This window comes from Kineococcus haloalkalitolerans, assembly GCF_050871905.1.
Classification (GTDB): Bacteria; Actinomycetota; Actinomycetes; order Actinomycetales; family Kineococcaceae; genus Kineococcus.
Genome location: NZ_JBJLSH010000037.1, coordinates 1 through 48,949, shown reverse-complemented (window position 1 = coordinate 48,949; position 48,949 = coordinate 1). Strand labels below are relative to the sequence as shown.

Sequence of the window (48,949 nt, the reverse complement as noted above, 5' to 3'; positions counted from 1 at the left end):
TGGCCCGCTCCGTCCAGGACCACGTCGTCCTCCCCCTGTCGGCCGTCGGCGGCCGCGGCTGCAGCCCCGGGGGCCCCCCCGGGGGCGCCCGCCCCCCCGGCGCGGCCGCCGGGGGGCGGGGGGGGGGGCCCCCGGGGGGGGGGGCGGCGGGGGGGGGGCGCGCCCCCCGCCCCCGGCCCCGCGGCGCCACGACGACCGGGGTGGTCGTCGGCTGCTCCGAGCCGCCGGCCGGCTCCACCGAGATGCCCACCCCGCCCGCGCCCGCCAGGTCGGCGACGAACCGGACCCCCTGGCCGGCCCCGCCGGGCAGCATCGTGCCCGCCGAGCGCAGGGCGTCGCCCTCGACCAGCCACAGCTGGTACTCCCGACCCGCGCCCACGTCCGGCATCCCGGCGGCCAGCACCGCCGCCGAGGTGCCGTCGGTGACCACGGTGGCCGTGCCGCCGCCGGTGGCCTCGACCGTGACGACCCGCGCGGCGGGGCTGCCCAGCAGGTCGGCGACCCGCCGCGCCTGCTCGGCGTCCTGCCGCTCGGCGGCGGCCACGGCCCGCGCGTCGGCGGCGTCCCGGCGCGCGTCGACCGCGGTGGCCACGCCCGCGACGGCCACCGCGACGCTCGCGGCCACGGCCACGAGCGGCCCGGTCGCCCAGCCCCGGCGGCGCCGCGAGCGCTCGCGCAGGTCCACGACCGGCGCGGGGGCCTCCGGCTCGCGAGCCGCTGGCGGGACCCCCGGGACCCCGGGAGCCGCGGGCACCGTCGCGGCGTCCTGCCCGGGCCGCTCCTGCGGCGTGCGGGCCACCTCGGCCAGCAGCCGCTCGCGCAGGCCCGGCGGCGGGGGCACCTCGCCGGCCAGCCGCGACGCCGTCGCGCGCAGCGCGTCCGCCTCCCGGCGCACGGCCGGCGAGGTGCGCAGGTGCTCCTCCACGGCGGCGCGCTCGTCCTCGTCCACGGCGTCCAGCGCCCAGGCCGCCAGGTCCTCCTCCGGGGACCCGCCGTCCCGGCCGGCCCCGCGCCCGTCGCCCGCGCTCACGCCTGCACCCCCAGCGCGTCGCGCAGCCGGAACAGCGCGTCGCGCAGCCGGCTCTTGACGGTGCCCAGGGGCAGGTCCAGCCGCTCGGCCACCTCCCGCTGCGTGCAGCCGCCGAAGTAGGCCAGGTCCACGGCCTGGCGCTGCACCGGCGACAGGGCGGCCAGCGCCCGGCGGACCTCGTCGTGCTCGAGGAGCACCTCGACCTCCTCGCTCACGCTGTCGTAGGGGTCCGGCTCGCGCCGGGCGGCGCGGTCGTCGCGGGCGGCGCCCGCCTGCGCCGAGCGCACGCGGTCCACGGCGCGGCGGTGGGCCACGGTGACGGCCCACGCGCGCGCCGAGCCGCGGGCCGCGTCGAAGCGGGCGGCGGTGCGCCACACCTCCAGGAACACCTCCTGCACCACCTCCTCGGACTGCGCCGGGTCGCGCAGGACCCGCAGGACGGTGCCGTGGACGGCGGCGGCCGTGGCGTCGTAGAAGCGCGCGAACGCCTCCTGGTCGCCGCCGGCCGCCGCGACGAGGTCGTCCTCGGGCGAGCCGCCCGGCAGGACCTCGGGACGGGGTGCGGTCACCAGGCCCACCCTGCCACTCCCTCCGGGGCTCACCCCACGCTCACGGTGACGGTGTGCCAGCCGCTGGCGCCGTCCGGCACCGGGGCGGCGCGCTCCTGGGTCTGCACCTCGCCGGTGCCGTCGGTGGCGCGCACGGACAGCCGGTGGCTGCCCGGGTCGGCCGCCTGCCAGTCGAAGACCCACTGGCACCAGGTGTCGTCGGAGACGGACGGCACGATCCGGGCCTCGCGCCAGGGCTCGTCGTCGACGCGCACCTCCACGCGCTCGACGCCGCGGCCCTGCGCCCAGGCGACGCCCGCCACCGTCACCGGGCCCGCCTCCAGGCGGGCGAAGGAGCGCGGCACGTCGATGCGCGAGGCCGTCTTCACCGGCCCGCGCTCAGCCCAGCCGCGCTCGGTCCAGTAGGCGGTGCGGTCGGCGAAGCGGGTGACCTCCAGGTCGACGACCCACTTGCACGCCGACACGTACCCGTACAGGCCGGAGACGACCATCCGCACGGGGAAGCCGTGCTCGCGCGGCAGGGGCTCGCCGTTCATCCCGACGGCCAGCAGGGCGTCGCGGCCGTCGGTGACGTCGGCCAGCGGCGCGCCCAGGGTGAACCCGTCGACGCTCGTGGCCAGCAGCATGTCGGCGCCCGCGCGCGGGCGGACCCGGGCCAGCAGGTCGGCCAGCGGGTACCCCAGCCAGCGCGCGTTGCCGGCCAGGTCGCCGCCGACCTCGTTGCTGACGCACGTCATGGTGATCCAGCGCTCGACCAGGGGCAGCGCGAGCAGCTCGTCGAAGCCGATCTCGAGCTCCTCCTCGACCATCCCGTGCACGCGCAGCCGCCAGCCCGCCGCGGGGACGTCGGGCACGACCAGGGCGGTGTCGATCCGGTAGAAGTCCGCGTTCGGGGTGACGTAGCGGGTCAGGTCGCCGCCGAGGGGGTCGACGCCCTCCGGCAGCGGCGCCGCCGGCGACGCCGGGGCGGGCAGGACGACCGCGGCCCGCGAGGCCTCGGCGCTGCGCCGGCCGGAGACGACCCGCCCGCCGCCCGCAGCGGCCAGTCCGCCGGCGGCGATCCCGCCGACCAGCAGCGCCCGCCGGCCCGCGGGCGCGGGCCGGTCGACGCGCCGGACCAGGCCCACGAGCGCCAGCGCCCCGGCCACCGCGCCCAGCGCGGAGGGCAGGGGGGTCAGCGGCCCGGCGTCGGGTCGGGTCAGCGCCGCGAGCACCCCGACGGCCCCCAGGGCGGCGACCACCGCCACCCCGGCGGCCGGGCGGCGGCGGGCCAGCAGCCCGGCCACCGCGGCCAGCGCCGCCACGAGCGCGCCGACGGTGGCGAGCAGGACCGCCTTGTCGGCCGTGCCGAACCAGGCGATGGCCAGGTCCTTCAGCCACGGCGGCACCAGGTCGACGACGGCGTCGCCCACGACGACGAGGGGGGCGGCCGACGGCGACGTCAGCGCCGCCACCAGCTGCCCCACCCCCAGCGTGAGGACGGCCGACGCGATCCCGGCCAGGGCCGCCCAGCCCCGTCCGGCGCGGGACGCCGGGCGTCCCGCGCTCCCCTCCCGCTCCGGGGCCGGGCCGCGGGCCGGGTCGCGCTGCCGCCCTGCCCGGGCCACGCCGTCGTTCGTCCTCACACCCCCTCTTCGGAGCCGGCGGCCCCGCGGACTGCTCCCTCCGGGTGGTCCTCGGCGCCGGGTCCCGCCGCCGCGTCCAGGGCCCGAGCCACGTGCGGGGCCAGCAGGGCGAAGGCGCGGCCGCGGTGGCTGACGGCGTTCTTCTCGTCGGCGGAGAACTGCGCGAGGGTGCGCTCGTCGCCCTCGGGCACGAAGGCCGGGTCGTAGCCGAACCCGCCCCCGCCGGCCGGCGCGTCCGCCAGCCGGCCGCGCAGCTCGCCCAGCTCCACGTGCTCGCCCTCCTCGCCCCCGCCGGGCACGGCCAGGGCTGCCGCGCACACGAACGCGGCGCCGCGGTGCGCCGCGGGCACGTCGGCCACCTGCGCCAGCAGGAGCGCCAGGTTGGCGGCGTCGTCGCCGTGCCGGCCGGCCCAGCGGGCGGAGAAGATCCCCGGCGCGCCGCCGAGGACGTCCACGGCGATGCCGGAGTCGTCGGCCACGGCGACCAGGCCGGTGGCGGCCGCGACGGCGCGCGCCTTGAGCAGCGCGTTCTCGGCGAAGGTGACCCCGGTCTCGGCGACCTCGGGCACGTCGGCGCCCGTCTGGTCGATGCCCAGGACCTCCACGCCGGGCAGCAGCGGGGCCAGCACGGCGCGCAGCTCGCCGACCTTGTGGGCGTTGCGGGTGGCCAGCACCACCCGCCGCGCGCCGCTCACGCGCCCGCCCCGGGCAGCGGCGCGGCCAGCGCCTCCTCCTGCAGCCGCGCGAGCTGCGCGCACCCGCCGACGGCGAGGTCGAGCAGGGCGTCGAGCTCGGCGCGGTCGAAGGGCACGCCCTCGGCGGTGCCCTGGACCTCCACGAACCGCCCGTCGCCGGTGACGACGACGTTCATGTCGGTGCCGGCGCGCACGTCCTCCTCGTAGGGCAGGTCCAGGACGGGCCGCCCGCCGACGACGCCGACGCTGACGGCGCTGACGGACCCGGTCAGCGGCTGCTTGCTCGGGCGGACCAGCCCGCGCCCCTTCGCCCAGGCCACCGCGTCGGCGAGAGCCACGTACGCGCCGGTGACCGCCGCGGTGCGGGTGCCGCCGTCGGCCTGCAGGACGTCGCAGTCGAGGACGACGGTGTTCTCGCCGAGGGCCTTCGTGTCGACGACGGCGCGCAGGCTGCGGCCGATGAGGCGGCTGATCTCGTGGGTGCGCCCGCCGATGCGGCCCTTGACGGACTCGCGGTCGCCACGGGTGTCGGTGGCGCGCGGCAGCATCGCGTACTCGGCCGTCACCCACCCCTGCCCGGAGCCCTTGCGCCAGCGGGGCACGCCCTCGGTGAAGGAGGCCGCGCACAGGACGCGGGTGCGGCCGAACTCGACGAGGACGCTGCCCTCGGCGTGGTCGAGCCATCCGCGGGTGATGCGGACGGGCCGCAGGTCGTCGGGGGCCCGCCCGTCGGCCCGCGGGGCGGGCTCGGGCACGGCGGTCGCGCTGGAGGTCGTCACGCGCCCAGCCTGCCACCCGCGGGCGCCCGGCCGGTGACGCCCCGCGACCGCCCGGCGCGTTCCCGCCCGTGGCGTTCGGGCACCCTGAGCAACCAGTGAGGCACGTTGCGTCGCAACGGCATCACCCGGGCGGCGCACGCTGCGCCGATCGGGTCACACTGAGGTCACGAGCGGCGATATCGAGCGCGGACCGTCCCCGGCCGGGGCACCATGAGCGCATGTCGCGCACCACCCGGCAGCTGGTCCCCGGGGACCGGGTCCGCACCAGCACCGCCGACCACGAGGGCGTCGTCCTGCGCCCCCTGCGCCTGCCCGGCGCCGCTCGCCACCGGCTCGTCGAGCGCCAGGTCGCCGCCGTCACCGTGGTCGGCCCGGCCCTGCCCGGCCTGCGCCGCCTCGTCGTGGAGTTCACCGACGGCGCCGTCTCCCAGCCCGTCTCCCCGCGCGCCACCTGGCCGCTCGCGCCGGCGCGCGTGATCGACCTGACGGCGCTGGAGCGCCCGGACGCCGGGCAGGACGCCCAGCGGCCCGCGCCCCTGACCGTCGTGGGCGGCGACGCGCCGGCTACAGCACGCCGAGGTGCAGCGGGCCGGTCTCCTCGACCGAGACGACCTGCGGCCCGAGGAAGCGCTGCGCGAGCCCGGTGAACAGGCTCTTGTCGCCCGTGGAGGTGAACCGGTGCCTCGGCGCCGGGCGCTCGTCCGGGCGCAGCATCCCGCGCGCCGACAGCACCCGGTAGACGTCCGAGGCGGTCTCCTCCGCGCTGGAGACCAGCGTCACCCCGTCCCCCACCACGCTGCGCAGGACCGCCTGCAGCAGCGGGTAGTGGGTGCAGCCCAGCACGAGGGTGTCCACGCCCGCCGCGATGACCGGCTCCAGGTACTCCTCGGCCGCCGACAGCAGCTCCGGCCCGCTCGTGACGCCGCGCTCGACGAACTCCACGAACCGCGGGCACGCGACCGTCGTCAGCGTCAGGTCCGGCGCGGCCGCGAACGCGTCCTCGTAGGCGCGCGAGGAGATCGTCGCCCGCGTGCCGATCACCCCGACCCGGCCGTTGCGGGTGGCCCGCACGGCCCGGCGCACCGCGGGCTGGATGACCTCCACCACCGGCACGTCGTAGCGCTCGCGCGCGTCGCGCAGCATCGCGGCCGAGGCCGAGTTGCAGGCGATGACGAGCATCTTCACGCCCGACTCCACCAGCACGTCCAGCACGTCCAGGGCGTAGCGGCGCACCTCGGCGATCGGCTTGGGCCCGTAGGGGCTGTGGGCGGTGTCGCCGATGTAGTGGACCGGCTCGTGCGGCAGCTGGTCCAGCACGGCCCGCGCGACGGTCAGCCCGCCGACGCCGGAGTCGAAGATGCCGATGGGTGCGTCGTCCACGACGGGACAGGGTAGGTCAGCGCCGGGCCGGCGGCGGTGGGGCCGGGCGGGACGGGCCGCGCACCTCGCGCGCGTCGTCCCGCGTCAGCCCAGCGAGCGGACCAGCGTCTCCTGCAGGTGGGTGGCGAAGTCATACACGGCCCACGCGTAGCGCTCGGGGTCCTCCTCGGCCAGCGCGTCGAACGGGTCCTCGTCCGGGTCGTCGCTGACGCCCAGCCGCGTGCCCAGCGCCAGGCGGATGTCGTTGAGGGCCGCCAGCCACGTGCGGGCGCCGTCGGCGTCCAGCTTCACGCGCCCGCCCTGCCCGGCCACGGGCTCCAGGGTGGCCAGCAGGCCCCGCGCCGCGCGCGCCTTGCGCTCGCGCAGCCCGGACTCGGTCAGGCGGCGGAACTCCGCCGCGGCCTGCGGGTCGTCCTCGCCGTAGGCGTCGGGCAGCAGCCGGCGCAGGACCTCGTCCTCCGGCGGGACCGCCGGGGCGGCGCCCTCGTGGTCGCCGAAGGACGGCAGGTCGGCCAGGCCCAGCTGCTCGGCCAGCGGGTCCACGGCCCGCTGCGCCGGCTCGCCCGGCGCGCCGAGCAGCTCCAGGACCTCGCGGGCGAGCGAGGCGAGCACGTCGGCCTCGACCGGGCGCAGGTCGAGGGTCAGGAGGCCGTCGCGGGAACGGCGGAAGGTGGCCACGGGGTGCTCGTGCGCTCCTCAGTCGTCCTTCTGCAGGGTCGCCCACAGGCCGTAGCCGTGCATGGCCTCCACGTCGCGCTCCATCTGCTCGCGCGTGCCCGAGGACACGACCGCGCGGCCGCGCTGGTGCACGTCGAGCATGAGCGCGTCCGCCTTCTGCTCCGAGTACCCGAAGTGGGTGCGGAAGACGTAGGAGACGTACGACATGAGGTTGACCGGGTCGTTCCAGACGATCGTGACCCACGGCGGCGAGACCTCCTGGGAGAGGTCCGTCTCCGGTCGCTCCAGCTCCACGGGAGCGGTCAGGACGGTCGCCGGCACGCGGCCAGTGTACGGAGGGTGCGCGGGCCCCCGGTCCGCCCGGACGGCGGGCGGGGGCGGGTGCGCGCCCCGCCCGCTAGGTTCGGCCGGGTGAGCACGAGCACCGCGCTGCTGACCGACCGGTACGAGCTGACGATGCTGCAGGCCGCCCTGGCCGACGGCACCGCGCAGCGCCGGTGCGTCTTCGAGGTCTTCGCCCGCCGGTTGCCGGAGGGCCGCCGCTACGGCGTCGTGGCCGGCACCGCCCGGGTGCTCGACGCCGTGGAGCGCTTCCGCTTCAGCGAGGAGGACCTGGCGCCGTTCACCGGCGCCCTGGACGAGCGCACCCTGGACTTCCTGCGCTCCTACCGCTTCGGCGGGGACGTCGACGGCTACCCCGAGGGCGAGCTGTTCTTCCCCGGCTCCCCCGTGCTGACGGTCACCGGCACCTTCGCCGAGGCCGTCGTGCTGGAGACCGTGGTCCTGTCGATCCTCAACCACGACTGCGCCATCGCCTCGGCGGCGGCGCGCATGGTCACCGCCGCCCGCGAGCGCCCGCTGGTGGAGATGGGCTCGCGGCGCACCCACGAGGGAGCGGCGGTGGCGGCCGCCCGCGCCGCCTACCTGGCCGGGTTCGCCAGCACCTCCAACCTGCGCGCCGGCGCCGAGCACGGCATCCCCACCTCGGGCACGGCCGCGCACGCCTTCACGCTGCTGCACGACAGCGAGGAGGACGCCTTCCGCGCGCAGGTGCGGGCGCTGGGCACCGGCACGACGCTGCTGGTCGACACGTACGACATCACCCGCGGCATCGAGACGGCCGTGCGGGTGGCCGGCCCGCGCCTGGGCGCCGTGCGCATCGACTCCGGCGATCTGGCGGTGCTGGCCGTGCAGGCGCGCGAGCAGCTGGACTCCCTGGGCGCGACGGGCACGCGGATCGTCGTCTCCGGCGACCTGGACGAGTACGCGCTGGCGGCGCTGGCCGCCGCGCCCGTGGACCGCTACGGCGTGGGCACCTCGCTGGTCACCGGTTCCGGGGCGCCCACGGCCGGGATGGTCTACAAGCTCGTCGAGGTCGAGGGCCGGCCCGTCGCCAAGCGCTCGACGTCCAAGACGACGCAGGGCGGGCGCAAGGTCGCCGTGCGCCGGCACCGGCCCACGGGCACCGCCACCGAGGAGGTCCTGGGCACCGGCCGGGCCCCCGAGCCCGAGGACGGCGACCGCGTCCTGCAGGTGCCGCTGGTGCGCGGCGGGCGCCTGGTGGAGGGCCTGCCGGACCTGGAGGCCTCCCGCGAGCACCTGCGCCGGGCCCTGGTGACGCTGCCCTGGGACGGGCTGGCGCTGTCCAAGGGGGAGCCGGCCGTGCCCACCACCGTCCTGCCCGCCCAGCCCGCCGAGCCCCTCCCGGAGCGATCGTGACCCGCTGCCTCGTCGTCGTCGACGTCCAGAACGACTTCTGCCCCGGCGGCGCCCTCGGCGTGGCCGGCGGGGACGAGGTGGCCGCCGCCACCAGCCAGCTGCTGGCGCGCGGCGGCATCAGCTTCGACCACGTCGTCGCCACCCAGGACTTCCACGTCGACCCGGGCGACCACTTCTCCGACACCCCGGACTTCGTGGACTCCTGGCCACCGCACTGCCGCGCCGGCAGCCGCGGCGCCCTCCTGCACGACGCGCTGGACACCTCCCGCGTGGAGGCGGTCTTCCGCAAGGGCCAGTACGCCGCCGCCTACTCCGGCTTCGAGGGCCACACCTCCACCGTGACCGCCGAGGGCGGCGAGCTGGTGACCGGGCTGGCCGACTGGCTGCGCGAGCGGGGCGTGGACCAGGTGCACGTGGTGGGCATCGCCACCGACCACTGCGTGCGGGCCACCGCCCTGGACGCGGTGCGCGAGGGTTTCCGCACGACGGTCCTGCTGGGGCTGACGGCCGGCATCTCGCGCCCGACCGTGGACGCGGCGCTGGAGCAGATGCGCGCCGCGGGGGTCGTCCTCGTGGGCGACCCCGTCGTCGCCGACTGACCCGCCCGGACCGCCCGCGGGTCAGCGCCGGCGCGCGCGCACCACCACGGTGCGGCCGACCTTGTCGTGCAGGCCCTGGCGGCGCTTGTCCCACACCGGCCACAGCGAGTCCAGCAGCCACCACGCCAGGCCGAAGACGCTCAGCAGCTGGCTGGGCAGGTCGCGGGTGGCCCAGCGGGCGATCGAGGGCCACCAGCCGGGCAGGCCCGGGCTCTCCCAGCGACGCACCCGCACCCCCATCAGCAGCTTGCCGGGCGTGGCGCCGAAGAAGCGCAGGAACAGCACGGTGTAGACGGCGCTGATCGCCAGGAGCGCCCAGGTGATCGTCGAGACGGCGTTGACGACGTTGGGGTTCATCAGGACGTCCGTGGACGGCTGGACGGCGCCCGTGGTGGCCGCGTCCAGGCTCTCCTGCCAGAAGCTCCCGGTGGCGGCGAAGACCCGCTCCAGCTGCGACTGCACCGCGACGGCCGTGACGGTGTAGACGAGGACGCCGTCGACGGTCCTGGCCAGCAGGCGGGCGCCGAGCCCGGCCAGCGGCTCGCCGTCGGGCGTCGCGACGGCCTTCGCGGTGGCGGGGCCGCCCTGCTGCCCGTGGTGGCCCTGCTGGCCGTACGGCTGCGCTTGCTGCTGCTGCGGCTTCTGGAGCCACGACTGCTCACCGGAGCGCTGCGCGTCGCCCCACGACGAGCCGGGCCGCTGCGGGCCGGCGGGAGCCTGCCAGTCACCGGACCCGGCGTCCTGCCCGCCGGCGTGCGCGGAGGGCTCGGGGTGCGTGTGCTGCGTCCAGGCGGACCCGTCCCACCACCGCAGCTGCCCGGGGGTGGAGGGGTCGGCGTACCAGCCGGCGGGGGCGTTCACGCCGGCCTCGCGCGCCGGGCGGGCGCCGCCGGGACGGTCAGGGGGTCGCGCAGTCGTGCCACGACCGGTGAACGGGCGCCCGGGGCGGGGGGTTCCACCGCCGGGTCCCTCAGCTGAAGCGGCGGACGATCTCGGAGTTGCGGTCGGCCAGCAGCCGGCGCAGCGTGCGCCGCACGTACAGCGCGTCGGCGACCCGGCCCAGCGCGCCGGCGGGCGAGCGCCACACCATCCGGTCCGTCATGATCGTCATGCCCGGGCCCTCTGTCTCGAACAGGTGCTCGTGCCGGAAGTCCGCGAAGGCCCCGGCGGTCATCTCGTCGACGAAGCGGCCCGGCCGCTCCAGCTCGACGATGCGCGAGGTGTGCGCGACGGGCACGACGCCCAGCAGCCGCAGCCGCCAGCGCACCTGCTCGCCCAGCCCGATGCGCCCGCTGGTGCGCCCTGCGCCCTCGACGGCGCGCACCCGGTAGCGCCGGCCGGCGACGCGCTCGACGTCGAGGTCGAGGGCGACGTCGAAGACCTCCTCGACGGGTGCGCGGACCATGGTGCGCTGGACGAGCTCGGGCACCGCTCGAACCTAGCCCAGAGCGGCGTCAGACGAGGCTGAGCAGGTGGTCGCGCCGCCGGCGCAGCACGTCGACGCCGGCCGAGGCGGACGGCGGGCCGGGCACCGCGGCGCGCACCTTGGCGTAGACGCTGGCGTGCGGCAGCTGCCGACCGGCGGCGACGCGGCCGACGAGGCCGTGGATCTCCTTGCGCAGCAGCGCCGCGGTGTGCCACACCGCCTCGTCCGGCTCCTCCGGGGCGGGGCCGGGGGCCGCGGCGCCCTCCTCCTCGCCGTCGGCCGCGCGCGGGGCGGCGGTGCGCTTGCGGATCTCCGCGTCGCGCTGGGCCAGCAGCGCGGCCGTCTGCTCCGGGGACAGCAGCCCGGGCAGGCCGAGGAAGTCCTCCTCGTCGGCGCTCAGCGGCTCGGCCGGCCCACCGGCCCCGGGACCGCCGGCGGTCACCGCCCGCCCGCCGTGCAGGACGTGGGCGAACTCGGCCTGCGCCTCCAGCGCCTCGTACTCCCCCGCCGCACCGGGCTCGCGCTCCGGCGGCGGCAGCGGGTCCAGCTCGGCGGGGTCGAGGGCCTCCCCCGAGGGCGGCGGGGCGACGACGTGGTCGCGGTCGCTCTCCAGCTCGGCGGCCAGCGCCAGCAGCGGCCGCACGGCGGGCAGGAAGACGGTGGCGGACTCCCCGCGGCGGCGGGCGCGCACGACGCGCCCGACGGCCTGGGCGAAGAACAGGGGCGTGCGGTACGAGGTCATCCACGCCAGGCAGGCGGCGCGGGGCACGTCGACGCCCTCGGAGACCATGCGCACGCACACCGCGAAGCGCTGGTCGCCCTCGGCGAAGTCGGTGATCTTCTGGGAGGCCTTGGGGTCGTCGGACAGGATCAGCACGGGCTTCTCCCCCGTGACCCGCTGGACGATCTTGGCGTAGGCGCGCGCGTCGTCCTGGTCAGAGGCCAGCACGAGGCCGCCGGCGTCGTGCATGCCGTGCTCGCGCAGGTGGTTCAGGCGCTCGTCCATGGCGGCGATGACGTGCGGCACCCAGTCCCCGCGCGGGTCCAGCGCGGTGCGCCAGGCCAGCGCCTCCACCGACTTCGTCGTCGCGTCGGTCAGGGAGGCGGCCACGACCTCCCCGGCGCTGTTGCGCCAGCGCGAGGTGCCCGTGTACGCGGCGAAGACGACGGGGCGCACGACACCGTCGGCCAGCGCCTCGCGGTAGCCGTAGGTGTAGTCGGCGACGCTGCGCAGGCCGCCCTCGGCGTCGGGGGCGTCGTCCTCGACGTAGCGCACGAAGGGGATGCGCTCGTCGGCCTTGGTGCGGAACGGCGTCCCGGTCAGCGACAGGCGGCGGCGGGCGTCGTCGAAGGCCTCCAGCACGGCGTCGCCCCAGGACAGCCCGTCGCCGGCGTGGTGGATCTCGTCCATGATCACCAGCGACTTCTTCGCCGTCGAGCGGGCCCGGTGCAGCATCGGGTGCCCGGCGACCTGGGCGTAGGTGGTGACGTAGCCGCGCACGTCCGGGCGCACCGGGCCCACGGCGTTGCTCATCGTGGGGTCCAGCTCGATGCCGGCGCGGTGGGCGGCCTCGGCCCACTGGGTGCGCAGGTGGTCGGTGGGGGCCACGACGACGACGCGGTCCACGCGCCGGGAGTCCAGCAGCCGGCGCGCCAGCGCCAGCGCGAACGTCGTCTTCCCGGCGCCGGGGGTCGCGGTGACGAGGAAGTCGCGCGGGTCCTCGCGGCCGGGGTCGAAGTACCGCTCGAGGGCGGCGTTCTGCCAGGCGCGCAGCGGGCGGGCGGCGGGCGCGCCGGGCGCGTCGACGACCGGACCGGCCGTCGTGCCGGCCAGCGCCAGCGCGGGGTGCGACTGCGGGTCCGCCGGCAGGTCGCCGGTGGCGCGGGGTGCGGGGCTGGTCGTGCTCACGGTGCTCCGACGGTAGTCGACCCGGGCGCCGGTGCCTGCGCACCCGGGGGTCGTCCGCGCGCCCCCGTGGCGGCGGACAGCAGGGCGACGAGCAGGAGACCGGCGAACATGCCGGCGAACAGGGGCGCGTCGCCGCCGCGCCCGGCGCTGCCGAGGGCGGCGTAGGCGGAGCCGACGACGGCGATGCCCAGGACGCCGCCGAGGTTGTCGGACAGCTGCAGCGCCGAGGAGGCCAGGCCGCGCTCGGCGGGCGGCGCCATCCGCAGCGTCAAGACGCTGGTGGTGGCCATGCCCACACCCATGCCGCACCCGGCCAGCGCCCACACGCCGACGACGAACCAGCCGCTGGCGCCGGACAGGACGAGCGCGACCAGGGCGCCGAGGGCACCGGCCACGACGAGCCCGCCGACGACGAGGAGGCGGTGGCGCGGCCAGCGCGACAGCGAGCGTCCCTGCAGCGTGGAGCCGGTGAACCAGCCGATCGCCCCGCCGGTGAGGGCGAGCCCGGCCTGGGCGGGGTCCATGCCCCGCTCGGTGACCAGGAACAGCGGGACGAAGGACTCGGTGCCGAAGAAGGCCGCGGTGTACAGGCCGCGGACGGCGATGACGCTGGGCAGCCCGCGCGCGGCGCGCAGCGTGCCGCGCGGCAGCAGACCGGGCAGGGCGGCGACCACGAGGCCGGCGCCGACGACGGTGAGGACCACGGCGAGCGCCCCGCCGCCGGACAGGTCCTCGGCACCCACCTGCAGGGCGCCGGCGCCGGCGGCCAGCAGGGTGCCGCGCAGCGCCCGCCCGCGCGTGGTGGGGTCCAGGACGCCGGTGCCGCCGGTGGGCACGCGCGGCAGGATGACGAGCGCCACGAGCGCGGCCAGCGGGACGACGCCGCCGAAGACCGCCCGCCAGGACAGGTGCTGGGCGACCGCCCCGGCCACGGCGGGCCCGACGATCGCGGGCAGCACCCAGGCCGCCGCCATGAACCCGAACATCCGCGGGCGCACCGCGTCGGGGTAGGCGGCGCCGACGACGACGTACAGGCTGACGACGACCAGCCCGCCCCCGCCGCCGGCCAGCAGCCGCCCGGCCAGCAGGAGGCCGAAGGTGGGCGCCAGCGCGCACAGCAGCTGCCCGGCGGCGAACAGGGCGGCGCCGGCGGCCAGCGGGGCGCGCGGACCGCGGGCGTCGGCCCACGGGCCGGCGACGACGTTGCCGAGGAGGGAGGCGGTGAGGAAGGAGGAGAAGGCCAGCCCGTACGCGCGCACCCCGCCGAGGGCGTCGGCCGCCACGGGCATGGCCGTGGCCACGGCCATGTTCTCGAAGGCGACCAGGGTGATGAACGCGACGATCGAGATCGTCGTCGCGCGGTGCGCGCGCGAGAGCGGGCCGGCCTCCCCCGCCGCCGGTGCGGGGGTGCTCATCAGCGGCCGGAGTCGTCCCCGCCGCCGCCCTGCAGACCCTCGTAGATCTCCTTGCAGGTGGGGCACACCGGGAAGCGCTTGGGATCGCGCCCGGGCACCCACACCTTCCCGCACAGCGCGATCACGGGGTCCCCGGACAGCGCCGAGGCCATGATCTTGTCCTTCTGCACGTAGTGCGCGAAGCGCTCGTGGTCGCCCGGCTCGGCGCGCTCCTCGACCCGCTCCTCGCGGTCGAGCACGGCGGTGCGCTGCGGCGTCGACGACGGCGACTCGAGGGGCTGGGGGCTGGTCGGGTCGTCCGTCGGCGAGCTCATGGCGAGCATGCTACGTCGAGGCCGGGGACCCGGTCCCGGGGCGCGGCGGGGCGCCGCGGGCCTGGGCCTCGGTTCAGTTCAGGGCGGGGTCGGCGGGGAAGCTGGCCACCAGCGCCAGGTCGCCGCCCTGGCGGCGCAGCACGTCGGCCCACAGCCGCTGGGGGGCGTCGCTGAAGGCGTCGCGCGCCTCGGCGGGCAGGACGAACCAGGCGCCCTCGGCGATCTCGGCCTCGAGCTGGGCGGCGCTCCAGCCCGCGTAGCCGGCGAAGATGCGCAGGCCCGCCAGCTCGGGGACGACGACCTCGGGCGGGGTGTCGAGGTCGACGAGCCCGACGGAGCCGAGCCCCACGGAGCCGAAGACGCGGCGCACGCCGACGGGGTCGGGGCGGTCGCCGGGGACGGCGACGAGGCCGAGCGCCGAGTCCAGCGCGACCGGGCCGCCCTGGAACAGCTTGCCGGGCGAAGTGGTGAAGGGCTGCCAGCTGGGCAGCACGACGTCGACGTCGACGTCGAGGGGGCGGTTGACCACGACACCCAGCGCACCGTCGTCGTCGTGGTTGAGCAGGAGGACGACGGTGCGGTGGAAGTCGGGGTCGGTGAGGGACGGGGTGGCCAGCAGCAGCTTCCCCGTCAGCCCGGCGGCCTCGCGGTGCACCCGCTCATCCTCCCGCGGGGGGGGCGCCGCGCCCGCCGGCGGTGCCCGACCGTGGGGGTAGGTCTATAGTTATGATATTTTGAGGGGGGGGGGGCGCCGCCCCCCCCCCCCCCCCCCCCCCCCCCCCCCCCCCCCCCCCCCCCCCCCCCCCCCCCCCCCCCCCCCCCCCCCCCCCCCCCCCCCCACGACGGAGGTGCCCGACCGTGGCGGAACGACAATCGTTCTCATATCGTGCGGGGATGGACACCCCCGCGCCGCACTGGCTGCTCGTCCCGCCCGCCGAGGTCGGCATCCTCGAACGGCTGCGCCCCGCCGTCCGCGCCACCCGGAGCGGCGTCCTCGTCCGCCTCGACGCCGCCCCGCCCGTGCCCGGTGCCCAGCTGGGCATCGCCGCCCCCGGCCCGGGGCGGCGGGTGGGCGAGGACCTGCAGTGGTTCGGCGGCGGGCTGACCGCCGTCGAGGTCGGCGCGCTGGTCGCCGCGGTCCGCCGCGGTGACGTCGGGGCCGCCCGGTGCGCCCTGGCCCACCGCCGGCTGGGAGCGCCCGCGGCCGGCGACGCGCGCCCCGACCACCGCGCCGGCCGACCCGCCGCCCGCTGACCCGCCCGCCGCCCCGGACGCCGCGGGCGTCAGCCGCGCGCGGCGCGCTTCTGCTCGTACATCAGGCCGTCGGCGTCGGCGAGGACCTCGGCCGTGGTGCGCTCCAGGTCGTCGACGACCAGGCCGACGCTGCACCGGACCGTCACCGTGCCCGAGGGCAGCCGGACGCTGACCGCCGCGGTCGACTCGCGCAGCCGCGCGGCCAGCGCCCGCGGGTCCGCCCCCGCGCCCCCGTCCACGAGGACGACGAACTCGTCCCCGCCGAAGCGGGCGACCGTGTCCACCTCGCGCGAGGCCGCGCGCAGCCGCTGCGCCACCTCGGCCAGCAGCGCGTCCCCGGCCACGTGCCCGTGCTCGTCGTTGACGCGCTTGAGGTCGTCGACGTCGCAGAAGACGACCACGGGGGGAGGGTCGCCGCGCCGGGCCCGCGAGCGCGCCAGCCGCCAGCGGTCCTCCAGCAGCGCCCGGTTGGGCAGGCCCGTCAGGTCGTCGTGCGTGGCGCGGTGGGCCAGGTCGCGCTGGCGCACCACGTGGCGCGTGACGTCCCAGCAGGACAGCCCCAGCGCGGGGCGGCCGTGGTAGCCGATGGCGGCGGCGACGACCTCGACCGTGACGACGTCGCCGTCCCCGCGCAGCAGCCGCCACTCCTGCACGGCGCCGTCCTCGGCGGCCTGCACGTCGCCGGCCAGCAGGGCGCCGGCCAGGTGCCGGTCGTCGGGGTGCACGAGGTCGGCCGCCGGCCCGCCCGCGCCCGCCGGGTCCGGCAGCGCCAGCAGGCGGCCGGCCGCCGCGTTGGCCCAGACGACCGCGCCGTCCTGCACCACCAGCGTCGCCAGGGGCGAGTCCTCCACGAGGCGCCGGAAGTCGGCGTCCTGCACGTGAGCCCCTCTCGTCCGCGGGCGCCGGCCGGCACCCGGACGTCGACGCTACGTGCCGTCCAGGGGGCTCGCCGACCACCGCGGCGGGTTCTGCCGCATCGGCGGACACGTTGCGACGCAGCGTGTTCCCGTCACTGCGGTGCGCTCGCCACGGGGGGACCCTGCGTCGCGGTGGACGACACAGCGTCAGGAGCCGCGGCCGTAGGTCAGGCGGCGCAGCCACGTCTCCGCCGGCCCGCGGCGCCCGGCGGCCTCCAGCGCGACGGCCCCGGCGACCAGCAGCACCCAGGTACCCACGGCCAGCAGCGCCGCCTGCGCGACCCCGAGGGTGGCGCCCAGCCCGCCGGCCCAGGCCGTCAGGAGGCCGGCGAACACCACCGAGTGGGCCAGGTAGCCGGTCAGCGAGCGCCGGCCCAGCGCCGTCAGCCAGCGCACCGGCGCCGGGGAGGCTCCGCGCGCCGACAGCGCCGCGGCGGCGAGGGCGGCCAGGCACGCGTAGCCCAGCCCGCCGGCGAAGCCCGTGGCCGAGTGCAGCGCGCCCGCGGCGGCCGCCTGGCCGAGCGTCGGCTCGAAGACCCCGGCGGCGGCCAGCGCCAGCGGCAGCCCGCCCAGGCCGGCCAGCAGCAGGCCGCCGACGGCCAGCCGGGCCAGCAGGACCCGGTGGTGCACCGGGTCGTCCAGCCACCCGCGCCGGCCGACCAGCACGCCGAGGGCGACCATGCCGCCGACGAGGGGCACCTGGGCCAGGAGGCCGATGCCCAGCCACTCCCCGGCGCGGAACAGCGCCGCGAGCAGCACCGACTCCTGCGCCACCGAGGGCAGCAGGCTCGTCGTGCCCTCGGGCACCGGCAACCCCTCCATCAGGCCGAAGAGGGTCACCGGGACGAGCCCGGCCACGACCAGGACGCGCAGCGCCCGCTGTCCCGCCCCCACGACCAGGGGGGCCAGCAGGAGCAGCAGGACGCCGTAGGCGGCGGCGATGTCGCCGGAGAACAGCAGCACGCCGTGCAGGCCGCCGACGAGCAGCAGGGCCAGCCCGCGCCGGCGCAGCAGCCGGCGCACATCGGGCGCGGGCACCCCGCGCCGCAGGCGCCGGACGGCGAGCTGGTGGGCGCCGAAGCCGACGAGGAGCGCGAACATCGGGAAGGCGCGGCCGTCCACGAGGGACATCTGCACGGCGGTGACGACGCGGTCGGGCAGCGTCATGAGGTCCGCGGCCGGGTAGGCGCGGATCCCCTGCTGGCGGGCGTGCAGGTGGACGTGCACGTTGGCCAGGCAGATGAGCAGCAGCACGAACCCGCGGGCGAGGTCCGGGGCGAGCGCCCGGTCCGCCAGCGGCGTGCCGCGCAGCGGTGGAGCCGAGGGGGCGGAGGACGTGGTCACGCGCCCGACGCTAGGGCGGCGGCCGGGCCGGGCGGGTCCACCGCTCGGCGGACTCCTCGTCCACCGCCCGGACGAGAGCGGACGCGCGAGAGCCCCGTCGCGGCGGCTGCCGCGACGGGGCTCTCGTGGGGCGGTGGAGATGGCGGGAATCGAACCCGCGTCCGTCGGCGTGGTACCAGGGCTTCTCCGGGTGCATCCTGTTCAGCGGTCTGCTCGGCCCCGGTGCTCACACAGGCATGTCACCGCCGGGCCCAGCCGCGTTGAATGTCCCCCCCGCGTACGCGACCTCCGCGGGGGGTGAGCTCCCTAGTCGATGCCAGGACCCGGGGCGGGAGCTCACCCGGGCTGACAGAGTCGCACTCGCTCAGGCGGCGAGGGCGAACTCGGTGCGCTTGGAATCGGCACCTGTTGGTTTGCACGGAGCGTTGACGAGATGACCGTGCATCCTCGACCCGCTTCCCCTGGCTCGACGACCGACGTCGAAACCTGTCATCCCCTTGTTCAGTTGTCCCCGCTCCCCCGGACGGACCGGCGGTGCGGGAGGACCAGCGTACGTCACAACGGCGCCGGGCGCCCGGCTGTTCCCGCCCGGGCGCCCTGGCGCGCGGGCGGCTCAGACGGTGACGACGACCTTGCCGCGCACGTGCCCCTCCTGGCTGAGCCGCCAGGCGTCCGCGGCCCGCTCCAGGGGGAACGTCGCGGCGACGTCCACGCGCAGCGTCCCCGCGTCAACCATCCCGGCCAGCTCGGCCAGCTGCGCGGCGTCGGGCCGGACGAACACGTAGCGGCCCCCGACCTCCGCCACGGCCCCCGGGTCGATGACCGAGACGATCCGCTCGGGCCGGCCCACCAGCTGCGCGGAGACGGCGACGGCCTCCCCGCCCACGAGGTCCAGGGCCGCGTCGACGCCGTCGGGCGCCAGCGCCCGCACCCGCTCGGCCAGGCCCTCGCCGTAGACGACCGGCTCGGCGCCCAGGGCGCGCAGGTGCTCGTGGTTGCGCTCGCTCGCGGTCCCGACGACCCGCGCCCCGCGGGCGCGGGCGATCTGCACGGCCATCTGCCCGACCCCGCCCGCGGCCGCGTGCACGAGGACGACGTCGCCCGCGCCGACCTCGGCGCGCTCCAGGCTCTGCAGGGCCGTCAGCCCCGCCAGCGGCAGCCCGGCGGCCTCGGGGAAGCCGACCGAGGACGGCTTGCGGGCCACCGAGCGCACGGGGGCGGGCACCAGCTCGGCGTACGTCCCCCACTGCACGTCGTCGCGGCGGGCGTAGGCGACCACCTCGTCGCCGGGCACCCACTCGTGCACGGCCGGGCCCACCCGCTCCACGACGCCCGCGACGTCCCAGCCGGGCACCAGCGGGAAGCGCGTGGGGAACATCGACGCCAGCGCACCGGTGGCGACGAGGTGGTCGACGGGGTTCACGCCGGCCGCGCGCACCCTGATCAGGACCGTGTCGGGCGCGACGGGCGGGTCGTCGACGTCGGTGACGGTGAGGACCTCGGGCCCGCCGAAGGCGGTGATCGCTGCGGCTCGCACGCGCCCGACGCTAGGCGCCGCCGCGGCGGCCCGCACGGCGGGCGGGAGCGCTCGGCGCGGGGCTCGGCGGACGGCTCGCGGCGGGCTCACCAGGAGCCGCCGCCCCCGCCGCCGGCGCCGCCGCCGACCCGCACGGAGCTGGTCGAGGACGAGGACGACGTCGAGGGCGGCGGCGCGGCCAGCGCGCCGGTGGCGTCGCTGGAGAAGCCGCCGAGCAGGCCGCCGTAGACCGAGGCCGTCCACCCCGGCCGCCCGGGCGCGAAGAACCCCGGCGCCGGGGCGCCGGGCGCGCGGAACCAGGTGGGGGCGGGCACGGGCCGCTGCGCCTCGTCGAGGGAGCGCGCCCCCTCCTCCCAGCGGTCGGCGGCCTCCAGCGCCAGGGCGTGCGGCAGGTGGCGGGCGAAGCGGGCCGGGTCTGCGCCGGGACCCTCGCCGGCGCGGGCCAGGTCGGCGGCGAAGGCGCGGGCGGCGTCGCGGGCGGCGCGGCCGTCGGGGGTCAGCGCGGACAGGCCCACCGTGGCGAGGAGGGCGAGGAGCCCGACGGCGGCGACGGCCAGTCCCGCCAGCGCCCACGTGCTCGTCAGCGCCAGCACGACGGTGAGGGCGAGACCGCCCAGCAGCAGCGCCAGCGACCACCCCGCCCACCGGGCCGCCAGGCGCGCCGGGCGCGCGGTGAACCAGCCGCGGGCCACGACGTCGTCGTCGAGGGCCTGCTGGGTCAGCTGCACGCCCGCGCGCCCCTCGGTGCGCAGCGCGGACAGGGTCGTGTCCGGTCCGCCGCGGAAGAGCGTGTGCAGGAGGCGCTCCTCCGCGGGTGTGGTGCGCTCGCCGGGCGCGAGGTCCGTGCCGGTGCGGCGCAGCAGCCAGTCCCCCTCGTCCCCCTCGTCCGCGTCGCCGCCGGGGTCGACCCGCTCGACCTCCAGGTGCCCGCGCTGGGCGAGGTCCAGCAGGGTGGCGGTCACGTCGAGGGGGCGGGCGCCGCCGTGGACGAGGGCGCCGAGCACGCCGGGCGGGACGCCGGCCACGGAGGCGCCGGTGCCGAGGACGGCCGCCGGCTCGCGGTGGCGCCGGCGCAGCGCGAGGACCCCCGCCGTCCCGGCGGCCAGCACCGCGGCGCTCCCGCCGAGGGTGCCCGCGTCGGCGCGGAAGGCCCGCGCGGGGCTGAAGGTGTCGACCAGGACGGGCGGGGCCGCGTCCAGCGCGCCCGCCGGCAGGTCGGCGGCGACCGTGACGCCCTGCTCCGGGCCGAGCCCGGCCGCGGTGAAGGCCGTGCTCGCGGTGGGGGCCGCGGGCCCGGCCACCTCGCACGGCGTCGCCGCGCCCTCCCCGCCGACGGCGCAGCGCACGGCGGTCATCGCCACGGGGGCGCTCAGCGCGACCTCGACGGCGTCCACGGGCACCGGCCACCCGGTGCCCAGCGCGTCCCACACCAGCCGCTGCCCCGCCTCGCCGCGGTCGTCGACGACGGCGTCCACCCGGTAGTCCAGGACCCAGGTCTGCTGCCCGGTGACGTCCTCGCGGTCGGGGTCGCCGATGCGCAGCTCCAGGACACCGCCGTCGGTCTCCTGCTGCACCTGGGTCGGCGCGCCCGTGGGGCTGGAAACGGCGACGTCGGAGACGGGCCAGCGCCGGTCGCGGGTCTGCTCGTGCGGTCCGCGCACGGGGATCGTGCGCAGCAGCCCGTGCCGCTGCGCGTCGCCGAAGTCGTAGGCGATGGTCTCGCGCACCCGCAGGCCGCCGTCGTCGGTGACGGTCAGCTCGGCGCGGTAGGAGCGCACGCGCTCGCCCTCGGCGGGCTCCTCGGCGGCCGCCGACGCGGCCAGGGGCCCGAGCAGGGCCAGGACGGCGACGGCGGCGGCCGCCGCCCAGCGGACCGCGGCGCCCGTCACCGACCGCACCCCGTCCCCCCGGGTCCCGTCAGCGGTTCTGCCGCAGCGACATGGCCCGCTCGGCCTCGCGGCGGTCCTGCCGCTCGCGCAGCGCGTGCCGCTTGTCGTACTCCTTCTTGCCCTTGACCAGCGCGATCTCGACCTTGACGCGCCCGCCCTCGAAGTACAGCTGCAGCGGCACGATGCTCATGCCGGTCTCGCGGACCTTGCCCGCCCACTTGTCGATCTCGGCGCGGTGCAGCAGCAGCTTGCGCTTGCGCCGCGGGGTGTGGTTCGTCCAGGTGCCCTGCACGTACTCGGGGATGTGGACGTGCTCCAGCCACACCTCGCCGCCGTCGATCTGGGCGAAGCCGTCCACGAGGGAGGCGCGGCCCATCCGCAGCGCCTTGACCTCGGTGCCCATGAGGGCGATGCCGGCCTCGTAGGTGTCCAGGACGTGGTAGTCGTGGCGGGCCTTGCGGTTGCTGGCGATGACCTTGCGGCCTTCCTCGCGCGGCACGGCCTGCCTCCTCCTCCGGTCCGCCGCGGGGCGGACGTGGCTGCGGTCGCCGGGCACCGGTCGGTGCGCGGCGGGTCCTCGAGTCTAGACCCGCAGGTGCCGGCGCAGGCTGACGAGCGAGGCCAGCACGGCCAGGAGCACGCCGACGGCGAACATCGCCGGCATCGTCGGCCACAGCACCTCCGGCACCGCGACCAGCCGGGTGGTGAAGTCCGGGCGGGCCTGCACCTCGCCCAGGCCGAACTCGACCAGCGCCCACAGCGCGCCCGAGGCCAGCGCCGCCCCCAGCACGGTGGCGATGATCCCCTCCAGGACGAACGGCAGCAGGATCAGCCAGCGCGAGGCGCCGACCAGCCGCATGATCCCCACCTCGCGGCGGCGGCTGAACGCGGCCAGCCGGATCGTCGTGGACACCAGCAGCACCGCGCACACGAGCATCAGCGCGGCCAGCACGAGCGCCACCAGCGTCGCCCCGTCCAGCGCGGAGAACAGCGGCCCGAGGACGGCGCGCTGGTCGGGCACGTCCTCCACGCCCGGGTAGCCGACGAACGCCTGGCGGACCTCGTCGTAGCGGTCGGGCTCGACGAGGCGCACGCGGAAGGACTCCGGCAGCTGGTCGGGGGTGACGTTCTCCGCCAGCGTCGGGTCGACCTGCTCGACGAAGTTGTCGTAGGCCTGCGCCTGCGACTCGTAGAAGACCTCGTCGACCAGGGGCGCCAGCGAGCCGGTGGTCAGCTCGGCGCGCACGGCGTCGCGCTGGGCGGCCGTCACCGCGCCCGCGGGGCAGTTGGCCGGCAGGCTCTCCGGCCCGCACAGGAAGATCGAGACCTGGACGCGGTCGTACCACTGCCCCTTGAGGATGTCGACCTGCTGCTGCACGAGCAGGCCGGCCCCCAGGAAGAACAGCGAGACCATCGTCACCAGGACGACGGACAGGGCCATCGAGACGTTGCGGCGCAGGCCGATGAACATCTCGCGCAGGACGAAGCCGAGTCGCACGGGTGCTCCCTCCCCCGCCTCAGCCGGCCGAGCCGTAGACGCCGCGGTCCTCGTCGCGCACGACGCGACCGTCGCGCAGCTCGACGACGCGCTTGCGCATCTGGTCGACGATGTCGTCGTCGTGCGTGGCCATCACGATGGTGGTGCCCGTCCGGTTGATGCGGTCCAGCAGCTTCATGATCCCGACGCTGGTGGTCGGGTCGAGGTTCCCCGTCGGCTCGTCGGCCAGCAGGATCGCGGGGCGGTTGACGAAGGCGCGCGCGATGGCGACGCGCTGCTGCTCCCCGCCCGACAGCTCGTGCGGGCGCCGCTTCTCCTTGCCCTCCAGCCCGACCAGGGCCAGGACCTCGGGCACGGTGTGCGCCACGACGTGCCGGGGCCGGCCGATGACCTGCATGGCGAAGGCGACGTTCTCGAAGACGGTCTTGTCGGTCAGCAGCCGGAAGTCCTGGAAGACGACGCCCATCTGCCGGCGCAGGTGCGGCACGCGCCAGCTGCGCAGGCGGCCCACGTCGCGGCCGGCGACCTGCACGGTGCCGGAGCTGGCGCGCTCCTCCTTGAGCACGAGCCGCAGGAACGTCGACTTGCCGGAGCCGGAGGGCCCGACCAGGAAGACGAACTCGCCCTTGTCGACCTGGAGGGTCACCTCGGCGAGCGCGGGGCGGTGCCCCTCGCCGTAGACCTTGCTGACGTGCTCGAAGGTGATCACTCGGTGGGGGCCGGTCTCGGGGACGGTGGTGCGACCGCGGTGCGGTCGCGGGGCGGTCGTGCTCCGGCCGCCGACCACTCTACGCACCGGTGACGCGCAGCGACCGCGGCCCGCCGGACGGGTGATCCCGACCCGGCGGACGCGGTCCTCGGCGGGTTCAGGCCTCGACGCGCTCGGCGGTGCGGCGCCAGCGGATGCCGGACTCCAGGAAGTCGTCGATCTCCCCGTCGAAGACGGCGTCGGCGTTGCCGACCTCGTGGTTGGTGCGCAGGTCCTTGACCATGCGGTACGGCTGCAGGACGTAGGAGCGCATCTGGTTGCCCCACGAGCCGGAGTCGTCGCCCTTGAGGGCGTCCAGCTCGGCCTGGCGGTCCTTGCGGGCCCTCTCCAGCAGCTTGGCCTGCAGGACGCGCATGGCGGCGGCCTTGTTCTGCAGCTGCGACTTCTCGTTCTGGCAGGTGACGACGATGCCGGTGGGCACGTGCGTCAGGCGCACCGCGGAGTCGGTGGTGTTGACCGACTGCCCGCCGGGGCCGGAGGAGCGGTACACGTCCACGCGCACGTCGTTCTCGGGGACCTCGATGTGGTCGGTCTCGGCCACCACGGGCAGGACCTCCACGCCCGCGAAGGACGTCTGGCGCCGGCCCTGGTTGTCGAAGGGCGAGATGCGCACGAGGCGGTGGGTGCCCTGCTCGACGCTGAGGGTGCCGTAGGCGTAGGGGGCGGCGACCTTGAAGGTCGCGGACTTGATCCCGGCCTCCTCGGCGTAGGAGGTGTCGTAGACCTCCGTCTTGTAGCCCTTGCGCTCGGCCCAGCGCAGGTACATGCGCATGAGCATCTCGGCGAAGTCCGCGGCGTCGACGCCGCCCGCCTCGGAGCGGATCGTCACCAGCGCCTCGCGGGCGTCGTACTCGCCGGCGAGCAGGGTGCGCACCTCCAGCTCCTGCAGGGCCCTGCGCACCTCGGCCAGCTCGCGCTCGGCCTCGGCCAGGGAGTCGGCGTCGTCCTCGGACTCGGCCAGCTCGACGAGGACCTCCAGGTCGTCGATGCGCGAGCCCATCCGCTCGATGCGGTCCAGCTCGGCCTGCACGGTGGACAGGCGGCTGGTCACGCCCTGGGCGCGCTCGACGTCGTCCCACAGGTCCGGGGCGGCGGCCTGCTCGTTGAGGGCGGCCAGCTCCGAGCGCACCGCGTCGAGGTCCGACACCTCCCGGATCGACGCGTACGTCTGGCGGAGGGCGGAGATCTCGGCGGGGAAGTCGGTGGCGGCCACGGCGCTCCACTGTACGCGCGGGCGGCGGGCGCCCCCGCCCGGAGAACGTCAGGAGAAGGCGGAGGCGGGCAGGTCCCGCTCCTCGCCGGCCAGAGCCCGCAGGACCCGGTCGGCGACGGCGGCCGGGTCGAGGCCGGTGGGCAGCTTCGGAGCGCTGCCGGCCACGGGGCGCCCGGCCAGCCCGGTCTCGGTGTGCGGGGGCCGCACGTCCAGCACGCGCACGCCCTCGCGGCGCAGCTCCTTGGCCAGGGCCGCGTCGAAGGCGGTCAGCGCGGCCTTGGACGCGGAGTAGGCGGCCATCCCGGCCACCGGCTGCTCGGCGACCACGGCCGAGAGCAGGACCGCGCTGGCGCCGGGCCGCTCGGCGGCGGCCGCGCGCAGGTGCGGCACGGCGGCGCGCAGCAGCCGCACCGGGCCGAGGGTGTTCGCCAGGAACAGCTCGTCGAGCAGGTCGTCGTCGGCGTCGGCGGCGGGGCCGAAGGCGACGACGCCGGCGGCGTGCACGAGGACGTCCAAGCGGCCGAGGTGGGCGACGGCCTCCTCGACGAGCCGCTCCGGCTCGCCGGGCAGGCGCAGGTCCGCGGTCACGGCGCGGCCGGGCAGCTCGCCCAGGCGGCCGCCGTCGCGGCCGGAGACGACGAGGCGGGCGCCGGCGTCGGCCAGCCCGCGCGCGAGGTGGCCGCCGAGCACGCCGCTGGCGCCGGTCACGAGGACGGCGGCGCCGTCGAGGTCGGTCACGCGCCCAGGGTGCTGGCCCGGCGGGCGGCGCGCACGCCGGGGACGGGTCCGGCCGGGCGCTCCCCCACGCCCGGCCGGACCACCTCCCCCGCGCCTACCGGGACCCGGCCCGGGGGGCGGTCAGTCCTCGGCGGTGAACGCCGAGGAGTCGACGCGGACGAGCTGACCGAGACCGGTCTGGCCGGTGAACAGGCCCATGACGCTCCACGCGGTGGCGTACAGGGCCCCGTCGGCCCAGCGCAGGCTGAGCGGCTGCGCGACCTGGGCGGTCGACCGGCTCCCGTCCGGGGCGACGCGCACGACCTGCCCGACGGTCCCGAGGTCGAAGTCCGCCGGGATGTCCGGCCCCTCGGGCGCGCCCTCCAGAAGCTCGGCGACGTAGACGGTGCCGTCGTCGGCGACGGCGACACCGGTCGGGCCGCTGAACCCGCCGATCGTGTCGCGGACCTCGCCGCTGACGGCGTCGAGGACGACGACGAGCCCCTCGCCCGGGGCGCCGGCGACCTCCAGGGCTACGTACAGCGCCCCGTCGGGACCGTGCGCGAGGCCCGTCGGCACGGGGTCGCACCCGAAGACGCCCGGGTCGTTGTTCGGGATCTCGGCGCAGACGCCGGAGGTCACGACCGGGGGGGCGTAGAGGGTCGAGACGGTGCCGTCCTCCTCGACCGCGAGGACGGAGTTGCCGCCGCCCTCGGTGACGTAGGCGTAGGCCTGGTCCCCGCCCTTCCCGGCCAGCACGGCGAACGGGTTGCTGAGGGTGTCGACGGGCGCCCCGTCCTCCCCGAACTGCAGCTGGCCGTCGGGGTTCTCCGCGAGCTCGTACTCCTCGAAGTTCGCCAGCGTCCGGAACGGCCCGCCGCGCTTGGAGCCGAACAGGCGGGTGGTGTCCTCGCCGCCTGCCTCCTCGGCACCACCGGTCAGGACGAGGAGCTCGTCACCCGCGCGGTCGACGCCGGACAGGGACGTGAACCCGGCGAGCCGGACGCTGGGCCCGTTCCCGCCGGGGATGATCCCGCTGACCTCGCCGCTGCCGTTCTCGGCGACGTAGAAGCGGCCCTTGGCGTACGCCAGGCCCCACGGGTCGTCCAGCCCTTCCGCGATCACCTCGACGGGTTCGCGCGGCGGGCCGGAGGCGTGGGCGGGCGCCGCCAGGCCCACGAGGACCAGCGTGGCGGCGGAGAGGGTGGAGAGGACGGTCGGTGTCGTGGCGCGTCGTGCCCTGAGTTTCGACATGGGATCCTCCGGGGTGCCGGAGCCGCCGTCGGCCCCGTGGCGCGCCGGAGGTTACTCCGGACGGGTGATGGTCACCAGGGTCCCCGGAGGGGGGACACCGGGTAAGGGGTTTCCCGTTCGCCCTCCCGGCTCCTGACGCGTCCACCACCCCTCCCGGGCGCGGCAGGGGTGGTGGACGCGCCAGGAGTCGGGCGGGGCGGTTCAGCGCAGGACGGCGACGGCGGTGCTGCTGACCCGCACGGGCACCCCGTCCGCGAACGGCGCGGGCACCAGGTGCGCGAACGGCGGTTCCAGCACCGCCGTCAGCACCACCCGCGCGCTCGCCCCGTCCGGGCTGCCCGTGGCCGGGTCCACGGCCAGCGCCGGCAGGTCCGCGCCCGCGCGCGCCAGGTACGCCTCGACGTCCGCGCGCACCGAGGCGTCCGTCAGCGGCACGGCCGACGCCCCCACCCCCTCGGTGTAGTACCGCCGCTCGTCCACGGCGTCGGCCGCCGACGCCGCGGCCGCGTCGGCCACCGCCCACAACCGCTTGCGCTGCAGGTGCACCGCCGTGCTGGAGGCGACCAGCAGGACCAGCGCGCACGCGACGAGCGCGAACGCCAGCGACAGCAGCGCGATCCGCCCCTCGTCCCGCGGCGCGCCCGTCCGCGGGTTCACGGCACGACCTGCGCGAACCGGTCGGCGACGGCCACCCGGCGCACCTGCACCCGCACGTGGGAGGGCACCCGGTCGGTGACGAACCCCGGCACCAGCGGCAGGTCCACGTCCACCGCCACCGTCGCCGCCACCAGCGCGTCCGGCGTGCGGCACGGCGAGGCGGTGCACTCCACCGCCAGGGACCCGCCGTCCGCGCGGAAACCCTGGTCGCCCAGCGCGAGCTCGACCGACCGGCCGGCCAGCGCCCCCGCCGCCGCGTCCCCGGGGACGGTCGCCAGCACGCGCGAGGCCTCCCGCGCCCCGGCCTCCGCCGCGAACGTCGCCGCCTGCACCCGCCCCAGGAACAGGACCAGGTACGCCAGCGGCACCAGCAGCAGCACCCCCACCGCGAGGAACTCCACGGCAGCGCTGCCCGCGTCCCGCCCCGTGGTGGGACCCTCAACCACGGGGGACCTCGCGCAGCGCGTGACCGGACACGTCCAGGGCGCGCGCCGGCCCGAGCGTGCCCAGCACCGGCAGCGGGGCGCGCACCCGCACCCGCACGACCTCCTCGCCCTGCAGCACGACGGTCGCCGCGCTCACGTCCTCCGCGTACCGCGGTGACAGCGACGCGGCGAGCAGGTCGCGGGTGCGCTGCGCGCCCGCGGCCGTGCCGCTGCCGGCCAGGGCGCCGAACCGCGCGCCCTCCCCCGCCGCGTCCACCGCCAGGGCCCGCACGTGCACCGCGAAACCCACCTGCAGCACCGCCGCGAACAGCAGCGCGAGCACACCCGCGACGGCCGCGAACTCCGCCACGGCCGACCCCGCGTCGCGGGTCGCGAGCCGGGTCGGCGCTGCGGGCGTCACAGCCGTCCGACGACGGTGTCCATCGCCTGCGTGAACACCTGCTCCAGGCGCGGGGCGGCCACCGCCCACAGCGCCACGACCAGACCGGCGGTCATGAGGGTCACCAGCACCCAGCCGGGCACGTCGCCGCGCTCGCGGTCGTCGGCGGACGCGGCGGTCCGGACAGCGGTGAGCAGCAGCAGGAGTCGATCGAGCACGGGTCCTCCAGGGGTTGCAGCAGGGGTTCCAGCAGGGTTTCGACAGTGGTTCCGGCGGGGAGTTCCGGCGGGGAGTTCCGGCGGGGAGTTCCGGCGGGGCCTCGTCGGGGGTTCCCGTCAGGGACCGACGCGCAGGACGGCCAGTCCGGGGAAGAGGGCGAACACGACGACGGTCGGCAGCACGAGGAACACCACCGGCACGAGCATCTGCACCTCCTTGCGCCCGCCCGCCTCCAGCAGGCGGCGCCGCTCGGCGTCGCGGGCGTCGGCGGCCTGGGCGCGCAGCACCCCGGCCAGCGGGCCACCGCGCTCGGCGGCCGCGGCCACCGCGTCCACCAGGCGCACGAGGGGGTCGACGCCCAGCCGGGAGGCGGTGTCCTGCAGCGCGTCCACGAGCGGGGTGCCGGTGCCCGCGCGGGCCAGAGCGTGCCGCAGGTCCGCGCACAGCGCTCCCGACCCGGCCGCCACCCGCGCCACGGCGCCGAGGAGGTTCTCCCCCGCGCCCACGGACAGGGCCAGCAGTTCGGCGACGACGGGCAGCTCCTCGACGACCGCCGCACGCCGGCGCTGCACGGCCGCCAGCAGCCAGCGGTCGCGGGCCAGCGCCCCGGCCAGCGTCGCCGAGACGACCAGCGCGGCCGCCGCCACGACCGGTCCGCCGCCCGCGGCCAGCAGCCAGGCGCCCGCCGCGCCGGCACCGGCGCCGGCCAGCGCCCACAGGACCTGCGCGGCGCGGTGCGCCGGCACGTCGGCGTCCGGGTCGAGCACGCGCAGCCGGGCGCGCACCACCGCCGTGGAACCCAGCAGCTCACCGAGCAGCGCCGCCGCCCGCGCCAGGAGCGCGCCGGCGGCGCCGGGCGCCGCGGGACCCTGCGAGGACCGCGGCAGGTACGGGCCGACGCGCGCGGCCAGCGACGGAGAGCGGCGCACCGGCAGGTGCGCGGCCACGAGCAGGGCGCCACAGGCCGCGGCCGCTCCGAGCGCGGCACCCGCCGGGTCCCACAGCGGCGCGCTCACGCGGCACCCGCCGAGCCAGCGGCGGTGACCAGCACGCGGCGCGGTGCCGGCAGCCGCCCGAGGCGCAGCATCAGCCGGTACGCCAGCGCGCTGACGAGGGCACCGGCGAGGAGGACGGCCGTGCCGGCGCCGGTGGCGTAGGCGTCCAGCGCGCCGGGGCGACCGGCCAGCAGGGCCAGCACCGCCCACGGCGCGGCCACCGCCAACCGGGCCGCGCTGACCGTCCACGACTGCCGGGCGCGCAGCTCGCCGCGGGTGCGCAGGTCGTCGCGCAGGTGCGCCGACAGGGTCCGCAGCGTCGCGCCCAGGTCGCTGCCGCCGACCTGCCGCGTCATCCGCAGCGCGGCGGCCACCCGGTCGAACACCGGGTCGGCCAGCTCGTCCACCAGCCGCGCCAGCTCCGGCTCGAAGGCGCCGCTGGCCCGGTGCGCTGCGGCGAACCGCGCGAACACCGGGCGCAGCGCGACCGGCCCGCGCACCGCCAGCGCGCACACCGCGTCCGGCAGGGACGTCCCCGCGCGCACGGCCGCGGCCAGGTGGTCCACCACGTCCGGCCACAGCTCCGCCCGGTCGGCGCGCCGGGCCCGCGCACGGGCCCGCAGCAGCGCCACGGGCGCCCACCCGGCGGCCAGCGCGGCCCCCAGCGCCAGCACCGGCACCCCGGTCGTCCCGGCGACGAGCAGAGCGGCGAGCGCGGCGGCCGCAGCGCACGCGAGCGGCAGCGCCGCGGCCGGCGCCGGGATGGCCGCGGCCGCCAGCAGGTCGCGGCACACGCCCAGCGGGGAGCGCCGCGCGGCCCGCCGTCCCGGGCCCCGGGGCGGCCGCGGCCAGCACGACCACCACGCGCAGAACAGCCCGGCGCCCAGCAGGGCGCCGGCGAGCGCGCCGCTCACCCCGCCACCCCCGCGGGGGTCCGCGCGTCCCCGAGCAGCGCGGTCAGGTCGTGCCCGTGGCGGGCGAACCGCTCGCGGTGCGGTGGCCACCCCCCGGCGCGCAGCAGGCGCTGCTCGCCGCCGCTCTCGCGCGCGAACACCGGCGCGGTCTCCACGACCCCGCCCTCCACGCGGCCGGTGACGGCCAGGACCTCCACGACGCGGCGCGCACCGCCCGGGCCCAGCTCGGCGTGCACGACGAGGTCGACCGAGGACGCGACGGCCGGCACGACGAACGCGCTGGTGACGTTCTCCCCCGCCAGCAGCGGCAGCACGCACACCTTGGCCACGGCGTCGGCGGCGGAGTTCGCGTGGACCGTCGCCATGCCGGGCAGTCCGGAGTTCAGGGCGATGAGCAGGTCCAGGCTCTCCGCCTGCCGCACCTCGCCGACGACCAGGCGGTCCGGGCGCATCCGCAGCGCCTCCTTCACCAGGCGCCGCAGCGGCACCTCCCCCAGGCCCTCGAGGTTCGGCTGGCGGCACTGCATCGCCACCACGTCGCGGGCCGCGACGTCGAGCTCGAACACCTCCTCGCAGGTGACGATCCGCTGCTGGGCCGGGACCGCGCTCAGCAGGCAGTTCAGGAGCGTCGTCTTCCCCGCTTGAGTCCCCCCGCTGACGAGGACGTTCAGCCCGCTGGCGACGGCGGCGGCCAGGAACCGCGCCGCCCGCGGGGTCAGCGACCCCAGCTCGACGAGGTCGTCCAGGCGGCGGGCGCGGGCGACGAAGCGGCGCACGTTGACGGCCCAGTGCTCGCGGGTGACGTCGGGCACCACGACGTGCAGGCGCGAGCCGTCGGGCAGCGCGGCGTCCACGAACGGGCTGGACAGGTCCACGCGCCGGCCCGTGGAGGCCAGCATGCGCTCGACGAGGTCGGCGACGGTGTCGGCGTCCAGGATCGTCGTCGTCAGCTCGGGGACCCCGCGGCGGGCGACGAACACCTTGCCCGGCTCGTTGATCCAGATCTCCTCGACCTCGGGGTCGTCGAAGTAGCGCTGCAGCGGGCCGTACCCGGTGACGGCCGCGACGACCTCGCGGCGCACGGCGTCGTGGTCGCCGACCGGGGGCAGGGAGCCGTCCAGGGAGCGCAGGTCGTAGTCGAGGACGGCCCGCTCGACGAGCGCGCGCACCTCGGCGTCCACGCCGCGCACGTGCCCGGCGGCGATGCGCCGGCGCAGCTGCTCGCGGACCGCCTCCTCCACGTGGCGCACCGCGTCCACCCCGCACCTCCTCGCCGCCGCAGCCGCCGTCACCAGCGGGCCGCGGGTTCCCGCGGCGCGCCGCACCGTAGGCGCGCGCACGTCCCGGGCGTTCGGGTGATGTGGACAACGCCCGCGCGCGCCGCGCTGTGGACGAGGGAGCCGGTCGCGCGGTGGCCGGCGGCAGGATCGCCCGCCGTGCAGCTGGAGGTGACCGTCGTGACCGCGGACGGGGAGGTCGACCTGGAGGTCACCGCCCCGCCCCGCACGACGTTCGGCGAGGCCGCCGACACCCTGGAGGCGGCCTGCGGCCCGTGGGCGGCCCGACCGCGCGCGGACGGCGCCGTCCTGGACGACGGCGCTCTGCTGGGCTCGCCGCCGCTGCTGCGCGGAGCGGTGCTCGACACCCGCCCGCCGGCGCCCGCGGCCCGGGCGCGGCCGGCGGTGGCGCGCGTGCACGTCGCCGGTGGTCCCGACGCCGGGCACGTCCTGGACCTGCCGCCGGGCCGGTGGCTGCTGGGGCGCTCGCCGTCCGCGGCCGGGCGGGTCGAGGAGCCGGTGGACGGGGCGGTGGCGCTGGCCGACCCGGGCCTGTCCCGCGCGCACGCGGTGCTGGAGGTGGCGGCCGACGGCGCGGTCGCGGTGCACGACACCGGCTCCCGCGCCGGCACGCGGCCGCTGGGCGGCGACGGCGCGCGGACGGCGCTGGGCGCCACGGTGCTGCGCAGCGACCCCGAGGCGGTGGTGCCGGCGCACGTGCGCCCCGACGGGGACGGTCACCTGCTGCTGAGCCGCAGCCCGCGCCTGGCCGCGACGGCGGCGGCGCCGCTGCGCCTGGCGTGGCCGCGCGAGGAGCCGGCGCCCGTGCCCGCGCCCTTCCCGTGGCTGCCCGTCGCGGTCCCGTTCGCCGTGTCCGTGCTGCTGGCGCTCCTGTGGACGCCGCTGTCGCTGCTGCTGGGCCTGGCCGGGCCGGTCCTCGTGGGCGGGCAGTGGTGGGCGGAGCGGCGGCGGTCGGCGGCCGCCGCGGCCCACCGCCGGGCGGACGTGCTGGCCCGCCGCGCCGACGTCCTCGACCGGGCCCGCGGCGCGCTGCGGGACGAGCACGGCGACCGGCACCGCGCCGCCCCCGACCCGGCGGCGCTGCTCGCCCAGGTGACCGGGCACGGCACGCGCGTGTGGGAGCGCGCGGCCGGTGACGGCGACGTGCTGCACCTGCGCCTGGGGCTCGGGGACGCCGCGCCGGCGTCCGTCGCGCTCGTCCAGGCCGGCGCGTCCCCTGTGGGCGTGGCGGGCGTGGCGGACGTGGCGGGCCCGGCGCAGGACCCGCCGGAGGAGCTGGCGGTGCTGGCGGACGTCCCCGTGCTCGTCGACCTGCCCGGCGCCGGGGTGCTCGGCGTCGCCGGCGCGCGCCCGGCCGTGCTGGCGTCCGCGCGCTGGCTGCTCGCGCAGGTGGCCGCCTGGCACGCGCCCGGCGACGTCCGGGTGGCGCTCGCGCACCCCGAGTCGCCGGAGGCCGCGCGCGAGTGGGCGTGGGTGCGCCGGCTGCCGCACGCGAGGGGCGTCGGCGCGGCCGGCGAGGTGCTGGACGAGGTGGCGGAGACGGTCCGCACCCGCACCGGAGCCCGCGCCGGGACCTCGCCGGACGGTGCGCGCCCCGGCCCGCTGCTGGTCCTGCTGCTCGACGGGACCACCGACGCGGCGGGCGACGGGACGCCGCGGCTGCGCGAGGACCCGCGGGTCGCGGCGGTGCTGCGCGACGGTCCCCGGGCCGGCGTGCTGGTGGTGCACCTGGCCGCCGACCGGGCGGGCCTGCCCGCCGAGTGCACCGCCGTGCTGCTGCACGGGACGGACCCCGGCGCGGGCCCGGGCGGAGCGCGCGCCGCGCTGCACGACGCGTCCGGTGCCCGACCGGTGCGCGCGGACGGCGTCGGGGCCGCGTGGGCGCTGCGGGTGGCGCGCGCCCTGGCGCCGCTGCGGGAGGCGGGCGCCGTGTCCGGCGCGGGTGCGGTGCCGGACGCCTGCACGCTGCTGGAGCTGCTGCCGGGCGGGCCGGCGGGCGGCGGGTGGGACGCGGGAGCGCTGGCGGCCCGGTGGGAGCGCGGCGGGCCGGCGACCCGGGCCGTGCTCGGGGCGGGCGCGGGGGGCCCCGTCGTGGTGGACCTGGCCGTCGACGGCCCGCACACCCTGGTGGCGGGTACCACGGGGTCCGGGAAGTCGGTGCTGCTGCGCGCGCTGGTCGCCTCGCTGGCCGCGCAGGCCCCGCCGGAGGCCGTGCAGCTGGTGCTCGTCGACTACAAGGGCGGGGCGGCGTTCGGGGCGCTGACGGGCCTGCCGCACGTGGCCGGCCTCGTCACCGACCTCGACGACCAGCTGGCCGACCGCGTCCTGCGCAGCCTGGGCGCGGAGGTGCGCCGCCGCGAGCGCCTCCTGCGGACCGCGGGCGCCGCCTCGCTGGACGACCTGCCCGCCGGGGCCGCGGCCGCCGCGGGTCTGCCCCGGCTGGTCGTGGTGGTCGACGAGTTCCGGGTGCTGACCCAGGAGGTCCCGGAGCTGGTCGACGGCCTCGTGCGGCTGGCCGCGGTGGGCCGCTCGCTGGGCGTGCACCTGGTGCTGGCCACGCAGCGGCCCGCGGGCGCGGTCAGCCCGGAGGTGCGCGCCAACACCGACCTGCGGATCTGCCTGCGGGTGCAGGACCGCGCCGACGCGCAGGACGTCGTGGACGACCCGTCCCCGGCGGCAATCAGCGACCGGCGGCCGGGGCGCGGGGTGCTGCGCCGCGGCGGCGGCGCGCTGGAGGAGTTCCAGAGCGCCCTGGTCGGGGACCGCCCGCCGGTGGTGGGGCTGGCGGTGCGGCGCGCCGACGCGGCACCGCTCCTCCCCACCGCGCCGCGGGAGGACGACGGCCTGGCCCGGCTGGTCGCGGCGGCCGCGGCGGCGGCTGCCCGGCGCGGGGTGCCGGTGCCCGCGGCGCCCTGGCTGCCGCCGCTGCCCGCGCGGGTCACCGGCGCGGACCTGCCCGCGCCCGCAGGGGTCGGCCCGGGCGCGCTGCCGTGGGGGCTGCTGGACCTGCCCACCGACCAGGCGCGCGGCTGCGCCGCGTGGGACCTGGACCGCGGTGAGCACCTGCTGGTGGTGGGCACCGTGCGCAGCGGCCGCAGCACGCTGCTGCGCGTGCTGGCGCTCGCCGGCCTCGCGCGGGGCGCGGACGTCCTCGTGCTGGACGGCGGCGGCGCGCTGGCCGGCCTGGCGGGGCTGCAGGGCGCGGGCGCCGTGGTCGCGCGGCACGAGCCGTGGCGGGCCGCACGCGTGCTCCAGCGGCTGCTGGAGCGGCTCGACGCCCCGCCCGGCGGGTCGCGCGAGGCTCAGCGCGACGCGCCGCCGGTGCTCCTGCTGGTCGACGGCTGGGAGACCTGGTCGCCGGTGCTGGCGGGGACGGAGGTCGGGGACGGCGCGGGCGCCGGCACGGGCGCGGAGGCCCTGCTGCGGCTGCTGCGCGAGGGTTCGGCGGCCGGGGTCCGCGTCGCCGTCGCCGGTGACCGCCCCCTGCTGACCTCCCCGCTGGCGGCGTCGGTGGCCGAGGTGGTGCTCCTGCGGCTGGCCGACCGCGCCGACGCCGCCCTGGCGGGGGTTCCCGCGTCGCTGGTGCCGCGCGCGGCCGCCCCCGGCCGGGGGCTGCTCGTGCGCGACGGGACGGCGCACGAGGTGCAGGTGGCCCTCCCGGAGGACGGGACGTCCACCGCGGACCGACCGCCGGCGCGGCTGCGGGTGGCGCCGCTGCCGCCGCGCTCGCGGGCGGTGAGCGCGGCACCGGGCGTCCCGGGGTCGGCCCTGCTCCTCGGGCACGGCGGCGACGACGGCGGCCCGGTGCTCCTCGACCCCGCGGCGGGTCCGGTGCTCGTCCACGGGCCGTCCGGCAGCGGCCGCTCGTCGCTGCTGCGGGCGCTGGCGCAGCAGCGCCCGGGCGCGCTCGCGGTGAGCGCCGGGCACGACGCGGCGGCGCTGGCCGCGCGGCTGCGGGACGGGCGGCACCCGCTGCTGCTGCTGCTCGACGGGCCCCCGCCACCGGGGTCGGCGCTGGAGGACGTGCTGCTGGCGGCCCTGGACGCCGGCGCGCACCTGGTGGCGAGCGCGGGCGGCGGGGAGGTCGCCGGCGCCTTCCGCGGGCTCGGGGCGCGGCTGCGCGCGGCCCGCTCGCTGGTGCTCCTGGGCCGCGGGCCGCTGGTGCCCGCCGAGGTGCTCGGCCGGCGTCCCCTGCCGGCTCCCGGCCCCGGCCCGGGAGCGGGCTTCGCCGTGGTCGACGGGGTGTGGACGGCGGTGCGGGTGGTGGCACCTACGGTGACGGGGTGACCGCTCCCGTCCCGCCCGTCCAGCACGTCCCGCCCACTCCGGGCACCGCGCCCGCCGGCCCGGTCACCGTCCGGGCCGCCGGGCCCGCCGACGGCGCCGCGATCGCGGCGATGGTGCGCGAGCTGGCCGAGTACGAGCGGGCCGCGGACCAGGCGACGGCGACGGCGGAGGACTTCGCGCGGGCGCTGGCGCCGGGCTCCGGCGTCGGCTGCCTGCTGGCCGAGGTGGACGGCCCCGACGGGACCGAGGTCGCCGGGATGGCCCTGTGGTACACGACGTTCTCCACCTGGCAGGGCCGGCGGGGGATGTGGCTGGAGGACCTGTACGTGCGCCCGCAGCACCGCCGCCGCGGCATCGGCCGGGCGTTCTTCACCGAGCTGGGCCGCGTGTGCGCCGCGGAGGGGTTCGGTCGCTTGGAGTGGTGGGTGCTGGACTGGAACACTCCTGCCCACGCCTTCTACCGCAGCCTCGGGGCGCGGGCGGAGGACGAGTGGACGGTCTGGCGCCTCGACGGCACGGGGCTCGCCGGCCTGGCGGGAGGTGACTCACCGTCGTGACATATGCACGCTGCGCATCTGCGAAGCTGCTGCTGCGGACCGGCGGGGTCCGCCCCGCCCGCGCGAACGAGAGGACGCTCCCGTGACGAGCCCCGCAGGAGGACCGGCCAGCGACCTGGTGGAGCTGAGGGTCCCCGCCGACCCCGCCTACCTGACGGTCGTGCGCACCGCGAGCGCCGGGCTCGCCGCCCGCCTGGACCTGACGCTGGACGAGATCGAGGACCTGCGCATCGCCGTCGACGAGGCGTGCACGCTGCTGCTGGACCCCGCCGGCGCGCACCAGGAGCTGCTGGCGACCTTCCGCCTGGGCGACGGCTCGCTGGAGGTGGAGGTGCGCGGACCGGCCCGGGAGCTGCCGGAGCGCTCCAGCTTCGCCTGGGCGGTGCTCGAGGCGCTGGTCGGCGAGGTCTTCACGGGCACCTCCTCGACGGGGGCCTGGATCGTGCTGCGCCACACGCGCCTGGCGGGGACGACGGCGGGCGCGGCGGCGGAGGTCGTGTGAGCGGGGACGCGCGCGCCGCCACGGCGCCCGCGGACGGGCGGCGCGCCGGGCACGAGCACGACCCGCGGGCTCCGGACGGGACCGGCGCCGGTGCCCCGCCCGGGAGCGGGACACCGCACGACGCAGCCCCCGACGCGGCGCAGGAGGACGCGCAGGACGAGGTCGCCGCGCTGCACGCGCGCTACGCGCAGCTGCCCGCCGACGACCCCGAGCGGGCGCTGCTGCGCGAGCGGCTGGTGCACCACCACCTGCCCCTGGCCGAGCACCTGGCCGCGCGCTTCCTGGGCCGCGGGGAGCCGCACGACGACCTGACGCAGGTGGCCACCATCGGGCTGCTGAAGGCCGTGGACCGCTTCGACCCGGCCCGCGGCGTCCCGTTCGGCGCGTACGCGGTGCCGACGATGCTGGGTGAGGTCAAGCGCCACTTCCGCGACCGCGGGTGGGCGGTGCGGGTGCCGCGCCGCTGGCAGGAGGCCGGCCGGGCGCTGTCCGAGGCCCGCGAGCAGCTGACCCACGAGCTGGGCCGGGCCCCCACGGTGGCCGAGCTGGCCGCGCGCACCGGCAGCGACCCGGACGAGGTGCTGGAGGTGCTGGAGTCGGCCAACGCCTACAGCACGCTGCCGCTGGACACCGGCTCCCCCACCTCCCCGGTGGCCTCGATGGGCAGCACCGACGAGCGGCTGGAGGACGTGGAGAACCGGGAGGCGCTGCGGCCCCTGCTGGCCTCGCTGGCCCCCCGCGAGCGCCGGATCCTCGCGCTGCGCTTCGTGCGCGGCATGTCGCAGGCGCAGATCGCCGCCGAGGTGGGCATCTCGCAGATGCACGTGTCGCGGCTGCTGGCCCGCACGCTCGGTCAGCTGCGCGAGGGTCTGGGCCCGCCGGAGCGCTGAGCGGCGGCGCCCCGCCCCCGACGGCCCGGCGCGGGACGCTTCAGCGAGGGACGTTCCCCCGGCCGGTCTCGGCGACGACCGGCGGCAGGAAGAGGCCCACGAGGACCAGCACGGCGGGCACGGCGACGAGGGCGCCGAGCCAGGCGGCGCCGCCGCCGAAGGCGGGCAGGCCGGCCGCCAGCTGCAGCACCTGCCACACGAGCACGGGCGAGCGCGCCCAGGTGGCGCCCTGGTGCAGCCCCCACGCGCACAGGCCCAGCCCGGCGGCGAAGAGGGCGGCGAAGGCGACGAGCCCGACGGCGACGAGGTCGGCGTCGCGCACCCCGGAGGGGGCGGCGGTGCCATCGGACAGCAGCAGCGCGGAGACGGCGCCGGCCACGAGCAGGACGGCCTCCGCGACCACGAGGAGCGCCACGAGCGTCACGAGTGGCGATCTGCGCGGTGCGGGCCCAGTCTGGAGGCGAGTCACCGGAGCACGGTACGACGGCCCCCGACACCCGCGGGTCCGCCGTCCGGAGGGGGTCGAGCGGCGTCGGGATTGCCGGGAGGGGTCCAGCGTGTTACGTGCGTGTGACGAACACGACACGCTCCTCCGCGATCCCTGGACCGTTGACCCCTTGTGGTGGGACGCGACAGGTGTGAACCTTGACGCCGACGCGATCCCCGACGTGGTGGCACCTGGGCTCACGAGGCCCGGTGACCAGACGTCCCGGCACCGCCGGCGTAGCCGGTGCTCAGGGATCCAGCGCGTCGCTCCCACCCCCGGTGGGTTCGTCGCGCGAGCGAACTGAGACCGCAACGCTAGAAGGAGTGGACCCATGGACTGGCGCCACCGTGCCGCCTGCCTCGACGAGGACCCCGAGCTGTTCTTCCCGATCGGCAACACCGGTCCCGCGATCCTGCAGATCGAGGAGGCCAAGGCCGTCTGCCGCCGCTGCGACGTCGTCGACTCCTGCCTGAAGTGGGCGCTGGAGTCCGGCCAGGACTCCGGCGTCTGGGGCGGGATGAGCGAGGACGAGCGCCGCGCCCTCAAGCGCCGCGCCGCCCGCGCCCGCCGCGCCAGCTGAGCTGACGGACCGCGCGCCCCGGCGCGCCCGCGAGAGCCCCGGACCGCCCGGTCCGGGGCTCTCGCGCGTCCCGGCCCCCTCGGGACAGCCCCTCAGTAGGTGCGGACGCTGCCGATCGGCGAGGTGCCGCGACGCACCCGCAGGTCCAGGCGCACCTCCGTGCCGCCGCTGCTGCTGGGCCCGAACTCCATGCGCCCGCGCAGCTCGCCGGCCACCAGGGAGCGCACGATCTGCGTGCCCAGCCCCGAGCGGCCCACCTGGAAGTCGTCGGGCAGCCCGACGCCGTCGTCGCTGACGACCACCTCGATGCGGTCGCTGTCGGTGTGCTCCACGCGCACCACGACCGTCCCCGACCCGCCGTCGCCGTAGCCGTGCTCGACGGCGTTGGTGACCAGCTCCGTGAGCACGAGCGCCAGCGCGGTGGCGTCCTCCTGGCGCAGCTCCCCGAAGCGGCCCTCGCGCACCGTGCGCACCCGCGGCGCGCCGGTGTCGGAGCCGGGGGCGGCGACCTCGGCGGCCATCATGAGGCAGCGGTCCAGCACCTGGTCGAAGTCGACGTTCTCGTCGATGCCCTGCGACAGCGTCTCGTGGACCGTGGCGATGGTCTCCACGCGCCGCATCGCCTCCTGCAGCGCCGAGCGGCCCTCCTCGGAGGCGATGCGCCGCGACTGCAGGCGCAGCAGCGCCGCCACCGTCTGCAGGTTGTTCTTGACCCGGTGGTGCACCTCGCGGATCGTCGCGTCCTTGGTCATCAGCTCGCGCTCGCGCCGGCGCAGCTCGGACACGTCGCGCACCAGCAGCAGCGCGGCCACCCGCACCGGTCCGGCGCCGCCCTCGCGGCGCGTCAGCGGGATGGCGCGCATGGACAGCGTCGCCGCGTCGGTCTCCAGGTCGGTGCGCCAGGGCGCGCGGCCGGTGACCACCAGCGGCAGCGACTCGTCCACGGGCAGGTGGCTGGCGGCCAGGCTGGAGGAGACCTCGGCCAGGTTCGCGCCGACCAGCTCGCCGATGAGCCCGGCGCGGTGGAAGGCCGACAGGGCGTTGGGGCTGGCGTAGGTGACCACGCCCTCGGCGTCCAGGCGCAGCATCCCGTCGCCCACGCGCGGCGCGCCGCGGCGCGGGCCGGTCGGGGCCGCGGTCTGCGGGAAGTCCCCCACCGCGATCATGCGGGTGAGGTCGTCCGCGCACTTGACGTAGTTCAGCTCCAGCCGGCTGGGCGTGCGGGAGGTCGCCAGGTTGGTGTGCCGGGACAGCACGCCCAGCACGACGCCCTCGCGCACCACCGGGATGGTCTCCTCGCGCACCGGCACGTCGTCGTCCCACTCGGGGTCGCGCCCGCGCAGGCTGCGCGCCTCGTCGAACGTCGTGTCCACCTGCGGGCGCCGGCCGCGCTCCAGGACGGAGCCGACGACGTCGTCGTAGTGCACCGTCGGCCCCGTGGTGGGGCGGCAGTGCGCCACCGCGACGAAGTGCTGCCGGTCCGCCGAGGGCACCCACAGGACCAGGTCGGCGAAGGACAGGTCGGAGATCAGCTGCCAGTCGCCGACCAGCAGCCGCAGCCACTCGGCCTCGGGTCCGCCCAGGCCGGTCCGGGTGTGCAGCAGGTCAGCCATGGTGGGCACCCGGGCAGCCTACGGCCCGCCCGCCCGGCGTCCCCCGACAGCCGCCCGCTGCGCGCTCACTCCGCCCGCAGCACCGTGCGCAGCGTCCGCAGGCCCACCGACAGGGCCGCCAGGTCGGTGCGCTCGGCCGCGGCGATCTCCTGCAGCGTCTGCCGCGCCCGCTGCAGCAGGACGGCGTTGGCGCCCTCCCACGCCTCCACGGCGGCCACCGGGTCCAGCACGCGCTCGCGCACGAGGCCGTCCGGTCGTCCCGCCCCGTGCGTCAGCACGGCCGTCACGATGCTGCGCAGCGCCGCGTACAGGTCCCCGCGCAGCGCCGCGCGGGCCAGCGACTGCCAGCGGTCGGCGCGGCTGAGCGCGGAGATGCTGTCGAGCATCCGGCCGATCTCGTAGCGCTCGGAGACGGCGAACCAGGTGGCGGCGACGTCCTCGGCGGGGCAGCCGGTGCGCTCGGCGACCTCCACGACGTCCAGCAGCGGGTACACCTGGAGCAGGGCCGCCGCGGCCAGCGCCTCCTCGGCCGGCACTCCCCGCCCGGCGAGGCGGTCGGCGTCGGCGCGCACCTCCTCCGCGTCCGCGCCGCGCAGCAGCGCGGGCACCCGGCCGGCCAGCTCGCCGACCGTGCCGGCGAAGCGGGCCACCTCGGCGTCGACGTCCACGCCGTCCGGGCGCGCGTGCAGCCACCAGCGCACCGAGCGGTCCAGCAGCCGCTGGTGGCGCTGGCGCAGCTCGGACTGCACCTCGGCGTCCACCCGCCCGTCGAGGGCCTCCACGGCCGCGGCGCGCTCGGCCAGCCCGAACACCCGGCGCGCGACGGCGAACGCGCGCACCACCTCCTCGGGGGCGCTGCCGGTCTCCTCCGCGGCCCGGAACACGAACGTCAGCCCGCCGGTGCCGACGACCTCGTTGACGACGACGGTCGTGGCGATCTCCCGGCGCAGCGGGTGCTCGCCGATGCCGTCGGCGAACCGCTCGCGCAGCTCGGCGGGGAAGTAGCCGCGCAGGGCCTGCGCCACCCAGGGGTCGTCGGGCAGGCCGCTGTCCAGCAGCCGCCGCCCCAGCGAGATCTTCGCGTGGGCCAGCAGCACGGACAGCTCCGGCGCGCTCAGCCCGCGGCCCTCGCGCGCCCGGCGGTCCAGGTCGGCGTCGGACGGCAGCGCCTCCAGCGCCCGGTCCAGGGCGCCGGAGCCCTCCAGCACGTCGAGCATCCGCCGGTGCGCCGGCAGCAGCCCGGCCGCGAACGTCGTCTCCACGCTGAGGACGACGTTCTGGTCGTAGTTGTCGCGCAGCACCAGCCGCCCGACCTCGTCCGTCATCCGCAGCAGCGTCGCGTCGCGCTCACCGGCGTCCAGGCGCCCGGACGTCACCAGCTGGTCCAGCAGGATCTTGATGTTGACCTCGTGGTCGCTGCAGTCCACCCCGGCGGAGTTGTCCACCGCGTCGGTGTTCAGCTTCACGCCCCGCCCCTCGCGCCCGGCCAGCGCCGCCTCCACGCGCCCGCGCTGGGTCAGGCCGAGGTTGCCGCCCTCGCCGACCACCCGCACCCGCAGGTCGCACCCGTCGACCCGCACCGCGTCGTTGGCCTTGTCGCCGACCTGCGCGTGCGTCTCGGTGGACGCCTTGACGTAGGTGCCGATCCCGCCGTTCCAGAACAGGTCCACCGGCGCGCGCAGCACCGCCCGCACCAGCTCCACCGGGCTCAGGCTCGTCACGGAGCCGTCCAGGCCGAGGCGGCGGGCCACCTGCGGGCTGACCGGCACCGACTTCGCGCCGCGGCTGTACACGCCGCCGCCCTCGCTGACGAGGGAGCGGTCGTAGTCGTTCCAGGAGCTGCGCGGCAGCTCGAACAACCGCCGCCGCTCCGCGTGCGAGGCGGCCGGGTCCGGGTCGGGGTCCAGGAACACGTGCCGGTGGTCGAAGGCGGCGACCACGAGCAGCTGCTCGCTGAGCAGCATCCCGTTGCCGAACACGTCACCGCTCATGTCGCCCACGCCCACCACGGTCGTCGGCTGCTCCTGCACGTCGTGGCCGAGCTCGCGGAAGTGCCGCCGCACGCTCTCCCACGCCCCGCGCGCGGTGATGCCCATCGCCTTGTGGTCGTAGCCGACCGACCCGCCGGAGGCGAAGGCGTCGCCCAGCCAGAACCCGCGCGCCAGCGCGATCCGGTTGGCGGTGTCGGAGAAGGACGCCGTGCCCTTGTCGGCGGCCACCACCAGGTAGGAGTCGTCGCCGTCGTAGCGCACGACGTCCACCGGCGGAACGGTCACCCGCTGCCCGTCGACGGTGCGCAGGTCGTCGGTGACGTCGAGCAGGCCGGCGATGAACGTCTCGTAGCAGGCCACGCCCTCGGCCCACCACGCGTCGCGGTCCACCGACGGGTCCGGCAGCCTCTTGGCGACGAACCCGCCCTTGGCTCCCGTGGGAACGATGACCGCGTTCTTGACCACCTGCGCCTTGACCAGCCCCAGCACCTCGGTGCGGAAGTCCTCCTGCCGGTCCGACCAGCGCAGCCCGCCGCGGGCCACCTCCCCGAAGCGCAGGTGCACGCCCTCCACCCGCGGGGAGTACACCCACACCTCCCGGTGCGGCACCGGCTGCGGCACGTCCGCCACCAGGTGCGGGTCCAGCTTGAACGACAGGTGCGCGTGCGGGGCGCCGTCGGGGCCGCTCTGGTAGGCGTTGGTGCGCAGCACCGCCATCACCACCGACAGCAGCGCCCGCAGGATGCGGTCGGCGTCCAGGCCCTCCACCGCGTCCAGCGCGCCGCGCGTCTCCTCCACGAGGGCGTCGACGACCTCGGCGCGCTCGCTCTCGTGGCCCGGGCGCGCCGGGGCGAAGCGGGCCTCGAACAGCCGCACGAGCATGCGGGTCAGGCCGACGTCGCCGACGAGGCAGCCGGTCACGTAGTCCAGGCTGTAGGCCAGCCCCACCTGGCGCAGGTAGCGCACGAGGGCCCGCAGCACCGCCACCTGCCGCCAGCTCAGCTGCGCGACGAGCACCAGGCGGGCCAGGGAGTCGCTCTCGGCCCGGCCCGTCCACGCCGCGGCGAACGCCGCGCAGAAGCGGGCGCGCGCCGCCGCCGGGTCGGCGTCCAGGTGCCACACGTCCACGGGCAGGCGCAGCCCCACGTCGTACACCCACACGCGCCGGCCGTCCTCGCGCTCCAGCACGTGCGGGCGCTCGTCGGTGACCTCCACGCCCAGGTCGGTCAGGACGGGCAGCACGGCGCTGAGGGTCACGGGCGCGGTGCGGTAGGACGTCAGCCGCCACGTGCGCGGCTCGCCGTCGGCGGCGTCGCGCAGGTCCAGGACGGGGCCCGGCTCCCAGCCGGCCGCCCCGCCGTCCCTCCCGTCCGCGTGCGCGTCGACCTCGGCGAGCAGCTGCTCGGCGCGCTGCAGGTCGTGCACGGCCCGCTCGGCGGGCACCTCCGCGCGGTAGCTGCCCGGCGCCCCGCGCACCCAGCGGCGCACCAGGGCCTCCCCCGCGTCGTCGCCCAGCTGCTCGCGCCCGGCGTCGAGGACGTCGTCCTCCCAGCTGCGCACGGCGCGCGCCACGCGCGCCTCCAGGTCGGCCGGGTCGACGTCGCCGAGCTCCTCGCCGGTGCGCGCGCGCACCACGACGTGCACGCGGGCCAGGACGGACTCGGACACCCGCAGCGAGTGCTCGCTGGCGCCGCCGTCGAAGGCCTCCAGCAGCAGCTGCTCCAGCCGCGCGCCCACGCGCGTGGTGTAGCGGTCGCGCGGCATGTAGACCAGGCAGGACATGAAGCGGCGGTAGGCGTCGCGGCGCAGGAACACGCGGGTGCGGCGGCGCTCCTGCAGCCGCAGGACCGCCAGCGCGGTCCGCAGGACGGTGCCGGTGTCCGCCTGGAACAGCTCGTCGCGCGGGAACGTCTCCAGGATGCTCAGCAGGTCCTTGGCCGAGTGCCCGCTGGAGCCGAACCCGGCCTGCTGCACGACCTCGGTGACCTTCTCCGCCACCACCGGGATGCGCTTGACGGACTCGGTGTAGGCGCCGGAGGTGAACAGGCCGAGGAACCGGCGCTCGCCGGTGACCCGGCCGGCGGCGTCGAACGTCTTGACGCCGATGTAGTCGAGGAACGCCGGCCGGTGCACGGTGGCGCGGGCGTTGGCCTTGGTGATGAGGAGCACCTGCGGCTCGGACGCCTTGTCCCGCACCGGCCCGGACAGCAGGCGCGGGCGGGGCGCGGGGCGCTGCGGGCGGTCGCCCAGGACACCGAGCCCGGTGTCGGGGCGCGGCACCAGGTACACCTCCCCCGCCTGACCGGTGGCGCCGTCCGCGAGCGCGACCTGCGCCCCGTCGCGCAGGTCGTACTCCCGGTAGCCGAGGAAGGTGAACCTGTCGTCGGCCATCCAGCGCAGGAACCGCTCGGCGGTGCGCAGCTCGGCGGCCGGCACGCCGGGCGGCGGGTTCAGCTGCAGGTCGTCGGCGACCTGCAGGGCCCGCCCGCGCATCGGCTGCCAGCCGCGCACGGCGGCCCGCACGTCGTCGAGGACGGCCTCCAGCTCCGCCACCAGCGCGGCGCGCGAGGCCTCGTCGGCGTCGCGGTCGACCTCCAGCCGGATCCAGGACTCCACGTCCTGGTCGGGGGCGGCGGTGTCCACGTCGTGCAGGTCCAGCAGCCGCCCGTCCTCGTCGCGGCGCGCGGCGAGGCGCGGGTGCACGAGCAGGTGGATCCCGCGGCCGGCGCGGGTCAGGGCGGAGGTGATGCTGTCGACGAGGAACGGCACGTCGTCGGTGACGACCTCCACCGTCGTGCGGCCCGAGCCGGCCCCGGAGGCGGCGCCGGGCACGCAGCGCACCACGGTGCGGCCGGGCTCGCGCACCAGCCCGGCCCGCAGGTGCGACAGGACCGCGGCGGCGACGTCACCGGGCTCGCGGTCGAGGAGGTCGTCCTCGGCGGTGTGCGCGAAGTAGTCCAGCAGGAACCGCTCGGCGGAGGTGGCGGCGGCCAGCGCCTCGGGCGCCACCTCGTCCCAGGCGGGGCCGCGCTCGGCGGCCGCCGCGCGCAGCAGGGACCGGACCGTGGGCGCCGTCTGGGCGGGCGCGGGCGTGAGCGTCATCGGGACTCCGTGGGGCCGCGGGCGTGCCCCTCGACCCTAGTCCCGCACCGGCGCCCGCGACCCGCGGACGCGGCGGGCGCCGCCTGCGGGCAGGATCGGTGCGTGCAGGTGCGAGAGGACACGCGGTTCGACGCCGCCCCCGACGCCGTCTTCGCGGTGCTCACCGACCCGGGCCTGGCCCGGGAGCGGGCCGCGGCGTCCGGGGCGCTGAGCAGCTCGGTGGAGGTGGAGGAGTCGGACGGGCAGGTCGTCGTCCGCACCTCGCGCACCGTGCCCACCGACCAGCTGCCGGACGCGGCGCGCCGCTTCGTCGGCGACACCGCCGTCCTGGAGCAGGAGGAGCGCTGGGGACCGCCGGCCGCGGACGGCGCACGCACCGGCGCGCTGCGGCTGACGGTGCGCGGGGCGCCCGTGGCGCTGCGCGCGGACCTCGCGCTGCGCCCCGTGCCCGGCGGCACGCAGCACGAGGTGGACGGCGAGCTGCGGGTGGACGTGCCCTTCTTCGGCCGCGCGGTCGAGCAGGCCGTGGCGCCGGTCGTGACCAGCCTGGTGCGCGCGGAGGCCGAGGCGGCCGCGGAGCGGCTGCGCCGCGGCTGAGACCCGCCCGGGCCCGTCCTGCCTGGACGGGCCCGGAGGCCGCTCAGCCCAGGGCCAGCAGCAGAGGCAGCTCGGTCGCGTCGTACCAGAGCAGCTCGTGCCCCTCGACGTCCTCCACCCGCTCACGCGCGGCCTCGTCGCCGGCGTCGGCGGCCGGCAGCGCCGTGAGGGCGGCCGCGACGTCCGCCTCGGCCTCGGCGTCGTCGACGTGGACGCTGACGACCTGCTCGAGCAGGAGCGGGACCTGCAGGTGCACCTGGGACCGCTGGGCGTCCGTCCAGGAACCCCGGTCGGCGGCCGCCGCCGTCTCCGGCACGTCCAGGGCCACGACGACGCGCCGGTGGCCGCCGTCGGTGGCCAGCGCGCGCAGGGAACGCTCCGCCGCGTCACCGAGGGCGACGTACTCCAGCTCCTCCTCGAGGTCGCGGGGGTCGGCGTCGGCGTACCAGTCCCGCAGCGCGGGCGTGACGGCGTGCACCGGGACGGGCGCCGGCGCGAGCGTGCCCGTGGGCACCACCCGCGCCAGCTCCGCCAGCGTGGTCGGCCAGTAGACGCGCACGCTCAGGACTCCCCGCCAGCTCGCGGCGCCTCGTCCCCCGCGTCCAGCTCGTCGTCCCGCTCGTCCTGGTCCTGCTCCTCGGCGGACGCGCCGATCTCGAGGTCCTCGTCCTGCTCGGCCTCGTCCTGCTCCCCGGCGGACGCGCCGATCTCGAGGTCCTCGTCCTGCTGGTCCTCGTCATGCTCGTCCTCGAGCTCGTCGTCCTCGAGCTCGTCGTCCTCGAGCTCGTCGTCCTCGAGCTCGTCGTCCTCGAGCTCGTCGTCCTCGAAGTCCTCCTCGGAGAAGACGAGCCCGTCGAGCTCCTCGAGCCGCTCGGCGGCGTCGGTCTCGCCCTCGGTGTCGGCCTCGGCGGCGCGCTCCAGCCACTCGCGCCCCTCGGCATCGCGGCCGACGGCGAGCAGGGCGTCGGCGTAGGCGTACCAGAGCCGGGCGCGCCAGGGCGCCTTGGTACGGGTGCGCAGCTGCGGCACCTGGAGGGCGACGACGGCCGCGTCGTGCTGGCCGAGGTCGGCGCGGGCGCCGGCGGCCACGATGAGCATCTCCACGCGGGCAGCGGCGTCGAGGTTCTCGACCTCGGGCGCGCGGGAGAGGTCGATGGCCCGCTCGGGACGGCCGAGGCCGCGCTCGCAGTCGGCCATCAGCGGCAGGTAGCTGTCGTCACCGGTCATGCGCCGCACGGTGCGCAGCTCGGCCAGCGCCTCGCGGAAGTGCCCGGCCTTGTAGGCGGCGATGGCTCCCGCCTCGCGGACGGCGGCCACGCGACCACCGCGGCGCTGGGCGGCGAGGGCGTGCTGCCAGGCGGCCTCCGGGTCGACGTCCACGAGCTGACCGCTGGCCACGAGGTGCCTGGCGACGACGTCGGCGTTCTCCGCGGTCAGCGACTGCAGCGACTTGCGGACGTCGACGGCGAGCTCCCGGCCGGTGATGTCGTCGGGGATCCGCGGCGCCACGGGGCGGTCACCGCGGGGCCCGGGCCGGCGGTCGTCGCGGACGGGACGGCTGGAGCGGTCGTCGTACCGGGCAGGCCGCTCGGTACGTCCACCGGTCCCGGCTGGACGGCCCGGACGGTCACCGCGCGGACGGTCGTCGCGGTTCCAGCCGCTGCGGGGACGGTCCTCGCGCGGACGGTCAGTCCGGGGACGGTCATCGCGGTTCCACTGCCCACGGGGGCGGTCCTCGCGCGGACGATCGGTCCGGGGACGATCGTCACGGTTCCACTGCCCACGGGGGCGGTCGTCACGCGGACGGTCCGTGCGGGGACGATCGTCGCGGTTCCACTGCCCACGGGGGCGGTCGTCGCGGGGGCGGTCATCACGCGGACGATCGGTCCGGGGACGGTCGTCACGGTTCCACTGCCCACGCGGGCGGTCGTCTCGCGGACGGTCAGTTCGGGGACGGTCATCGCGGTTCCACTGCCCACGCGGGCGGTCGTCTCGCGGACGGTCCGTGCGGGGACGGTCGTCACGGTTCCACTGCCCACGGGGACGGTCATCGCGGGGGCGGTCCGTGCGGGGACGGTCATCGCGGTTCCACTGCCCACGAGGACGGTCATCGCGGGGGCGGTCATCACGCGGACGGTCCGTGCGGGGACGGTCATCGCGGTTCCACTGCCCACGCGGGCGGTCGTCTCGCGGACGGTCCGTGCGGGGACGGTCATCGCGGTTCCACTGCCCGCGGGGACGGTCGTCGCGGGGGCGGTCGTCTCGCGGACGATCGGTCCGCGGGCGGTCGTCACGGTTCCACTGCCCACGGGGGCGGCCGTCCTGGGACGCGGCACGCGGGCCCCGGTCGGAGCGCCACTGGTCGCCAGCGGCGTCGCGGGTCGCGCGGCCCGGACGGCCGGTCCCGCCGGTGGACGCTCCACGCCGCGGAGAGGAGTCACGGGCACCGGGAGCGGACCTGCGCCCGGTGGCCGGGGAGGACGAGCGCCAGGAGGAGCCGGAGGCAGCGCGTCCACCCTGCGTGCGGTCGCCGTCCCGGCGGGGACCACGCCCCGCGTCGTCGCGGCGCGGGCGGTCCCGCTCGTCTCCTGCGGCCATGTCGGCTTCGCCTCCGTCGTCCAGGCTCGCGCCCGGACATCGCTCGTCACTGTTCAGGTTGTCCAGCGGTCTCGCGCCCCTGCTTGTTCCAGGTGAACGCGAGAAAGGGGATGCCGGTCCAGGGCGTCCCGGCCCGAAAAGGCCTGGGACGACCCTGGACCCGCACCCCCTCCTACGGGTGTGTGGCCGGCGGTGTCCTACTCTCCCACCCAGTCTCCCGGGCAGTACCATCGGCGCTGGTGGGCTTAGCTTCCGGGTTCGGAATGTTACCGGGCGTTTCCCCACCGCTATGACCACCGGACCACGG

General features: G+C 77.6%; 47 protein-coding genes, 1 rRNA gene and 1 other RNA gene. 10 read left to right on the top strand and 39 right to left on the bottom strand.

Annotation, left to right across the window (positions count from 1 at the left end):
* From ACRYMY_RS14580 to rph, 5 genes are all read right to left on the bottom strand, one after another.
* Positions 1–1,030 (bottom strand): anti-sigma factor (locus ACRYMY_RS14580; RefSeq protein WP_432547971.1); only part of this gene is annotated, 1,030 nt, incomplete at its 3' end.
* Entirely contained in the window at positions 1,027–1,602 is a 576-nt protein-coding gene (gene sigK / locus ACRYMY_RS14575) for an ECF RNA polymerase sigma factor SigK (protein ID WP_432547976.1), read from the bottom strand. The genes ACRYMY_RS14580 and sigK, both read right to left, overlap by 4 nt.
* Positions 1,603–1,628: 26 nt before the next feature.
* Positions 1,629–3,101: a molybdopterin-dependent oxidoreductase gene (locus tag ACRYMY_RS14570; RefSeq protein WP_432547975.1), complete on the bottom strand. Its 1,473-nt coding sequence runs from the start codon at positions 3,099–3,101 to the stop codon at positions 1,629–1,631.
* A gap of 119 nt (positions 3,102–3,220) precedes the next feature.
* Positions 3,221–3,919, bottom strand: coding sequence for an RdgB/HAM1 family non-canonical purine NTP pyrophosphatase (gene rdgB, locus ACRYMY_RS14565; protein ID WP_432547970.1), 699 nt, complete (start codon positions 3,917–3,919; stop codon positions 3,221–3,223).
* Positions 3,916–4,698: a ribonuclease PH gene (gene rph / locus ACRYMY_RS14560; protein ID WP_432547969.1), complete on the bottom strand. Its 783-nt coding sequence runs from the start codon at positions 4,696–4,698 to the stop codon at positions 3,916–3,918. Before rph ends, rdgB begins: the two co-directional genes overlap by 4 nt.
* A gap of 218 nt (positions 4,699–4,916) precedes the next feature.
* On the opposite strand from rph, the gene ACRYMY_RS14555 reads away from it, so the two are divergent.
* Complete coding sequence (locus tag ACRYMY_RS14555) at positions 4,917–5,345, top strand: hypothetical protein (RefSeq protein WP_432547968.1); 429 nt, start codon at positions 4,917–4,919, stop codon at positions 5,343–5,345.
* Here ACRYMY_RS14555 and murI read toward each other — a convergent pair.
* The 3 genes from murI to clpS form a co-directional block, all read right to left on the bottom strand.
* A complete protein-coding gene (gene murI, locus ACRYMY_RS14550; protein WP_432547967.1) occupies positions 5,263–6,078 on the bottom strand; it encodes a glutamate racemase in 816 nt (271 codons plus the stop codon). The genes ACRYMY_RS14555 and murI overlap by 83 nt on opposite strands.
* Positions 6,079–6,162: 84 nt before the next feature.
* Positions 6,163–6,756 carry a DUF2017 domain-containing protein gene (locus ACRYMY_RS14545; RefSeq protein WP_432547966.1) on the bottom strand — a complete coding sequence of 198 codons (594 nt, stop codon included), beginning with the start codon at positions 6,754–6,756 and terminating at the stop codon, positions 6,163–6,165.
* An 18-nt stretch (positions 6,757–6,774) separates the two neighbouring features.
* Positions 6,775–7,077, bottom strand: coding sequence for an ATP-dependent Clp protease adapter ClpS (gene clpS / locus ACRYMY_RS14540; protein WP_369052548.1), 303 nt, complete (start codon positions 7,075–7,077; stop codon positions 6,775–6,777).
* A 90-nt stretch (positions 7,078–7,167) separates the two neighbouring features.
* Between clpS and ACRYMY_RS14535 the strand changes: the two genes are divergently transcribed.
* Together ACRYMY_RS14535 and ACRYMY_RS14530 are read left to right on the top strand one after the other, a co-directional pair.
* Positions 7,168–8,475 (top strand): nicotinate phosphoribosyltransferase, encoded by a 1,308-nt coding sequence (locus ACRYMY_RS14535; RefSeq protein WP_432547965.1) that lies wholly within the window; start codon positions 7,168–7,170, stop codon positions 8,473–8,475.
* Positions 8,472–9,074 carry a nicotinamidase gene (locus ACRYMY_RS14530; RefSeq protein ID WP_432547964.1) on the top strand — a complete coding sequence of 201 codons (603 nt, stop codon included), beginning with the start codon at positions 8,472–8,474 and terminating at the stop codon, positions 9,072–9,074. The genes ACRYMY_RS14535 and ACRYMY_RS14530 overlap by 4 nt, the downstream gene beginning before the upstream one ends.
* A 21-nt stretch (positions 9,075–9,095) precedes the next feature.
* Here the strand turns inward: ACRYMY_RS14530 and ACRYMY_RS14525 are convergent, their stop codons facing one another.
* From ACRYMY_RS14525 to ACRYMY_RS14500, 6 genes are all read right to left on the bottom strand, one after another.
* The gene (locus ACRYMY_RS14525; protein WP_432547963.1) at positions 9,096–9,935 is read right to left on the bottom strand and encodes an RDD family protein; all 840 of its coding nucleotides are present in this window, start codon (positions 9,933–9,935) and stop codon (positions 9,096–9,098) included.
* Positions 9,936–10,044: 109 nt separating this feature from the next.
* Positions 10,045–10,503, bottom strand: a complete 459-nt coding sequence (locus tag ACRYMY_RS14520) for an SRPBCC family protein (protein WP_432547962.1) — start codon at positions 10,501–10,503, stop codon at positions 10,045–10,047.
* A 25-nt stretch (positions 10,504–10,528) separates the two neighbouring features.
* Complete coding sequence (locus ACRYMY_RS14515; RefSeq protein ID WP_432547974.1) at positions 10,529–12,340, bottom strand: DEAD/DEAH box helicase; 1,812 nt, start codon at positions 12,338–12,340, stop codon at positions 10,529–10,531.
* Between the two features lie 65 nt (positions 12,341–12,405).
* Complete coding sequence (locus ACRYMY_RS14510) at positions 12,406–13,824, bottom strand: MFS transporter (RefSeq protein WP_432547961.1); 1,419 nt, start codon at positions 13,822–13,824, stop codon at positions 12,406–12,408.
* A complete protein-coding gene (locus ACRYMY_RS14505) occupies positions 13,824–14,138 on the bottom strand; it encodes a DUF3039 domain-containing protein (protein ID WP_369052557.1) in 315 nt (104 codons plus the stop codon). Before ACRYMY_RS14505 ends, ACRYMY_RS14510 begins: the two co-directional genes overlap by 1 nt.
* A 73-nt stretch (positions 14,139–14,211) precedes the next feature.
* Positions 14,212–14,793 (bottom strand): YqgE/AlgH family protein, encoded by a 582-nt coding sequence (locus ACRYMY_RS14500; RefSeq protein WP_432547960.1) that lies wholly within the window; start codon positions 14,791–14,793, stop codon positions 14,212–14,214.
* Between the two features lie 239 nt (positions 14,794–15,032).
* Between ACRYMY_RS14500 and ACRYMY_RS14495 the strand changes: the two genes are divergently transcribed.
* Positions 15,033–15,392: a hypothetical protein gene (locus tag ACRYMY_RS14495; RefSeq protein WP_432547959.1), complete on the top strand. Its 360-nt coding sequence runs from the start codon at positions 15,033–15,035 to the stop codon at positions 15,390–15,392.
* A gap of 29 nt (positions 15,393–15,421) precedes the next feature.
* Here ACRYMY_RS14495 and ACRYMY_RS14490 read toward each other — a convergent pair whose 3' ends face one another.
* From ACRYMY_RS14490 to ACRYMY_RS14405, 18 genes are all read right to left on the bottom strand, one after another.
* A complete protein-coding gene (locus ACRYMY_RS14490; RefSeq protein WP_432547958.1) occupies positions 15,422–16,270 on the bottom strand; it encodes a GGDEF domain-containing protein in 849 nt (282 codons plus the stop codon).
* Between the two features lie 186 nt (positions 16,271–16,456).
* Positions 16,457–17,653 carry a DUF418 domain-containing protein gene (locus ACRYMY_RS14485; RefSeq protein WP_432547957.1) on the bottom strand — a complete coding sequence of 399 codons (1,197 nt, stop codon included), beginning with the start codon at positions 17,651–17,653 and terminating at the stop codon, positions 16,457–16,459.
* A 131-nt stretch (positions 17,654–17,784) separates the two neighbouring features.
* Positions 17,785–18,150: a transfer-messenger RNA gene (ssrA, locus tag ACRYMY_RS14480) on the bottom strand.
* 116 nt (positions 18,151–18,266) lie between these two features.
* A complete protein-coding gene (locus tag ACRYMY_RS14475) occupies positions 18,267–19,190 on the bottom strand; it encodes an NADP-dependent oxidoreductase (protein WP_432547956.1) in 924 nt (307 codons plus the stop codon).
* An 86-nt stretch (positions 19,191–19,276) separates the two neighbouring features.
* Positions 19,277–21,079 (bottom strand): DUF2207 family protein, encoded by a 1,803-nt coding sequence (locus ACRYMY_RS14470; protein ID WP_432547955.1) that lies wholly within the window; start codon positions 21,077–21,079, stop codon positions 19,277–19,279.
* A 28-nt stretch (positions 21,080–21,107) separates the two neighbouring features.
* On the bottom strand, positions 21,108–21,578 hold the full coding sequence (gene smpB / locus ACRYMY_RS14465) for an SsrA-binding protein SmpB (RefSeq protein ID WP_432547954.1): 471 nt from the start codon (positions 21,576–21,578) through the stop codon (positions 21,108–21,110).
* Between the two features lie 84 nt (positions 21,579–21,662).
* Positions 21,663–22,577, bottom strand: coding sequence for a permease-like cell division protein FtsX (ftsX, locus tag ACRYMY_RS14460; protein ID WP_432547953.1), 915 nt, complete (start codon positions 22,575–22,577; stop codon positions 21,663–21,665).
* 19 nt (positions 22,578–22,596) lie between these two features.
* Positions 22,597–23,286: a cell division ATP-binding protein FtsE gene (ftsE, locus tag ACRYMY_RS14455; protein ID WP_432547952.1), complete on the bottom strand. Its 690-nt coding sequence runs from the start codon at positions 23,284–23,286 to the stop codon at positions 22,597–22,599.
* Between the two features lie 157 nt (positions 23,287–23,443).
* Positions 23,444–24,559, bottom strand: a complete 1,116-nt coding sequence (gene prfB, locus ACRYMY_RS14450) for a peptide chain release factor 2 (RefSeq protein WP_432547951.1) — start codon at positions 24,557–24,559, stop codon at positions 23,444–23,446.
* A gap of 48 nt (positions 24,560–24,607) precedes the next feature.
* Positions 24,608–25,297: an SDR family NAD(P)-dependent oxidoreductase gene (locus ACRYMY_RS14445; RefSeq protein ID WP_432547950.1), complete on the bottom strand. Its 690-nt coding sequence runs from the start codon at positions 25,295–25,297 to the stop codon at positions 24,608–24,610.
* Between the two features lie 120 nt (positions 25,298–25,417).
* Positions 25,418–26,530, bottom strand: a complete 1,113-nt coding sequence (locus tag ACRYMY_RS14440) for a ScyD/ScyE family protein (protein ID WP_432547949.1) — start codon at positions 26,528–26,530, stop codon at positions 25,418–25,420.
* 201 nt (positions 26,531–26,731) lie between these two features.
* Complete coding sequence (locus ACRYMY_RS14435) at positions 26,732–27,187, bottom strand: hypothetical protein (RefSeq protein WP_432547948.1); 456 nt, start codon at positions 27,185–27,187, stop codon at positions 26,732–26,734.
* Positions 27,184–27,633: a pilus assembly protein gene (locus tag ACRYMY_RS14430; protein WP_432547947.1), complete on the bottom strand. Its 450-nt coding sequence runs from the start codon at positions 27,631–27,633 to the stop codon at positions 27,184–27,186. The genes ACRYMY_RS14435 and ACRYMY_RS14430 overlap by 4 nt, the downstream gene beginning before the upstream one ends.
* Positions 27,626–28,033 carry a TadE/TadG family type IV pilus assembly protein gene (locus tag ACRYMY_RS14425; RefSeq protein WP_432547946.1) on the bottom strand — a complete coding sequence of 136 codons (408 nt, stop codon included), beginning with the start codon at positions 28,031–28,033 and terminating at the stop codon, positions 27,626–27,628. Before ACRYMY_RS14425 ends, ACRYMY_RS14430 begins: the two co-directional genes overlap by 8 nt.
* Complete coding sequence (locus ACRYMY_RS14420) at positions 28,030–28,230, bottom strand: hypothetical protein (protein ID WP_432547945.1); 201 nt, start codon at positions 28,228–28,230, stop codon at positions 28,030–28,032. Before ACRYMY_RS14420 ends, ACRYMY_RS14425 begins: the two co-directional genes overlap by 4 nt.
* Positions 28,231–28,347: 117 nt before the next feature.
* On the bottom strand, positions 28,348–29,247 hold the full coding sequence (locus ACRYMY_RS14415; RefSeq protein WP_432547944.1) for a type II secretion system F family protein: 900 nt from the start codon (positions 29,245–29,247) through the stop codon (positions 28,348–28,350).
* On the bottom strand, positions 29,244–30,140 hold the full coding sequence (locus tag ACRYMY_RS14410; RefSeq protein WP_432547943.1) for a type II secretion system F family protein: 897 nt from the start codon (positions 30,138–30,140) through the stop codon (positions 29,244–29,246). Before ACRYMY_RS14410 ends, ACRYMY_RS14415 begins: the two co-directional genes overlap by 4 nt.
* Positions 30,137–31,399 carry a CpaF family protein gene (locus ACRYMY_RS14405; protein ID WP_432547942.1) on the bottom strand — a complete coding sequence of 421 codons (1,263 nt, stop codon included), beginning with the start codon at positions 31,397–31,399 and terminating at the stop codon, positions 30,137–30,139. The genes ACRYMY_RS14410 and ACRYMY_RS14405 overlap by 4 nt, the downstream gene beginning before the upstream one ends.
* 177 nt (positions 31,400–31,576) lie before the next feature.
* Between ACRYMY_RS14405 and ACRYMY_RS14400 the strand changes: the two genes are divergently transcribed.
* The 4 genes from ACRYMY_RS14400 (at position 31,577) to ACRYMY_RS14385 (ending at position 37,674) form a co-directional block, all read left to right on the top strand.
* A complete protein-coding gene (locus ACRYMY_RS14400; protein WP_432547941.1) occupies positions 31,577–35,725 on the top strand; it encodes an FtsK/SpoIIIE domain-containing protein in 4,149 nt (1,382 codons plus the stop codon).
* A 110-nt stretch (positions 35,726–35,835) separates the two neighbouring features.
* Positions 35,836–36,282: a GNAT family N-acetyltransferase gene (locus ACRYMY_RS14395; protein ID WP_432547973.1), complete on the top strand. Its 447-nt coding sequence runs from the start codon at positions 35,836–35,838 to the stop codon at positions 36,280–36,282.
* Between the two features lie 82 nt (positions 36,283–36,364).
* Complete coding sequence (locus tag ACRYMY_RS14390) at positions 36,365–36,784, top strand: ATP-binding protein (protein WP_369056549.1); 420 nt, start codon at positions 36,365–36,367, stop codon at positions 36,782–36,784.
* Positions 36,781–37,674, top strand: coding sequence for an RNA polymerase sigma factor SigF (locus ACRYMY_RS14385; RefSeq protein ID WP_432547940.1), 894 nt, complete (start codon positions 36,781–36,783; stop codon positions 37,672–37,674). The genes ACRYMY_RS14390 and ACRYMY_RS14385 overlap by 4 nt, the downstream gene beginning before the upstream one ends.
* 40 nt (positions 37,675–37,714) lie before the next feature.
* Here ACRYMY_RS14385 and ACRYMY_RS14380 read toward each other — a convergent pair whose 3' ends face one another.
* Entirely contained in the window at positions 37,715–38,098 is a 384-nt protein-coding gene (locus ACRYMY_RS14380; protein ID WP_432547939.1) for a hypothetical protein, read from the bottom strand.
* Positions 38,099–38,492: 394 nt separating this feature from the next.
* Between ACRYMY_RS14380 and ACRYMY_RS14375 the strand changes: the two genes are divergently transcribed.
* Positions 38,493–38,741 (top strand): WhiB family transcriptional regulator, encoded by a 249-nt coding sequence (locus ACRYMY_RS14375; protein ID WP_369056552.1) that lies wholly within the window; start codon positions 38,493–38,495, stop codon positions 38,739–38,741.
* 92 nt (positions 38,742–38,833) lie between these two features.
* On the opposite strand, the gene ACRYMY_RS14370 is transcribed toward ACRYMY_RS14375, so the two are convergent.
* Both ACRYMY_RS14370 and ACRYMY_RS14365 read right to left on the bottom strand, forming a co-directional pair.
* Complete coding sequence (locus ACRYMY_RS14370) at positions 38,834–40,354, bottom strand: sensor histidine kinase (protein WP_432547972.1); 1,521 nt, start codon at positions 40,352–40,354, stop codon at positions 38,834–38,836.
* Between the two features lie 65 nt (positions 40,355–40,419).
* On the bottom strand, positions 40,420–45,447 hold the full coding sequence (locus ACRYMY_RS14365; protein ID WP_432547938.1) for an NAD-glutamate dehydrogenase: 5,028 nt from the start codon (positions 45,445–45,447) through the stop codon (positions 40,420–40,422).
* 102 nt (positions 45,448–45,549) lie between these two features.
* On the opposite strand from ACRYMY_RS14365, the gene ACRYMY_RS14360 reads away from it, so the two are divergent.
* Positions 45,550–46,044 (top strand): DUF2505 domain-containing protein, encoded by a 495-nt coding sequence (locus tag ACRYMY_RS14360; protein ID WP_432547937.1) that lies wholly within the window; start codon positions 45,550–45,552, stop codon positions 46,042–46,044.
* Between the two features lie 43 nt (positions 46,045–46,087).
* On the opposite strand, the gene ACRYMY_RS14355 is transcribed toward ACRYMY_RS14360, so the two are convergent.
* The 4 genes from ACRYMY_RS14355 to rrf form a co-directional block, all read right to left on the bottom strand.
* Positions 46,088–46,603, bottom strand: coding sequence for a DUF6912 family protein (locus ACRYMY_RS14355; protein ID WP_432547936.1), 516 nt, complete (start codon positions 46,601–46,603; stop codon positions 46,088–46,090).
* Between the two features lie 2 nt (positions 46,604–46,605).
* A complete protein-coding gene (locus tag ACRYMY_RS14350; protein WP_432547935.1) occupies positions 46,606–47,553 on the bottom strand; it encodes a hypothetical protein in 948 nt (315 codons plus the stop codon).
* Positions 47,478–48,338, bottom strand: coding sequence for a hypothetical protein (locus ACRYMY_RS14345; protein WP_432547934.1), 861 nt, complete (start codon positions 48,336–48,338; stop codon positions 47,478–47,480). Before ACRYMY_RS14345 ends, ACRYMY_RS14350 begins: the two co-directional genes overlap by 76 nt.
* Positions 48,339–48,826: 488 nt before the next feature.
* A 5S ribosomal RNA gene (gene rrf, locus ACRYMY_RS14340) occupies positions 48,827–48,943 on the bottom strand.
* Positions 48,944–48,949 lie beyond the last annotated feature (6 nt).

What these genes read in the sequence shown, in the direction of transcription:
- ACRYMY_RS14555 (WP_432547968.1), top strand. Translation starts at nt 4,917, where the DNA reads ATGTCGCGCACCACCCGGCAGCTGGTCCCCGGGGACCGGGTCCGCACC.
- ACRYMY_RS14510 (WP_432547961.1), bottom strand. Translation starts at nt 13,824, where the DNA reads ATGAGCACCCCCGCACCGGCGGCGGGGGAGGCCGGCCCGCTCTCGCGC.
- ACRYMY_RS14505 (WP_369052557.1), bottom strand. Translation starts at nt 14,138, where the DNA reads ATGAGCTCGCCGACGGACGACCCGACCAGCCCCCAGCCCCTCGAGTCG.
- ACRYMY_RS14495 (WP_432547959.1), top strand. Translation starts at nt 15,033, where the DNA reads ATGGACACCCCCGCGCCGCACTGGCTGCTCGTCCCGCCCGCCGAGGTC.
- ACRYMY_RS14440 (WP_432547949.1), bottom strand. Translation starts at nt 26,530, where the DNA reads ATGTCGAAACTCAGGGCACGACGCGCCACGACACCGACCGTCCTCTCC.
- ACRYMY_RS14395 (WP_432547973.1), top strand. Translation starts at nt 35,836, where the DNA reads ATGGTGCGCGAGCTGGCCGAGTACGAGCGGGCCGCGGACCAGGCGACG.
- ACRYMY_RS14375 (WP_369056552.1), top strand. Translation starts at nt 38,493, where the DNA reads ATGGACTGGCGCCACCGTGCCGCCTGCCTCGACGAGGACCCCGAGCTG.
- ACRYMY_RS14370 (WP_432547972.1), bottom strand. Translation starts at nt 40,354, where the DNA reads ATGGCTGACCTGCTGCACACCCGGACCGGCCTGGGCGGACCCGAGGCC.
- ACRYMY_RS14365 (WP_432547938.1), bottom strand. Translation starts at nt 45,447, where the DNA reads ATGACGCTCACGCCCGCGCCCGCCCAGACGGCGCCCACGGTCCGGTCC.